This window comes from Aeromonas sp. QDB63, from assembly GCF_027707425.1.
In the GTDB taxonomy this organism is placed as follows: domain Bacteria; phylum Pseudomonadota; class Gammaproteobacteria; order Enterobacterales; family Aeromonadaceae; genus Aeromonas; species Aeromonas caviae.
In genome coordinates, this window is the sequence record NZ_JAPCIS010000003.1 from 113,182 (window position 1) to 168,748 (window position 55,567).

At 63.7% G+C, this 55,567-nt stretch carries 56 protein-coding genes (2 of these 56 running past the window's edge); 28 read left to right on the forward strand and 28 right to left on the reverse strand.

From position 1 onward, the window contains the following. The 3 genes from pdxR to PG879_RS03295 form a co-directional block, all read left to right on the forward strand. Positions 1-70, forward strand: partial view of a MocR-like pyridoxine biosynthesis transcription factor PdxR gene (pdxR, locus tag PG879_RS03285; RefSeq protein WP_039040572.1) — the 3' portion only. Its footprint begins 1,358 nt before the window's first position; the window shows 70 of its 1,428 coding nt (coding positions 1,359-1,428); its start codon lies off the left edge, out of view; it ends in the stop codon at positions 68-70. 153 nt (positions 71-223) lie between these two features. Then, positions 224-1,057 (forward strand): hypothetical protein, encoded by an 834-nt coding sequence (locus PG879_RS03290; protein ID WP_270829795.1) that lies wholly within the window; start codon positions 224-226, stop codon positions 1,055-1,057. Further along, entirely contained in the window at positions 1,041-1,871 is an 831-nt protein-coding gene (locus tag PG879_RS03295; RefSeq protein ID WP_270829734.1) for a substrate-binding periplasmic protein, read from the forward strand. The genes PG879_RS03290 and PG879_RS03295 overlap by 17 nt, the downstream gene beginning before the upstream one ends. Before the next feature lie 15 nt (positions 1,872-1,886). Here the strand turns inward: PG879_RS03295 and PG879_RS03300 are convergent, their stop codons facing one another. After that, a complete protein-coding gene (locus PG879_RS03300; RefSeq protein WP_042880749.1) occupies positions 1,887-2,762 on the reverse strand; it encodes a LysR family transcriptional regulator in 876 nt (291 codons plus the stop codon). 128 nt (positions 2,763-2,890) lie between these two features. Here PG879_RS03300 and PG879_RS03305 point away from each other — a divergent pair, with 128 nt between their 5' ends. Both PG879_RS03305 and PG879_RS03310 read left to right on the forward strand, forming a co-directional pair. Then, positions 2,891-3,292: a CidA/LrgA family protein gene (locus PG879_RS03305; protein WP_039040574.1), complete on the forward strand. Its 402-nt coding sequence runs from the start codon at positions 2,891-2,893 to the stop codon at positions 3,290-3,292. Beyond that, a complete protein-coding gene (locus tag PG879_RS03310; protein WP_010675703.1) occupies positions 3,285-3,974 on the forward strand; it encodes an LrgB family protein in 690 nt (229 codons plus the stop codon). The genes PG879_RS03305 and PG879_RS03310 overlap by 8 nt, the downstream gene beginning before the upstream one ends. A gap of 67 nt (positions 3,975-4,041) precedes the next feature. On the opposite strand, the gene PG879_RS03315 is transcribed toward PG879_RS03310, so the two are convergent. Both PG879_RS03315 and metB read right to left on the reverse strand, forming a co-directional pair. Next, positions 4,042-6,495, reverse strand: a complete 2,454-nt coding sequence (locus tag PG879_RS03315) for a bifunctional aspartate kinase/homoserine dehydrogenase II (RefSeq protein WP_270829735.1) — start codon at positions 6,493-6,495, stop codon at positions 4,042-4,044. Beyond that, entirely contained in the window at positions 6,495-7,673 is a 1,179-nt protein-coding gene (gene metB, locus PG879_RS03320) for a cystathionine gamma-synthase (protein ID WP_010675705.1), read from the reverse strand. Before metB ends, PG879_RS03315 begins: the two co-directional genes overlap by 1 nt. Positions 7,674-7,896: 223 nt before the next feature. Between metB and metJ the strand changes: the two genes are divergently transcribed. The 3 genes from metJ to PG879_RS03335 all read left to right on the forward strand — a co-directional run bounded on the left by metJ (position 7,897) and on the right by PG879_RS03335 (position 9,437). Further along, positions 7,897-8,220 (forward strand): met regulon transcriptional regulator MetJ, encoded by a 324-nt coding sequence (gene metJ, locus PG879_RS03325; protein WP_005327165.1) that lies wholly within the window; start codon positions 7,897-7,899, stop codon positions 8,218-8,220. A 35-nt stretch (positions 8,221-8,255) separates the two neighbouring features. Continuing rightward, positions 8,256-9,014: an AraC family transcriptional regulator gene (locus tag PG879_RS03330; RefSeq protein WP_270829796.1), complete on the forward strand. Its 759-nt coding sequence runs from the start codon at positions 8,256-8,258 to the stop codon at positions 9,012-9,014. A gap of 84 nt (positions 9,015-9,098) precedes the next feature. After that, the gene (locus PG879_RS03335) at positions 9,099-9,437 is read left to right on the forward strand and encodes a tRNA-binding protein (RefSeq protein WP_010675707.1); all 339 of its coding nucleotides are present in this window, start codon (positions 9,099-9,101) and stop codon (positions 9,435-9,437) included. 82 nt (positions 9,438-9,519) lie between these two features. On the opposite strand, the gene PG879_RS03340 is transcribed toward PG879_RS03335, so the two are convergent. The 3 genes from PG879_RS03340 to nudE form a co-directional block, all read right to left on the reverse strand. After that, positions 9,520-10,788: an aromatic amino acid transport family protein gene (locus PG879_RS03340; RefSeq protein ID WP_124812922.1), complete on the reverse strand. Its 1,269-nt coding sequence runs from the start codon at positions 10,786-10,788 to the stop codon at positions 9,520-9,522. A gap of 411 nt (positions 10,789-11,199) precedes the next feature. Beyond that, complete coding sequence (gene cysQ / locus PG879_RS03345; RefSeq protein WP_010675709.1) at positions 11,200-12,012, reverse strand: 3'(2'),5'-bisphosphate nucleotidase CysQ; 813 nt, start codon at positions 12,010-12,012, stop codon at positions 11,200-11,202. A 44-nt stretch (positions 12,013-12,056) separates the two neighbouring features. Next, positions 12,057-12,665 (reverse strand): ADP compounds hydrolase NudE, encoded by a 609-nt coding sequence (gene nudE / locus PG879_RS03350; RefSeq protein WP_039040577.1) that lies wholly within the window; start codon positions 12,663-12,665, stop codon positions 12,057-12,059. Positions 12,666-12,812: 147 nt separating this feature from the next. Here nudE and yrfG point away from each other — a divergent pair, with 147 nt between their 5' ends. Continuing rightward, complete coding sequence (yrfG, locus tag PG879_RS03355) at positions 12,813-13,481, forward strand: GMP/IMP nucleotidase (protein ID WP_270829737.1); 669 nt, start codon at positions 12,813-12,815, stop codon at positions 13,479-13,481. 79 nt (positions 13,482-13,560) lie between these two features. On the opposite strand, the gene PG879_RS03360 is transcribed toward yrfG, so the two are convergent. After that, positions 13,561-14,667 (reverse strand): NADH:flavin oxidoreductase, encoded by a 1,107-nt coding sequence (locus PG879_RS03360; protein ID WP_270829738.1) that lies wholly within the window; start codon positions 14,665-14,667, stop codon positions 13,561-13,563. Between the two features lie 116 nt (positions 14,668-14,783). Here PG879_RS03360 and PG879_RS03365 point away from each other — a divergent pair, with 116 nt between their 5' ends. Then, positions 14,784-15,689 carry a LysR family transcriptional regulator gene (locus PG879_RS03365; RefSeq protein ID WP_270829739.1) on the forward strand — a complete coding sequence of 302 codons (906 nt, stop codon included), beginning with the start codon at positions 14,784-14,786 and terminating at the stop codon, positions 15,687-15,689. Here PG879_RS03365 and tyrS read toward each other — a convergent pair. Next, positions 15,684-16,949, reverse strand: a complete 1,266-nt coding sequence (gene tyrS / locus PG879_RS03370) for a tyrosine--tRNA ligase (RefSeq protein ID WP_270829740.1) — start codon at positions 16,947-16,949, stop codon at positions 15,684-15,686. The two genes, PG879_RS03365 and tyrS, sit on opposite strands and share 6 nt — an antisense overlap. 145 nt (positions 16,950-17,094) lie before the next feature. On the opposite strand from tyrS, the gene PG879_RS03375 reads away from it, so the two are divergent. Beyond that, positions 17,095-17,904, forward strand: coding sequence for a helix-turn-helix transcriptional regulator (locus tag PG879_RS03375; protein ID WP_052815529.1), 810 nt, complete (start codon positions 17,095-17,097; stop codon positions 17,902-17,904). A 48-nt stretch (positions 17,905-17,952) separates the two neighbouring features. Here PG879_RS03375 and exeN read toward each other — a convergent pair whose 3' ends face one another. From exeN to exeC, 12 genes are all read right to left on the reverse strand, one after another. Then, positions 17,953-18,711 carry a GspN family type II secretion system protein ExeN gene (gene exeN / locus PG879_RS03380; protein WP_270829742.1) on the reverse strand — a complete coding sequence of 253 codons (759 nt, stop codon included), beginning with the start codon at positions 18,709-18,711 and terminating at the stop codon, positions 17,953-17,955. Next, positions 18,708-19,199 (reverse strand): GspM family type II secretion system protein ExeM, encoded by a 492-nt coding sequence (exeM, locus tag PG879_RS03385; protein WP_010675717.1) that lies wholly within the window; start codon positions 19,197-19,199, stop codon positions 18,708-18,710. Before exeM ends, exeN begins: the two co-directional genes overlap by 4 nt. Continuing rightward, entirely contained in the window at positions 19,196-20,380 is a 1,185-nt protein-coding gene (gene exeL / locus PG879_RS03390) for a GspL family type II secretion system protein ExeL (RefSeq protein WP_270829797.1), read from the reverse strand. The genes exeM and exeL overlap by 4 nt, the downstream gene beginning before the upstream one ends. Before the next feature lie 113 nt (positions 20,381-20,493). Beyond that, positions 20,494-21,513, reverse strand: coding sequence for a GspK family T2SS minor pseudopilin variant ExeK (gene exeK, locus PG879_RS03395; RefSeq protein ID WP_201890335.1), 1,020 nt, complete (start codon positions 21,511-21,513; stop codon positions 20,494-20,496). Positions 21,514-21,602: 89 nt separating this feature from the next. Then, positions 21,603-22,244: a GspJ family T2SS minor pseudopilin variant ExeJ gene (exeJ, locus tag PG879_RS03400; RefSeq protein ID WP_270829744.1), complete on the reverse strand. Its 642-nt coding sequence runs from the start codon at positions 22,242-22,244 to the stop codon at positions 21,603-21,605. A gap of 44 nt (positions 22,245-22,288) precedes the next feature. Further along, positions 22,289-22,642, reverse strand: coding sequence for a GspI family T2SS minor pseudopilin variant ExeI (gene exeI, locus PG879_RS03405; protein ID WP_257713654.1), 354 nt, complete (start codon positions 22,640-22,642; stop codon positions 22,289-22,291). Positions 22,643-22,707: 65 nt separating this feature from the next. Further along, on the reverse strand, positions 22,708-23,271 hold the full coding sequence (gene exeH / locus PG879_RS03410; protein WP_010675722.1) for a GspH family T2SS minor pseudopilin variant ExeH: 564 nt from the start codon (positions 23,269-23,271) through the stop codon (positions 22,708-22,710). A gap of 47 nt (positions 23,272-23,318) precedes the next feature. Next, entirely contained in the window at positions 23,319-23,750 is a 432-nt protein-coding gene (gene exeG / locus PG879_RS03415; protein WP_270829745.1) for a GspG family T2SS major pseudopilin variant ExeG, read from the reverse strand. Between the two features lie 116 nt (positions 23,751-23,866). Next, positions 23,867-25,087, reverse strand: a complete 1,221-nt coding sequence (gene exeF / locus PG879_RS03420; protein WP_039040588.1) for a GspF family T2SS innner membrane protein variant ExeF — start codon at positions 25,085-25,087, stop codon at positions 23,867-23,869. A 1-nt stretch (position 25,088) separates the two neighbouring features. After that, positions 25,089-26,594, reverse strand: a complete 1,506-nt coding sequence (exeE, locus tag PG879_RS03425; protein ID WP_042014784.1) for a GspE family T2SS ATPase variant ExeE — start codon at positions 26,592-26,594, stop codon at positions 25,089-25,091. Continuing rightward, positions 26,594-28,648, reverse strand: coding sequence for a GspD family T2SS secretin variant ExeD (gene exeD / locus PG879_RS03430; RefSeq protein WP_010675726.1), 2,055 nt, complete (start codon positions 28,646-28,648; stop codon positions 26,594-26,596). Before exeD ends, exeE begins: the two co-directional genes overlap by 1 nt. Before the next feature lie 21 nt (positions 28,649-28,669). Next, positions 28,670-29,518: a GspC family type II secretion system variant ExeC gene (gene exeC / locus PG879_RS03435; RefSeq protein WP_270829746.1), complete on the reverse strand. Its 849-nt coding sequence runs from the start codon at positions 29,516-29,518 to the stop codon at positions 28,670-28,672. A gap of 216 nt (positions 29,519-29,734) precedes the next feature. On the opposite strand from exeC, the gene hslR reads away from it, so the two are divergent. The 7 genes from hslR (at position 29,735) to PG879_RS03470 (ending at position 36,763) form a co-directional block, all read left to right on the forward strand. Further along, the gene (gene hslR, locus PG879_RS03440; protein WP_010675728.1) at positions 29,735-30,133 is read left to right on the forward strand and encodes a ribosome-associated heat shock protein Hsp15; all 399 of its coding nucleotides are present in this window, start codon (positions 29,735-29,737) and stop codon (positions 30,131-30,133) included. Between the two features lie 104 nt (positions 30,134-30,237). After that, positions 30,238-31,122, forward strand: a complete 885-nt coding sequence (gene hslO, locus PG879_RS03445; RefSeq protein ID WP_039040591.1) for an Hsp33 family molecular chaperone HslO — start codon at positions 30,238-30,240, stop codon at positions 31,120-31,122. Between the two features lie 149 nt (positions 31,123-31,271). Next, complete coding sequence (gene pckA / locus PG879_RS03450) at positions 31,272-32,897, forward strand: phosphoenolpyruvate carboxykinase (ATP) (RefSeq protein ID WP_270829748.1); 1,626 nt, start codon at positions 31,272-31,274, stop codon at positions 32,895-32,897. Positions 32,898-33,070: 173 nt separating this feature from the next. Continuing rightward, positions 33,071-33,736: a GntR family transcriptional regulator gene (locus PG879_RS03455; RefSeq protein WP_039040592.1), complete on the forward strand. Its 666-nt coding sequence runs from the start codon at positions 33,071-33,073 to the stop codon at positions 33,734-33,736. Positions 33,737-33,769: 33 nt separating this feature from the next. Continuing rightward, positions 33,770-35,572: an aminopeptidase P family protein gene (locus PG879_RS03460; RefSeq protein ID WP_039040593.1), complete on the forward strand. Its 1,803-nt coding sequence runs from the start codon at positions 33,770-33,772 to the stop codon at positions 35,570-35,572. A gap of 136 nt (positions 35,573-35,708) precedes the next feature. Then, positions 35,709-36,161: a GNAT family N-acetyltransferase gene (locus PG879_RS03465; protein WP_182935213.1), complete on the forward strand. Its 453-nt coding sequence runs from the start codon at positions 35,709-35,711 to the stop codon at positions 36,159-36,161. Between the two features lie 131 nt (positions 36,162-36,292). Next, positions 36,293-36,763 carry a glycine zipper 2TM domain-containing protein gene (locus PG879_RS03470; protein ID WP_010675734.1) on the forward strand — a complete coding sequence of 157 codons (471 nt, stop codon included), beginning with the start codon at positions 36,293-36,295 and terminating at the stop codon, positions 36,761-36,763. 77 nt (positions 36,764-36,840) lie between these two features. Here PG879_RS03470 and PG879_RS03475 read toward each other — a convergent pair whose 3' ends face one another. Beyond that, a complete protein-coding gene (locus tag PG879_RS03475; protein WP_270829749.1) occupies positions 36,841-37,794 on the reverse strand; it encodes a CYTH domain-containing protein in 954 nt (317 codons plus the stop codon). A gap of 169 nt (positions 37,795-37,963) precedes the next feature. On the opposite strand from PG879_RS03475, the gene PG879_RS03480 reads away from it, so the two are divergent. Continuing rightward, the gene (locus PG879_RS03480) at positions 37,964-38,644 is read left to right on the forward strand and encodes a TIGR00153 family protein (protein ID WP_010675736.1); all 681 of its coding nucleotides are present in this window, start codon (positions 37,964-37,966) and stop codon (positions 38,642-38,644) included. 25 nt (positions 38,645-38,669) lie between these two features. Continuing rightward, the gene (locus PG879_RS03485; RefSeq protein WP_039040595.1) at positions 38,670-39,935 is read left to right on the forward strand and encodes an inorganic phosphate transporter; all 1,266 of its coding nucleotides are present in this window, start codon (positions 38,670-38,672) and stop codon (positions 39,933-39,935) included. A gap of 101 nt (positions 39,936-40,036) precedes the next feature. Here PG879_RS03485 and PG879_RS03490 read toward each other — a convergent pair whose 3' ends face one another. After that, on the reverse strand, positions 40,037-41,275 hold the full coding sequence (locus PG879_RS03490; protein ID WP_010675738.1) for a multifunctional CCA addition/repair protein: 1,239 nt from the start codon (positions 41,273-41,275) through the stop codon (positions 40,037-40,039). 229 nt (positions 41,276-41,504) lie between these two features. On the opposite strand from PG879_RS03490, the gene PG879_RS03495 reads away from it, so the two are divergent. From PG879_RS03495 to mltC, 5 genes are all read left to right on the forward strand, one after another. Next, on the forward strand, positions 41,505-43,148 hold the full coding sequence (locus PG879_RS03495) for an ExeA family protein (protein WP_053288783.1): 1,644 nt from the start codon (positions 41,505-41,507) through the stop codon (positions 43,146-43,148). Further along, complete coding sequence (gene exeB, locus PG879_RS03500; protein WP_010675740.1) at positions 43,148-43,831, forward strand: GspB family T2SS assembly factor variant ExeB; 684 nt, start codon at positions 43,148-43,150, stop codon at positions 43,829-43,831. Before PG879_RS03495 ends, exeB begins: the two co-directional genes overlap by 1 nt. 167 nt (positions 43,832-43,998) lie before the next feature. Beyond that, the gene (mutY, locus tag PG879_RS03505; RefSeq protein WP_103259506.1) at positions 43,999-45,084 is read left to right on the forward strand and encodes an A/G-specific adenine glycosylase; all 1,086 of its coding nucleotides are present in this window, start codon (positions 43,999-44,001) and stop codon (positions 45,082-45,084) included. Next, complete coding sequence (locus tag PG879_RS03510; RefSeq protein ID WP_010675742.1) at positions 45,081-45,353, forward strand: oxidative damage protection protein; 273 nt, start codon at positions 45,081-45,083, stop codon at positions 45,351-45,353. The genes mutY and PG879_RS03510 overlap by 4 nt, the downstream gene beginning before the upstream one ends. Before the next feature lie 119 nt (positions 45,354-45,472). Then, positions 45,473-46,576 (forward strand): membrane-bound lytic murein transglycosylase MltC, encoded by a 1,104-nt coding sequence (mltC, locus tag PG879_RS03515; RefSeq protein WP_010675743.1) that lies wholly within the window; start codon positions 45,473-45,475, stop codon positions 46,574-46,576. A gap of 57 nt (positions 46,577-46,633) precedes the next feature. Here mltC and PG879_RS03520 read toward each other — a convergent pair whose 3' ends face one another. Beyond that, positions 46,634-47,014, reverse strand: a complete 381-nt coding sequence (locus PG879_RS03520; RefSeq protein ID WP_270829750.1) for a YgiW/YdeI family stress tolerance OB fold protein — start codon at positions 47,012-47,014, stop codon at positions 46,634-46,636. Between the two features lie 234 nt (positions 47,015-47,248). Here PG879_RS03520 and PG879_RS03525 point away from each other — a divergent pair, with 234 nt between their 5' ends. Together PG879_RS03525 and ompA are read left to right on the forward strand one after the other, a co-directional pair. Then, on the forward strand, positions 47,249-48,256 hold the full coding sequence (locus PG879_RS03525; RefSeq protein WP_270829751.1) for an SGNH/GDSL hydrolase family protein: 1,008 nt from the start codon (positions 47,249-47,251) through the stop codon (positions 48,254-48,256). A 278-nt stretch (positions 48,257-48,534) separates the two neighbouring features. Further along, on the forward strand, positions 48,535-49,566 hold the full coding sequence (ompA, locus tag PG879_RS03530) for a porin OmpA (protein WP_041211729.1): 1,032 nt from the start codon (positions 48,535-48,537) through the stop codon (positions 49,564-49,566). A gap of 54 nt (positions 49,567-49,620) precedes the next feature. On the opposite strand, the gene PG879_RS03535 is transcribed toward ompA, so the two are convergent. The 3 genes from PG879_RS03535 to PG879_RS03545 are packed head-to-tail and all read right to left on the reverse strand — an operon-like array spanning position 49,621 to position 53,100. Further along, positions 49,621-50,190 (reverse strand): PqiC family protein, encoded by a 570-nt coding sequence (locus PG879_RS03535; protein WP_270829752.1) that lies wholly within the window; start codon positions 50,188-50,190, stop codon positions 49,621-49,623. Beyond that, positions 50,190-51,836, reverse strand: coding sequence for an intermembrane transport protein PqiB (gene pqiB, locus PG879_RS03540; protein ID WP_069651939.1), 1,647 nt, complete (start codon positions 51,834-51,836; stop codon positions 50,190-50,192). Before pqiB ends, PG879_RS03535 begins: the two co-directional genes overlap by 1 nt. Continuing rightward, positions 51,829-53,100, reverse strand: a complete 1,272-nt coding sequence (locus PG879_RS03545; RefSeq protein ID WP_270829753.1) for a paraquat-inducible protein A — start codon at positions 53,098-53,100, stop codon at positions 51,829-51,831. Before PG879_RS03545 ends, pqiB begins: the two co-directional genes overlap by 8 nt. A 177-nt stretch (positions 53,101-53,277) precedes the next feature. Here PG879_RS03545 and hfq point away from each other — a divergent pair, with 177 nt between their 5' ends. Next, positions 53,278-53,637 carry an RNA chaperone Hfq gene (hfq, locus tag PG879_RS03550; RefSeq protein ID WP_033128946.1) on the forward strand — a complete coding sequence of 120 codons (360 nt, stop codon included), beginning with the start codon at positions 53,278-53,280 and terminating at the stop codon, positions 53,635-53,637. A 138-nt stretch (positions 53,638-53,775) separates the two neighbouring features. Here the strand turns inward: hfq and PG879_RS03555 are convergent, their stop codons facing one another. After that, the gene (locus tag PG879_RS03555) at positions 53,776-54,366 is read right to left on the reverse strand and encodes an HAD family hydrolase (RefSeq protein ID WP_270829755.1); all 591 of its coding nucleotides are present in this window, start codon (positions 54,364-54,366) and stop codon (positions 53,776-53,778) included. Between the two features lie 182 nt (positions 54,367-54,548). Beyond that, a protein-coding gene (locus PG879_RS03560; protein WP_270829757.1) for a sensor domain-containing diguanylate cyclase crosses the window boundary here: on the reverse strand, positions 54,549-55,567 show its 3' portion. It continues 628 nt past the right edge of the window; only the last 1,019 of its 1,647 coding nucleotides appear in the window; the start codon falls outside the window, past its right edge — the gene reads right to left on this strand; the stop codon is at positions 54,549-54,551.

Here is a 55,567-nt window from a genome sequence, read left to right on the forward strand (position 1 = left end):
CGGCTGCCTCGACAACCAGACGCTGCGCCAACTCTGTCGTCGCCTGGGTCTCTTGATGAAATCCGCATGACCCCCTTCTCAAGAGGTCAGATCTGCCAGAGCCTGATAGCGCTGTGTCGACGGGAATGGCCCGTCTATACTGGGCACAATCCCGTTGCCGAACCCGGTCAAGATGCATCGAATCCTGCTCCTTTTGCTCGCCCTCTCCCTCCCGTCCCTCACGATGGCGGCCACCCGCTTCATCCTGATCACCGGGGAAACCCAACAGGATGTCCGCATGAATTATTACCGGGCGGCGATGCGGCTGGCGCTGGAGAAAACACGTCCTGAGTACGGCGACTATGAACTGCTCGACGCCATCAGGATGAACAAGGCGAGGATGCGGCTCGAAGTGCAAACGCCGGGCAAGAATGCCCTCTTCATCGTCGACAGCTGGCCCCAGGAGATCCCTCAACCCGGCGTCAGCCTGGTCCCCTTCCCCATCGATCTGGGCGTGCTCGGCTACCGGGTCTGTTTTGTCGGCAGCGCCCGTGCCCAGGCCCTGGCCGGGGTTCACACCCTGTCCCAGTTGCAGCAGTTCACGCAAGGGGTGGGCACCGGCTGGCGGGATGCCGACATCCTTCGCTACAACGGCTTCAGGGTGCAGGAGGTGGATAACTATGAGTCACTGTTTCGCCTGGTGGCCCGTGGCCGGATCGATCTCTTCTGCCGTGGTGCCAACGAGATATTGAGCGAGTGGAAAATCCACAGACCCGGCCTGCCGGGGCTGACCGTGGATAGCCATGTCGCCCTCTTCTATCCGCTCATCCACTCCCTCTATAGCCACGCCACCTACAGCAAGGAGCGCGAGCGCCTTTTGCGCGGCCTGCAACTGGCCTGGAAAGATGGCTCCCTGCAGCGCCTCTGGCGCCATCATTTCCAGCCTTCCCTGGTCTTTGCCCGGCTCGATTCACGCCAGATCTTCCGGCTGACCAACCCGCAGTTGCCCGACGAGAGCACCGACTACCGCGCCTATCTCTATGACCCGATGAGGGATGACTTTGGCATCGCTCCCTGACTGGCTCGCCGGTTCTCCCCTGTCAGGCAGGCTCCCCTTGCGCACTCTCTGCCTGGCGCTGCTGTTCTGGTTGCTGCCGACCTGCGTCATGGCCGCCCCCGGCAGCATTCGTGCCTGCATGGAGAACAGCGATTCGCCTCCCTGGTTGCTGATGTCCGGCGAGGGGATAGTGCAGTTCCACCTCAAGGAGGTGGCAAACCGGATCGGGCATCCCATCATTCTCACCCCCCTGCCCTGGAAACGCTGCCTCTCCCTCGTCAGCCAGGGCCAGCTCGATGCCGCCGTCAAGCTGAGCTACAGCGAAGAGCGTGCTCGCACCATAGGGGTCTACCCCATGCGACACGGAGCACCTGATCCCGCCAAGCGCCTGCTCACCGAGAGCTACAGCCTCTACCAGCCAAAAGGCGGACAGGTTCGCTGGGATGGCCGGCAGCTCGTCGCCCCTGGCGTCATTGCGGCGCAGTCCGGTTTCTCCATCGTCGCCCAACTGCGGGAGAGCGGTGTCAGGGTGGATGACTCCAGCAGGGAACCACTGATCCTGCTCAAGAAGGTCGCGATGCAGCGCGCCGTTGCCGCCGCCATGCAAACCGGGGTCGCAGAACGGACCCTGGCCGCCCACCCGCAGTTGCAGGCCACACTCGAGCGGATCACCCCTCCCCTGGTCGAAAAACCCTACTACCTCATCTTCTCCCACCCCTTCCATCAAGCCCACCCCGATCTCAGCCAACAGGTGTGGGACGAGATTGAGGAGGTGCGACACTCCGCAGCCTATGCCCGCTTCGTCACAGGCATGGCGTCACCGGGGACCCCCTAACCCCAGACCCGCTCCTCAGCCCTGCTCGCGGCACAGGGCAAGCCAGGCCTCGGCGGTGCGGGAGAGGTAGCGATCCCCTGGCCAGATCACCCCGAGCCGCCAGCTCAGCGCCGGGGCCAGAGGGCGCAACACCAGGCCGTCCGGCGTCAGCCGCCGACAGATGGGCTCCGGCAGGAAGGCGACCCCCATACCGCTTCGTACCATGGCGGTGAGAAAGTCCCACTGGCTGCTGCGGGCCGCCACCTGAGGCACGAACCCGGCTTGCTCGCAGGCCTGCTCCAGCCGCTCGCTCAGGGTGAAGGCCTGGGTATAGAGCAGGAAGGGTTCGTCCCGCAGAGCCTCCAGCCGGATCTCGCCACCCTCGCGCCAGCGGGGCAGGTCCGGTAGCACCACCCGGATGGGGTAACTGTCCAGATCCAGGGCGCAGAGAGCCCCCTCTTCCCTGGTCGGCAGCATGGTGATGGCGAGATCCAGCTCCCCCGCCAGCACCGCCTGCTCGATGCGCCGCCCGCCATATTCGACGATGGAGAGCTCCACACCGGGGTAGCGGCTGCGATAGGTACGGATGAGATCCGCATAGACATGACCCACCATGGGCGGGATGCCGAGGGCAAGACGCCCGGATTGCAGGCTCTGCAGATCCGCCAGCTCCGCCTCCAGCTGCTGCATCTCCGCCAGGATGGTCTGGGCCCGAGTGAACAGCACCTGGCCGCTGTCGGTCAGGGTGAAGCGGCGGCCGACCCGGCTCAGCAGGGGCTGGCCCAGCTCCTCTTCCATGTTGCGGATCATTTTGCTGATGGTGGGCTGGGTGACGAACAGCTTCTCGGAGGCGCGGGTGAAGCTCTGCTCCCGCACCAGCTCGACGAAGTAACGCAGGGCTCGAATATCCATGGTGCTCTCTTGACGGGGATGGCTGGCTAAATCATGCCTCTTTGGCATGATTTTGATAATTTAAATTCATTTTTTGCAGGTTTGGTCCCTCTCTATACTGTGAGCAGGTTCACAGAAAGACGCTTACCATGAAAACCCTCTGCCTTCGCTGGTTGCAAACCCCCTTCCAAATCGCCCTGCTGGCGGCCATCTGGTTGCTGGCCGACATCGCAGTGCGCACCTTGCACCTGCCCCTGCCCGCCAACCTCACCGGCATGTTGCTGCTGCTGGTCTGCATCCTGCTCGGGGTGGTCAAGGCCCAGTGGTTCAGTGCCGGGGCCCGCTGGCTGCTGGCGGAGATGCTGCTCTTCTTCGTCCCTGCCGTAGTGGCCGTGGTCAACTATCAGGAGCTGCTGCTGCAGGAGGGGTGGCGCATCATGGTAGTCCTGATCGTCAGCACCGTGCTGGTGCTCGGCACCACGGCGCTGGTGGTGGACAGGGTCTATCGCCTCGAGCTGAAGCTGGCCCGCCGGAGTCGCCGCCATGTCTGACACCCTGCTCGGCCTGCTCTGCTTCGCCCTGACCCTGCTCTTCTACTACGCCAGCAAGTGGCTCTATGGCAAAAAGCGCATCCTGCCCCTGATGCCGCTGCTGCTGGCCCCCACCCTGCTGGTGGCCGTGGTGATGCTGTTCCACATTCCCTACCGGGACTACATGGCCGAATCCCACTGGCTGCTCTGGCTGCTGGGCCCCGCCACCGTCGCCTTCGCGGTGCCCGTCTACGAGAATCGCCAGCTGATGCGCCGCCACTGGCTCTCCCTCTCGGTCGGGGTCGTGGCGTCCGTGGTGATGGCGGTGGGCAGCACAGTGCTGCTGGCCCGCTGGCTCAACCTCTCCGAGCTGTTGCAACGCAGCATGGCCATGAGATCCATCACCACCCCCTTCGCGGTGGAGGCGACCCGTTCCGTGGGTGGCAACGCCGATCTCACCGCCCTGTTCGTGGTGCTGACCGGCGTCATCGGCATGGCGGTGGGAGAAAGCGTGCTCACCGTGCTCGCCATCCGCAGCCGCCTCGGCAAGGGCGCAGGCTTTGGTGCCTCGGCTCACGGGGCCGGGACAGCCAGGGCCTATCAGATGGGCAACGAGGAGGGGGTGGTCTCCAGCATGGTAATGATGATCGCCGGCATGGCCACTGTGCTGCTCGCCCCCCTCCTGGGCCGGCTGTTCTGGTAACTCCGCCACCCGATAACAGAAGAGGCGCCCTGGGGCGCCTCTTCTCATTGCATCGTGTCACGCAGCCTCAGAGGCTGGCGCAGATCTGCCACAGATCGTACTGGATGGCAGCGGCCGTCACTTCCCGGCCCGCTCCCGGCCCCTGGATCACCAGGGGGTTGGTGCGATAGCTGTCGCTCTCGATGGCGAACACGTTGTCGCAGGGCAAGAGGTTGGCAAACGGGTGATGGGGCTCCAGCGCCTCCAGCCCGACGCGGGCCTTGCCGTCGTGCTCGAAGCGGGCGACATAACGCAGCACCTTGCCGACCCGGCGCGCCCCCTCGAAGGCGGTCTGGATAGGGTCATCCAGCTCCTTGAGCCTGTCCATGAACTGATCGGCGGTCACCTTGCGCAGGACCACCGGCACCAGATTCTCCAGCTCGATATCGGCGGAGTCGAGCTCGAAGCCCGCCTCCCGCGCCAGAATGAGCAGCTTGCGGCGCACATCCTGACCGGAGAGATCCTCCCGGGGATCCGGCTCGGTCAGGCCGTGTTGCCACGCCTCGTCCACCAGTTCGGAGAAGGGGCGAGTGCCGTCATACTGCTGGAACAGCCAGGAGAGGGTGCCGGAGAAGATGCCGGAGACCCCCTGGATGCGGTCACCGCTCTGGCGCAGCATCTGGATGCTGGACTGGATGGGCAGCCCGGCCCCCACGGTGGCGTTGTAGCGCCACTGCACCTGGTGGTCGCGGCAAGTCTGCTTGATGCGCTGGTAAAACTCGCTGTCGGCGGCACCGGCAAACTTGTTGGCGGCGATGATGTGGATGCCGAGCTGGGCAAAGTCCGGGTAGTAGCGGCTCACCGTCTCGCTGGCGGTCATGTCGAGCGCGATCAGGGAGTCAAAACTGTGCTGCTCCAGCTGGGAGAGCAGCTCCGGCCAGATGAGCGGCTTGGGATGGAAGTTGTCCTGTACCTTGAGGGGATCCAGCCCCTCTTCGTCCAGCAGCCCGCCCTTGGAGTCGAAGACCCCGTAGAGGGTGAGCGCCAGATTGAGCTCATGCTCGAGGCGCGCCTTCTCGCGGGCGTAGAGCCCCAGCCAGTGACCACCGATATTGCCCTTGCCGAACACCACCAGCCCGACCCGGGTCGGGCGGCTGAACAGGGCACTGTGCAGAGCGATGAGCAGCGGCTCCAGCACGATCTGGCGCAGCACGGCCACCAGGCTCAGGCCGTCTTTGGCCACCTGCACGAACTCGAGAGGCTGATCCGCCAGCAGCTGGTAGAAACGGTGGCACTGCTCGGCGTTGTCGGTGACGCCGGCCCCCACCAGGGCGACCAGGCTGAACCCCTCCTTCTGAATGAGGCCGGTAAAGTTGCCCTGCAACTGGAAGTCACGCAGCACCTCGAAGGCCCCTTGTGCCACCTCCAGGGTGTAGGCCAGACGCAGCACCCGCCGATCCGGCTGGCGCTGCAGGGTGAGCGGATGGAGGCGATGGCGGGCCAGATGGGCCTCGATGGCCGCCACTGTCTGCTCAAAGTCCGTCTGCGGCAGCACCTTGAGCTCGATGAGGGCTATCTGATCCACCGAGGAGACGATGCGGGCACCGCCGGAGCGGGGCGCACGGCGCAGGATGTGGGTGCAGCCTTCGTCCGGATTGTAGCTGCAGCGCAGGGTTAGGCGCTGACGGCTGTCGGCCACCGGCTGCAGGGTACGCGAATGCAGCACCGAGGAGCCCAGGCGCGCCAGCTCGTTGGCCTCGGCCAAGCTCAGGCGCTCCAGCAGACGCGCCTCTTTCACCCGGCGCGGGTCGGCACTGTAGACCCCGGCCACGTCGCTCCAGATGGTGGTGGACTCGCCGTCCGCCAGCGCCGCCAGGAGGCTGGCACTGTAGTCGGAGCCGTTGCGCCCCAGCAGCAGGGAACGCCCCTCCATGTCGGCGGCGATGAAGCCGGTCACCACGATGCGACCGGCGTGCTCGGCCAGGCGGGCCTTGAGCAGCTCGCTGGAGAGGGCGGTATCCACCTTGATGAGGGCGCCGTCTTCTGCGCGCAGGAAGCTGCGAGCATCGAGCCAGGCGGCCGCCTCACCCCGGCTGGTGAGCAGGGCAGCCAGCAGGCGGGCGGACCACACCTCGCCAAAGGCGAGCAGGCCGTTGCGCTCGAAGCGGTCAAACTGCCCCTCCAGGGTCTTGGCGATCAGCTGCATGTCGTCCGTCAGTTGCTGACTCAGATCGAGGTGAAGCTCCCCTTCCAGCAGGCCGTCGATCAGGCTCTGCTGATAGGCGTGCAGGGCGGTGATGGCTTCGCCTGCGGCCTCATCCCCCGCTTCCGCCAGCTCCACCAGCTGGATCAGCCGGTTGGTGGTCTTGCCCGCGGCGGAGACCACCACCAGCTCGTTGCCCCCCACCTGTTGCTCGACGATGCTGGCGACCCGGCGATAACAGACCGGATCCGCCAGGCTGCTGCCGCCGAACTTGTGTACATGGCGCCGCTTGAAGACTGCCTCTGTTGCCACCACACACTCTCCTTGTTGTTGTTCCATTACTTCACCTGCTCTGCCTGTTGTGCCAACTGCGCCTGTTCAAACCCCTGGGCCAGATCGGCCACCAGATCCTCACCGTGTTCGATCCCCACCGACAGGCGCAGCAACTGGGCACTGATACCCGCCGCCTGCTGGGCCGCAGGGGTCATGGCCCTGTGGGTCATGCTGGCCGGATGGGCCACCAGACTCTCCACACCGCCGAGGGACTCCGCCACCGAGAAGAGGCGCAGCCCCGCGAGGAAGGCGCGCAGCCCCGTCTCGTTGCAATCGAGCTCAAAACTTAGCATGGCGCCAAAGCCGGACTGTTGACGGCGCGCAATGTCATGGCCCGGATGGCTCGGCAGGCTGGGGTGATAGATCCGCTTGACCAGCGGCTGCTGCTGCAAGAAGGCGAGGATGCGATCCGTGTTCTCCTGATGGGTGCGCAGGCGCGGAGCCAGGGTGCGCAGGCCCCGCAGGGTGAGGTAGGAGTCAAAGGCACCGGAGGTGAGCCCCAGGCAGTTAGCCCACCACACCAGGGAGTCGGCCAGAGCCTGATCCTTGGCGATCGCCACACCCCCTACCACGTCGGAGTGGCCGTTGATGTACTTGGTGGTGGAGTGGACCACCACGTCGGCACCAAGGGCCAGGGGCTGTTGCAGCAAGGGGGAGAGGAAGGTGTTGTCCACCACCACCTGGGCCCCCACCCCGTGGGAGGCCTCGGCGATGGCGGCGATGTCCACCACCCGCAGCAGCGGGTTGGAGGGGGTCTCCACCCACACCAGTGCGGGTTTCTGGGCCAGCGCGGCGGCCAGCGCCACCTCGTCTCCCTGATCCACGAACTGCACCTGGTAGTGGCCCTTGGCCGCCAGATACTCGAACAGGCGCCAGGTACCGCCGTAGCAGTCGTGGGGGGCGATCAGCAGATCCCCCGCCTTGAGCAGAGCCGTGGTCACCAGATGAACGGCCCCCATGCCGGTGCCGGTCACCACGGCGCCGGCCCCCCCTTCCAGGGCCGCCAGGGCGTCCGCCAGATTGGTGCGGGTCGGGTTGCCGGAGCGGGCATAGTCGTATTGACGGGGCTCGCCAAAGTCGGCAAAGGTGTAGTTGCTGGAGAGGTAGATGGGGGGCACCACGGCACCGTGCTGCGTGTCTGTCTCAATCCCGGTGCGTACCGCCAGGGTGGCCTTGTGGGTCATGTCACTCTCCTTGATGGGTTGCCGGAGCCGGTCCGCCTCGTGGGTCGTCCAGCCCCGCTCTCATTTTCGCAGGCCGGACTGCCGGCCCATGGTGCACCACACTACGCCACCTTAAAAAAGCCGTCAACACTTCTAGACGTCTAAATGGCTTTGCTGTTGGATTGCCATTGAATTCCTTAAGGGTTAAAATCCGCGCTCACGGCCAAACGACTACAGGTGGAACATGGGTACAGAGTGGAACGGCGACTACGTCAGCCCCTATGCAGAGCACGGCAAGAAGAGCGAACAGGTCAAGAAGATAACCGTCTCGATCCCGCTCAAGGTGCTGAAGGTGTTGACCGATGAGCGCACCCGTCGCCAGGTGAACAACCTGCGTCATGCGACCAACAGCGAGCTGCTCTGCGAAGCCTTCCTGCACGCCTTCACCGGCCAGCCGCTGCCCTGTGACGACGATCTGCGCAAGGATCACCCGGACAGCGTCCCCGCCGAGGCCCGCGCCATCATGGAAGCCCTTGGCAAAGAGATCGAAGACTTCGACGCCGAGTAATGCGGCTGCCCATGGCAAACGATGCATCCCTTTCAATGACGCGGCCCGGTGCCGCGTCATGCTTATCTGCCGCCTCCCCCTTCAGCCTGCGTCACTACCAGAGCGACATGCAGAGCCACAGTCATGACCACGCCCAGCTGGTGATCCCCCTCGTCGGCCCCCTCGAGATCGAGGTGCAGGGCCGGGGATGTCGCCTCGCCCCCGGTTTTGCCTGCATCATCGCCCCTGGCCTTCGCCACGACTACGCCGCCGACCCGGCGCACGTGTTTCTGGTGCAGGAGAGCCACTGGCTGCCGGCCGTCCTGGGGGACCACCCCTTCGTCGAGTTGGATGAGGCCCAGCGCCACTACCTCGCCTTCCTGCACCGCATGGTGGCCGAGGGGCGCCACGTGGCCGGCATGGATCAGGTGTGGCTCGGGCTGCTGACCGAGGGACGCAGCATGGGCCCCGCCGTCGCTCCTCGCATAGCCCCTCGTATCGCCAAGGTGCAGCGTCATATGGAAGCCCACCTCGCAGACCCCCTCACCAACGAGGAACTCGCCGCCATCGCCTGCCTAGGCCTGAGCCAGTTCAAACACGCCTTTCGCCAGCAGGTGGGCACGAGCGTCTCCCACTACCTCAGGATGCGGCGCATGGCGCTGGCCCGCACCCTGCTCGCCCGCACCCGGCTGCCCGTCGGCGAAGTGGCCAGCCGCTGCGGCTACCAGAACCAGGGGGCCTTTGCCGAGCGCTTCCTGGCCGAGACCGGACTGACCCCTTCCCTCTGGCGCCAGCAAAACGGCTGCCTGCCGTAATCAGTCGGCTCTTTGCCGAAGACAATCCCCGGGCATTCGAGGCATGCTGAGGCTCATGCAAGGTATGGGCAACGAGGAGCCAAGATGCAGACCATAAGCTGGCAGGATTTCGAGATGGTGGAGCTCAGGGTGGGCACCCTGGTGCGGGTCGAGCCCTTCCCCGAGGCGCGCCGCCCCGCCTACAAGGTGTGGGCGGATTTCGGCCCCGAGCTCGGGGTGCGCAAGAGCAGCGCCCAGATCACCGACCTCTATCGACCGGAGGATCTGGTGGGCCGCCAGATCGTCGCCGTGGTGAACTTTCCCCCCAAGCAGATAGGCCCCATCCAGTCGGAGTTTCTGCTGACCGGCTTCTATCGCCCGGATGGCGCCGTGGTGATCGCCATCCCCGAGCAGGCGGTGGAGAACGGCGCCAAGCTGGGGTGAGACACGGCAAGGCAACCAGAGAACAGAAGCAAGAGAGGCGACCCCCGGGGTCGCCTCTCTTGTTTGATGCTGACGGCCTGGCTTATTTCAGCAGGCTGAACAGCAGGGCCGAGACCGCCAGGGCACCGGTCAGCAGGATGAAGCCGTTGACCCAACGGTGACGGAAGCGGGCCAGCGCCTCCACCTTGTAGATGGCCACCACCGGCATGATGAAGAGGATCATGGCGATGACGGGGCCGGAGAGGGTCTCCATCAACCCCAGAATGCCCGGGTTGATGATGGCGGCGCCCCAGATGGCGAAGAACATCAGGGCGATGCCGAGCTTGTCCGCCTTCGCCAGCGGCAGGCCGGTGGGCTTGGCGATCAGGCTTTTCAGGCTCTCGCGGGCACCGAGGAAGTGGCCGAGGAAGGAGGAGCTGATGGCGATGAAGGCGATAAGCGGCCCCAGGGTCACGATCACCGGGTTGTCGGTGATGTTGGCGAGATAGGAGAGCACGGAGACGTTCTGGGCCTTGGCCTCGGCCAACTGAGCCGGGGAGAGGCTCAGCACGCAGGAGAAGACGAAGAAGAGCACGAAGCCCACCAGCATGACGGTGGTGTTGCGCAGGATCAGGCCGCTCTTGGTTTCGGCCTGCTCCCCGTATTCCCGGCGCTGCACGTTGGCAAAGCCCGAGATGGCGGCGGCGTGGCTGAAGGCGAACACGGTGACCGGCAGCGCCAGCCAGACGGTGTTGAGGAAGCTCGTGCCTTCAAAGGCGGTCACTTCCGGCCACTGCCACTGGGGAATGAGGTAGCAGGAGAGGGCCAGCAGGATAGCCGCCAGCGGGTAGACCATGACGGCGAAGGCCCGCAGCATCGCCTTCTCGCCGGCCAACATCACGGCGATCATGGCGAACACCAGCACGCCGGAGAGCATCACCCGATCCGGGGAGGCCAGGCCGAGCTGGTTGACCATGAAGCTCTCCACCGTGTTGGTCAGCCCGACGCCGTAGATGAGCAGGATCGGGAAGATGGAGAGGAAATAGAGCGCCGAGATGAGGCGCCCGGCCATCTTGCCGAAATGCTCCTCGGCCACCTCGGTGAAGTCGGCCTGGGGGCGCGACGACGAGAGCACGAAACGCGCCAGCCCGCGGTGGGCCAGGAAGGTCATGGGACCGGCCAGCACGGCGACGATGACGAGGGGCCAGATCCCCCCCAGACCCAGGTTGATGGGCAGGAACAGAATGCCGGCGCCGACGGCGGTGCCGAACAGGCTGATGACCCAATGGGTGTCGTGGCGACGCCAGCCGGTGCTGGCCATGGTGGAGGGGGAACCGGACAGCTCCCGCGAGACGTCTGCAGATAAACTCATCGATAAATCACTTCTACGTAGTATTAAAATCTAAAAACATTGTGCTCCTTTAGCATTTAATTCTCAAAAATGGAGACTGGCAGATCTCACTGGCAAAGCCCTGTTCCACCAGTGAGATTGGGAGGGAATTTCACCCCGGATTATTCAATTAATCCTGACATTAACCGAAAGCTAGGAATATAAAACCAAAATCAAAACCGACGTCGATTTTTTGTTTCGATGAAATGCATGTTTTCAGAATTAAATGAAATTTATGCCAGTGCAGCCAGATTGGATGTGATGATCCACTGCCGTTATCGCCATCACTAGCGAATCTCCCTAAAATCCCCGTAACCAGCCAGTGGATCACACCAATGCAATCAGGCGACCCTGTGGTCGCCTGATTGCATTCCCTGCGAGCTGGTCGACCCGTCAGTGGGCCAGAATGCGTCCCCAGGCGAGATCCGGGTCCCCCATCACGATGAAGTCCGGGTTCTCCAGCGACTCGGTCTCGTTGTAGCTCAGCGGTTGCAGCGCCAGGCTGAGGATGCGCCCCCCTGCCGCCTCCACGATGCACTGGGCGGCAGCGGTATCCCACTCCCCGGTGGGGCCCAGGCGCACGTAGCAATCCGCCACGCCTTCCGCCACCAGGCAGGACTTGAGGGAGCTGGAGCCGAGCGGGATCAGCTCGTAGTGGATGGCCGGGTTGAGGCGACGGGTCAGGTTCTCCAGTTTCTGGCGGCGGCTGATGGCCACCACCAGGGAGTCAGGCTGATCGTGTTCATGATGGATGGCGCTGATGGGACGGCTCTCGCCGTTCGCCTCCTTGAAGGCGCCGTGACCGCGCACCGCCCAGTAGAGCAGATCGGATTCGGGGGCGTAGATGACCCCGAGCACCGGGACATTGTCCCGCACCAGGGCGATCAGGGTAGCGAAGTCGCCGCTGCCTGCGATGAACTCACCAGTGCCGTCCAGCGGGTCCACCAGCCAGTACTGGCGCCAGTTCGCACGCTGGCTGAAGGGGATGTCGGCCGCCTCTTCGGTCAGCACGGGGACATGGGGAGTGAGCGCTGCCAGCGCCTGTTTGAGGTAGGCATCGGCAGCAAGATCGGCACTGGTGACCGGGGTCGCATCCTCCTTCAACTGGCGTTCGAACTGACCGCCGCGATAGATCTCGTGAAGGATCCTGCCCGCCTCACGGGCGATCTCCTTGACCTCGGGTATCCAGGCCAACAACTCCTGCATGGTGCTTACCTCTGCCTCTGATTACCAAACAGACCCTCTGCGGGCTAATTTCCCTGCTCCGCCAGCCATTTGCTGGCCAGCAGCAGGGCACTGATGCTGCGCGACTCGGTGAAGTCCGGTCGTGCCAGCAACTCGTCGATCCGGTTGAGGGGCCAGGGGATCACCTCAAGAGGCTCGGGCTCGTCACCGACCCGCTGCTCGGGGTAGAGATCCCGCGCCAGCAAGATGTCCATCCGGCTGGAGAAATACCCCGGCGCCAGCGACACCTGCTTGAGCAGGGTCAGGCTGCTCGCCCCGAAGCCCGCCTCCTCCATCAGCTCCCGGTTGCCCGCCTCGAAGGCATTTTCACCGGGGTCTATCAATCCCTTGGGGAAACCCAGCTCGTAGGAGTGGGTGCCCGCCGCGTACTCGCGCACCAGCAGCAGGGTGTGGGCATCGAACAGGGGCACCACCATGACGGCCCCCCGGTTGCCGCCGCGCATCCGCTCGTAGACCCGCTCCTCGCCGTTGGAGAATTTCAGGTGAAGGGACTCCACCTTGAACAGCCGGCTCTCGGCCACGATCTCGGCCTTGAGGATCTCCGGCTTGCTCTTGTCATGGGCCATGGTCTCGACACTGAGGTGGACGGGATTGCGCTTGTGGGGATCGCTCATCGGGGGCTGACTGCTCGTTAAAAAATCGTGTTTCAAGAGTAAACGACTCCCCTGCCGAACACCACGGGGCAAAGAGGGGAAAGATGTCTGAAAAATCCGTTATAATGCGCCCCGTTTTTCCCATCACCACAGACATCGCGAGGCCCCATGTCGACTCCCCTGCCCTGGCACCAGATTGATACCGTGTTGCTCGACATGGATGGCACCCTGATCGATCTCCATTTTGACAGCCATCTGTGGCAAACCCTGGTGCCGGCGCGCTACGCCGAGCGACTCGGCCTGCCGCTGGCCGAGGCGAAGGCGCATATAGACACCCACTATCATGCGGTCAACGGCACCCTCGACTGGTACTGCGTGGATTACTGGACCCGGACGCTCGGGCTCGACATCCGCGCCCTCAAACAGGAGATCCTGGAGAAGATCCAGTGGCGCCCCAACGTCATTCCCTTCCTTGCCGCACTCAAGGCCGCCGGCAAGCAGGTGGTGCTCTTCACCAATGCCCATCCCGCCAGCCTGTCGGTGAAGGATGCACGCCTCGGCCTCGCCCAGCACCTCGATCTGATGGTGAGCACCCATGAGCTCGGGTGGTCGAAGGAGAGCCAGCACTGCTGGCAGGCACTGGCCGAGCGGCTGGCGTTCGACCCGGCCCGCACCCTCTTCGTGGATGACAGCGAGCGGATCCTGGCCGCCTCGGCCGAGTTCGGCATCGCCCACCAGCTCGGCATCCGTCACCCCGACAGCCAGATGCCGCCGCTCACCTTCCAGCACTTCCCGGCGCTCGACGACTACGCCGACCTGCTCCCTCTCGGCGCCTGACACGCACAAGGCCCTCTTCACGAGGGCCTTGTCACATCAGCTCAACAGCCTGCCGAGCGCATCCCGTTCATGAAAGCCCTCAGGCCGCATCGCGCGGGGCCAGCACCCCCATGCCAGCCAGGTAGTCGAGGGCGCTTGGGGTGAAGCCGACCTCCGTGAGGTGCGCCGCCGTGAAAGGGGCTGCATGCAGAGGCAGGCCGCGGCTCACCCGTTCCATCCAGTCCGGATTGCCAAGGGCCGCCGTGCCCACCGCCACCAGATCGGCGCCACCGGCCAGAGCCCGCTCCGCCGAATCTGCGTCGCTAATCTTGCCCGCCACCATGAGCGGCACCCGCCCGGCCAACCCGCCCCTTACCGCCTCCAGCAGGGCGCCGCCGTCGGGATCCCCCGCCACCGCCTTGAAGCTGTCCCCCATGGAGAAGTGCAGGTAGTCGATCCCCTCGTCCGCCAGCAGGCGCGCCACCGCCAGCTGATGGGCCAGTTCGATGCCCTGGATATGGGCATAGCTCTCGGGGGAAAGACGCACCCCGACCAGGAAGCCCCGGGGTAGACGGGCGCGAATGCCGCGCACTATCTCCACCAGGATCCGCGCCCGGTTGGCGAGGCTGCCCCCCCAGCGGTCGGTGCGCCGGTTGTGCAGGGGGTTGAGGAAGTTGCAGAGCAGGAAGTGGTGGGCTGCGTGCAGCTCGACCCCGTGCAGGCCGGCACCATGGGCCCGTTCGGCGGCGCTCACAAAGGCGTCAATGAGCGTCAGAATCTCCGCCTCGCTCAGCCCCTTGACCCCGAGGGGGTAACGCCCGCCCGACGCCAGCGCGCACGGGCCGACCGGCACCCCGTCGTTCAGCTCGGGCAGAGCCCGCATCCCGCCGTGATGCAGTTGCACCACCGCCAGCGCCCCGGCCTGCCGCGCACTGTCGGCCAGGGCCGTGAAGGCCTGCTGCTGGGCGTCCGTCATCAGGGCAGGCTGCCCCGCCCAGCAGCGCCCGCCGGGCTGCACCTGGGTGGCGGCGGCGATGAGCAGGCCGAAGCCGCCACGGGCGCAGCGCGCCAGCCAGTCGAGCTCGGCCTGGCCGGGATCACCGCCTGCGCCGCTCATGTTGTGGGTCAAAGGGGCCAGCACGGCCCGGTTCTTGAGCCGCAATCCGGCTCGCTCGAAGTGGAAGCTGTCGCCCAGTGTCTTGTTCATCGTCCTCTCCCGGGATCGCAATGGCATGGCGGCCACTATAAACCCGGGCCATCAGGATATAATCAGGCGCACAAGCAAGACATTCATTCCCAGCAAGACACAATAGGCCACCCCTCATGCGTCACCACAAGCTCGACACCCTCTACCTGATGCGCCTGCTGGTCACCATCGTCCGCTGTGGATCCTTCGCCGCGGCGGCGGCCCAGCTCGGCATCACCCCGAGCAAGGCGTCAAAAGATCTGCGCCACCTGGAGCAAAGCCTCGGCAGCGTGCTCCTGAGCCGCACCACCCGCCGGGTGCAACTGACCGACGCAGGAGAGCTCGCCTACCGCCAGGCCGACCAGATGATCGCCCTGCACGAGCAGCTGCTGGACGGCCTGCAGCGCCGCCGCTCGGCACTGTGCGGGGAGCTGCGCATCACGGCGCCGGATCTCTGGGGAGAAGTGGTGCTGACTCCGGTGCTGCTGCGCTTTCGCGCCGACCACCCGGAGGTGCGGATCATCGCCGACTTCAGCAATACCCCGGCCGACCTGCTGCGCGACAACCTGCACGTGGCGTTTCGCAGCACCGAGCTCGGCACCCAGCCCTACCTGGCGCGCCCCATCGCGGTGGACGATCTGGTGCTCTGCGCCAGCGCTGACTACCTAGACCGCCACCCGCCCCTCACCACACCGCAGGATCTGCACCAGCACAGCCTCATCACCCGCAGCCAGGAGTACGGCCGCCACGAGCGCTGGCCCCTGCTTGCCCAGGGGCGCGAGATCCCTCTCGAGGTAGCGGGCGAGCTGGCCTTCAGCAGCAAGAAGGCGATTCACCAGGGGATGCGCCAGGGACTGGGGATAGCCCGCCTGCCGCGCTACCTGGTGGCGGCCGAGCTGGCCGAGGGGGTGGTGCGCGAAGTGCTGCCGGACTATCGCCCCAAGGGGGCCCATTTCTACGCCCTCTATACCCAGCGCCGGGCCGAGTCGGCCCTGGTCGGCCACTTCCTCGACTACGTCATCGAGGCGCTCACCCCTTCATGAGCAGATCACCAGGTGGTACTGCTTCTTGCCCCGGCGCAGCAGCAGGTAGCGGCCGAACAGCCGATCGTCAGCGGTGAGCGGCTCATCCCGGCGGATCGCACCGTTGACGCTGACGGCCCCCGCCGCCAGCAGCTCGCGGGCGATCCGCTTCGAGTTGGCCAGGCCGCACTCCACCAGCAGGGTCACCAGATCCGTTTCCCCCTCGATGCAGCTGCTTGGCATGCCATCCTGGGCCAGCTGGGCCAGATCGCTCTCCCCAAGACGGGCTACCTCGCCACTGAACAACGATTCGCTGATGCGCTGCGCCGCCGCCAGCGCCCCCTTGCCGTGCACCAGCTCCGTCAGCTCGTCCGCCAGCACCTGCTGGGCCAGCTTGCGCCCCTGCCGCTTCGCATCCTCCGCCTCCAGCGCCTCAATCTCGGCCAGCGGCATAAAGCTGTAGTAGCGCAGGAAGCGGTAGACATCCTCGTCTGCGGTACCGAGCCAGAACTGGTAGAAGGCGTAAGGGGAGGTGAGCGCCGGGTCGAGCCAGATAGCGCCCCCCTCGGTCTTGCCGAACTTGGTGCCATCGGCCTTGGTGATGAGCGGCAGCGTCATGCCATAGACCTGTGTCTGATGCAGCCGCCTAGTGAGGTCCATGCCGCTGGTGATGTTGCCCCACTGGTCGTTGCCGCCGATCTGCAGGGTGCAGTCGAGGCGCTGGTTGAGCACGGCGAAGTCCTGGGATTGCAGCAGGGTGTAGGAGAACTCGGTGAACGAGATGCCCTGATCCGGGCGGGCCAGGCGCTGGCGCACCGATTCGCGGGCCAGCATGGCGTTGACCGAGAAGTGCTTGCCGATGTCCCGCAGAAAATCGAGGGCGGACATCTGCCCCATCCAGTCGGCGTTGTTGACCAGCAGCGGCGCCGCCAGCCCGTCGCTCGCCGGCAGCAGGGCACTTATCTGGGCCGACAGGCTGGCGACCCAGCCCTGCACCGTCTCGGCGCTGTTGAGGGTGCGCTCGCTTGCCTTGAAGCTGGGATCGCCGATAAGGCCGGTGGCCCCGCCCACCAGAGCCACCGGGGTGTGGCCCGCCAGCTGGAAGCGGCGCAGCATCAAGAGTGGCACCAGGTGGCCGATGTGCAGGCTGCCAGCGGTGGGATCGAAGCCGCAGTAGACGGTGCGCGGGGTGGCAAGATGATCGGCCAGCGCCACCGGGTCGGAATTCTGGGCCACCAGGCCGCGCTGGGTCAGCTCATCGAGCAAGTGAGGATTTGTCATGGAGGGCTCCAACAGCAAGAGAAAGAGGGCCATCCTCGCCGTTTGCAGTGCTGGCAGATATGTCCCCCAGGGGACAGTTTTGCCACTCCCGTGCTAGCATCCTGCCATCGTGGGGAAGCCATTCCCTGACCCGGAGCCCATCGCCATGCCCCCGTCTCCTGCCACGGATACCCTGAGCCTGACCGCCGCCGTCGATGCCCTGCACGGCAGCGGCTTCCCGGCAGCCCTGGTGCGCCTCATCCAGCAACAGGTGGCATTCGACTGTGCCCTGCTGCTCGGGGTGGGGCTGCGCCCCGTCTACCTCTACGACAACCTGCATCATCAGCGGGCCCTATTGTTCGACCGCTACCTCACCCGCCACTTCAGTCAGGATCCCTTCATGCAGGCGCTGGAACAGGGGCTGGGTGCCGGGGTCTGGACCCTGGCGCAGGTGTCGCGGGGGCGGCTCGACCCCGAGTATCGCCACCACTTCTATCAGGCCACCGGCTGGCAGGAGGAGGTGGGGCTGATCCTGCCGGTGCGCGGCGGCCTCACCCTGATGCTGTTTCTGGGCCGCCTCGACAAGCGCAGCTCCCTCAGCCGTGACGAGCTGGCCAGGCTGGAGGCACTGTTCCCGCTGGTCCACTCCCTGTGTCGCCAGCACTGGCGGGAAGAGACACCCCGCCTGGCCCGCAGCCCGGCCAGGTCAGATGGCACTGACCTCAAGGGGGCGGTGGAGCAGGCTATCGCCAGTGTGGGGGGAGATCAGCTAACCCGGCGGGAGCGCCAGGTGGCGGGTTTGCTGTTGCAGGGGCTGGATACCGAGGCCATTGCCGGTGCACTCGGCATCGGCAGCGGCACGGTGAAGAATCACCGCAAGCATCTCTACGCCAAGTTGAACCTGCACTCCCGGGCCGAGCTATTCAGCTTCTTCCTCAATCACCTCATCACGGCGCCAGCCGGCGCGCCCCCATAACGACACCACCCCGCCGGGGCGGGGTGGTTCAAACCATGGACAACGCCGTCAGATGCGGCCCTGATAACGCAGCGGGAAGCGCCCCTGCCCATCGGGCTGGCCGAGGAAGGGGAGCCCCTGTTTCATCTGGTCCGGCAGCTCGGGACCCGGTTTCAGGGTGCCCTGGAACAGGTACTGGCGATTGGCCTGCAACTCCAGCTTGCCCAGCACCTGCACCGCCTCCGAGCCCTGCTTGATCTCGGCCACCAGCCGGGAGTCGAGACAGGTGAGCGTGATCTCAGGATCCCCCAGGGCCAGCTTGCCCGCCGGGGTGTCCGCCTGTGCGTCATACCAGTGAAGATCCCCGTAAAGGTTGTCGCACCAGGGAATGCCCTGGGCAAACTGATCGATCTTGAGCTGCAACTGACCCGCCGCCGTCAGCGGGAAGGGGGGTCTCATCGGCACCCGCTCCAGCACCCAGGGGGCCGGCGCATTCAGGGTGATGTCGCGCCCGAAAGCGGCACCGTTCCAACCCAGGATCCCCTGCCCGTTGAGCCCGCTGCGCTCGCCAAAGCGCACCGACACCTCGGGCGCCAGCCGCAGCAGGGACCAGCCATCGAGATCCCAGCGCAACTGGGTGAGGGACTCGCTGGCATATTGCACCCGGGCGGCCTGACCGCTCCAGAGGGTGCCGCTCACCCCCTCCAACCGCACCAGATTGGGGGGCAGCGGCAGATGGCGCACCACCAGGGATGCTGGCAACTGGGCCAGCAGGAAACCGAGATAGGCCAGCAGGAAGAGACTGGCGATCACTATTTTTCGCTTCATTGGGAACGACTCAACTGCAAACGTCTGACCTTGACCAGCCCGGGGGCCAGCCCCTCGCGGGCCAGCTCGATGATCTGCACCTGGACGCCGTATTGATCCGAGAGGGTCGCAAGCCAGATCAGCAGATCATCGAACGGCACCGTGTCTATCCATACCTGCAGCTCCTGACCCTGGGGCTGCAAGCGGGCAATCTTGATCTTCTGGTTGAAGGCGGTGCGGTTCACCACACCGTCCAGGGTACCGCCGGTATCGATCTGGCGCCCCTGTCCCCCCTGCATCGCCAGCACCTCCTGCCCTTTCTCCTTGAGCCAGGCCAGGGTCTGCTGCTGGTTCACCACCTGCCGCTCGCGCTCGGCAATGCGATTTGCCACCGGCTGCCAGATCGCCCAGTAGAAGAGCCCGATGAGCAGCACGCTGCCCCCCACCGCCACCAGCCGCTGCTCGCGGGCACTGATGCCGCGCCACCAGCTCTGCAGTTTGTCCATCATGACGACCTCCCCTTGAGCACCAGCGCCCCTTCGACCTTGCCTTCGGTGCTTCGCACCTCACCCTGCTGCACCGCGAAGCGCTTGCCCGCCAGCTCGCGGAAACGTTCGATCTCGGTGAAGCCGGGGGCCGTCACCTGCAACCTCAGCTCGCCCCGGGCTGCATCGAAGCGCAGCACCTCGGGCTTGAGGCCGGGCACCTCGGCAAACACCGGGGCCAGCTCGGTCAGGAGCAACAGGACGCCATCCTGGGGAGCCTGCCCCAACTGCTGGAGGTGCTGGGTCATCTGGCTGCGCACGTTGACGATGCGCGTCTCCCCCGGGAAGATCCGGGTGTAGACCTGCCGGATCTCCGCCTTGAGGGCCTTGTCCTGTTCCGTCAGCTGGTGCAGATGCACACCGCGCTGCACCAGGGCCACCAGCAACAATACGCCTGCCAGCACCGCCACCTTGCGCCACTGCAACCAGTAGCGGGCGTATTCGGTCTGTGGACGATAGGGCCCCTGCAACAGGTTGGCCTGGCAGGTCAGCGCCCCTTTCGCCAGCAACAGCATGGGCAGTTCCGGGTCAGCCCCCTGCCAGTTGCCCGCCGCCATGGCGGGGATGGGAGTATGGCAGTGAAGGGTGACGGGATCGGTCTGCGCTGCCAGCAGCATGGCCAGCAGGGATTCCTCCGCCACTATGCCCTGACGGGGGCCCTGGCGGACCAGCCACTCCTCCCCCAGTTGCAGGGCTGACCAGCCATCGGCGGCGAGCGGCAGCGCCAGCACGTCGGGCAGCAGGTGCAGGGTCTTGAGCCCTGCCTGCTCCAGCCAGCCGAGCCAGGAGTGCATCTTCCCCTTGTCCACCGCCATCAGATCCACCTCGCGGCCCTGATGGCCCAGCACCACCAGGTGCAGATCGTCCACGTCTGAGGCGATCTGCTCCTCCAGCAGATAGGGCAGGGCCGCCGCACTCTGGCGGCTGTATTTGCCCGGCAGATTGACCCGCCGGAAGATAAGATCGCTGCCGGGCACCAGGGTCACCACGGGGCGACCACCGGCACGCTCCTGCAGCTCGCCGAGGGCGTGCGCCGAGGCCAGGATGCCGGAGGCGATGATCTCCTGCTCCTGCGCCGACCAGACCAGCCAGTGCACTGACTGCTGCGCATTGGTCCCCAGACGGATGACCAGACTCTCGCTCACTAATGTCTCTCCTGCCATGCCCGCTCCTCCCTCAGGGGGGCGGGCGCACAGCCATGGGTTGCAGTCCAATCGGGGGATGCGCAGGGCAGCTGAAACCGCCCCACGCCCCCTTGTTATTCGGCGCCGCCGCTCAGGCGACGCAGCATCACCAGCTTGTTGTCCTTGCCACGCTGGAAGACGGTCTCAAGCCTGGCGCGGGTCTCCCCCACCTCCGCCAGCAGGCGGGCCTCGAAGAAGCTGCTCTTGATGTCCAGGGCGCCATCCAGCCCGGTGATGGCACCCGGCTGAACCTGCAACTGCTCCGTCATCTCCTGCTTGTTCTTCCACCCCTTCTTGGGGCGGCTGGTCAGCACCCGCTTGGCATCGTCCAGCCCGATCTTCCCCTGGTAGAGCCCCACCAGCAGGGCCGCCTGCTCCGGCCGGATGGTGTTGATGTTCACCACCAGCTTGTCATTGGGCAGGGAGCACACATAGGGGGCCAACCGGGCGTACAGGCTGGCGCTCACCCCGCGCACCGCCCGCAATTCGTCGGTGCCCAGCATCCGCTGGTTAGCCACCAGGTAGGGGGGATTGAGTCCCTCGTAGTAGGCATCCTCGGCCCCGTTGCTCGAGACCAGTTGGGTATCCTTGTCGGTCCAGTCGCGGATGGCGTCCGTCAGCTGCACCGCTTCGTAATCATCCACCTCGAGCTGGGCGAGCAGGGCCCGGAACACCTTGAACTGGTAAGGCTGGGCCTCGAGATCGTCGCCGTTCTCCCCCTCCTTGAGGGGCACGCTCAGGCTGTTGAGGTTGAAGCAGGATTGCAGATCCCGTACCCGGCCCGAGAGAGTGCCATCCTCCACCGGGAAGACCCCGTCCTCCCGCGCCCAGTTCTGTCCCAGACTCACCCGATCCGGGTCATCCTTGAAGTCCTGGTTCAGCACCTTGATCACCAGAGCCTCCGCCGACATGGCATACCACCAGGCCTGCTTGCCCAGGGTGAGGTTGGCGGTGCGACGCAGCTCCAGTTGCAGGCGGCCGCTCATGTTGCTGGCGACGATCACCATCACCGCGAGGATGAGCAGCACCACCAGCAGGGCCATGCCCCGCTGTCTGCCGGGGGCCAAAGGAGGACGGGGGCGCTTAATTGCCATTGTCCGCCCTCTGGCCACCAGCACAGATCAGGAACTGGCGACGTCGAATAGTGCCGTCATCCTCCGTGACGGACAGGGGAAAACGACGATCAGTTACCATTCTCTGCCCTCTGGCCACCGGCTCCGATCAGGAACTGGCGGCGGATGGTGCCGTAGTCTTCAAGATCCAGCTCCACCGCCAGCCCATAGGGCAGCAGGTCGCGCTGGGTCCACTCCTCCCTCCACTGTCCCTTGTCGTAGAAATAGAGGCGCAGCGCCGTCACGCCGGTCAGCACGGGCTGAATGCGCGGCTCGGTGCCAATGGCCGGATCCGGATAGAGGTAACTCAACCGCTCCAGGGTCTGCCCCTTGAGACGCCAACCCACTCGTTGCAGGCCGGAGCGTGGCAGTATGCCGTCCGGATTGAGCCAGCCGCCGCGAATGAAGGCCATGCCCCAGTCGTCGCTCTGCTGGCCGAAGCGGGACGCCGCCAGCAGCACCTTGTTGTTCTCGCCGTCGATGCGACCGCTGCGCGGCACCATCTGGGTGACGTCCCGCTCCAGCAGGCTGAAGGCGAGCTGCAGTTCCGAAAGGCGGGCCTCCTTGCGCTTGGCAACCTCGTCGCTGGTCAGCACCCCTTGCAGCACCTGATAGGCCCCCAGGCTCAGGGTGGCGAAGATGGCAATGGCCACCAGCATCTCAAGCAGGGTAAAGCCGCGGTGGCGCGATGGGCGGGGGTTGCTCTGGATCATCGGCTGACACCGGCTCCGGATCATGGACGCACGTTGATGAATGTTCATCGGCTGAGATAGGTCCGGATCATGGCCACCGGGCTGTCGGCCTTGGGCGCAGTGCGCACTTCCATGTCCAGCGCCCTGAAGTTGCTGTCCGCCGTGGCGACGCCGCGATAGCGCCAGTACCAGGTCTGCCCGGCCATCTCCTCGTCCCCTTCCACCCAGCTGTCTCCCGGCCATTTGCCTTCGAGCTTCTGCTGCACCAGCTGATTCTCCACCACCCAGGTCGCCAGGGTCTTCTGCTCCAGATAATTGAGGCCGGCCAGGTGTTCGCTCGCGGTCTTCATCACCGCCAGCCCGGCGATGGCAAACACCGCCAGGGCCACCATGACCTCCAGCAGCGTCATGCCGCGCACCCGGGCGGGGCCGCCCGACAGAGCGGTGCGACGCGCTAGAGCGCCCCCTGCGGGCCTGGCGCTCCTCACTCTTCTTCCTCTTCATCCTGCAACAGGGAGAGACGACCGAACTCGTCCCCCCTGACGGTGCGCAGGTAGTGCAGATCCTCGTCCTGCTGGCTCAGGGTCAGCACGAAGGGAGAGAGCTCTCCCCCCGGAAAGACCAGGATCTGGGGTGTCCGCTCGCGCTCGTCCCGACCCTGCTCCTGGCGTTCGTCCGACGCAGTACGCCAGTTGAAACCTTCCAGCTCCACCGCCAGGGTCATCCCCTCCGGCAACGTCACCGGCCCCAGCAACTTGTCACCGGTCAGGGCGCGCCACTTGCGATCCTTGGGATCCCGGGACATAAACTGCCAGCCGTTCTCCTCGACCCGCAGCCCCAGCAGCCTGCCATCCATCACCGAATACTCCTGGGCCTGCTGCAGGGTCGCCATGAAGCGGCGCGCCTGCTTGTCGAGCTCCCGATCCCCCCTGGCGCCCCCCATGCTGAGGGTGACGGCGGTCGCCACCAGTCCCATCAACATGGCGACCAGCAACACCTCCAGCAGGGTAAAACCGGCCTGGTGACGGGCCGAAGAGGCCACCTTCATTCAGGCAGCCCCGGGGTGGCGCAGTGAGCACGACGCGGCGGAATCACTTATTGGAAGTCCTTCAGGTTCCAGTTGCCGATGTCGTCATCGGTCCCGGCTTCGCTGTCCATCCCCATGGAGAAGATGTCGATCTTGCCGAACTGGCCCGGGCTCAGCAGCTGGTACTGGTTGCCCCAGGGATCCTGCGGCAGGCGCTTGATGTAGCCCCCTTCACGGTAGCTGCGCGGCTCAGGGGATGCGGTCGGCTTGTTGACCAGGGCATCCAGCCCCTGCTCGGTGGTCGGGTAGCGGTTGTTGTCCAGCTTGTACATGTCGAGGGCGTTTTCCAGCGCCACTATGTCGGAGACCGCTTTTTGCTGATCCGCCTTCTCCTTGTTGCCCATCAGGTTGGGCACCACCAGGCTGGCCAGGATCCCCAGGATCACGATGACCACCATCACTTCCAGCAGGGTAAAACCCGATTGACGACGCTTTTGCATGACTGACTCCCTAACGAAATGAGATGGCATGAGCCATCAACGATTAACTGTTAAACCACGATCGTTCGATTGAATTTGCAGGTTCGAATGGCGAAGCCTATTCGGGCACCCGACCCTCACAGATTCACCATGTTGTTGAGCTCCAGGATCGGCTGCAGGATCGACATCACGATAAACAGCACCACCCCGGCCATGGAGACCACCAGCATGGGCTCGAACACCCCGAGGGCGATGTTCACCTGGGTTTCGAACTCCCTGTCCTGGTTGTCCGCCGCCCGCTCCAGCATGCTGTCGAGCTCGCCGCTCTGCTCGCCCGAGGCGATCATGTGCAGCATCATGGGCGGAAAAATTCTGGTTTCATCCAGCGACTTGCGCAGGCTGGTCCCCTCCCGCACCCGCTCGGTGGCCTCACCGATGCGCATGCGGGCATAGTCGTTGGAGAGCACTTCGCCGGCGATCTTCATTCCCTCCAGCAGGGGGACGGCGCTGGCGTTGAGGATGCTCAGGGTGCGGGCAAAGCGGGCGGTGTTGAGACCACGGCTGACCCGACCGATCACCGGCAGGCGCAGTATCACCTGGTGCCAGCGACGGCGGCGCTTGTCGTCGGTCAGCCACCAGCGCCAGATCAGGCCGCCAATGCCAAGGAGCAGCAAGAACCAGAGGCCGTAGTGCTGCAACAGCTCGCTGGTGCCGATGAGGAAACGGGTGGTGCCCGGCAGTTGCTGGCCCATGTGTTCGAACTGGGCCACCACCTTGGGCACCACGGCGGTGAGCAGTATGGAGATGACCCCCACCGCCACCAGGGTGAGGACGATGGGATAGATCATCGCCTGCAGCAGCTTGGTGCGCATGTGCTGGCGCTGCTCGGTGTAATCGGCGAGACGGTTGAGCACCTTCTCCAGGTGACCGGACTTCTCGCCGGCCGCCACCATGGAGCGGAACAGCTGGTCGAACACATGGGGGAAGGCCCCCAGCGAGTCGGCCAGGGAATACCCCTCCACCACCTTGCTGCGCACCGTCGCCACCAGGCTGCGCAGGTGGGCCTTCTCGCACTGCTCGGCGACCGCCTTGAGGGCCTCTTCGATGGTGAGACCGGCCCCCACCAGGGTCGCCAGCTGGCGGGTGATGAGGGCCAGTTCTGCGGTGGAGGCACCACGGCGAAACAGCACGAAGCGGTTCGCCTCCCGCTTGGCCTTCTCGGTGGTCTCGTTCACCTCGAGGGGGGTCAGCCCCTGCTCGCGCAGCAGCTGGCGCACCTGGCGGGCGGAATCCCCTTCCAGCACGCCGCTCTTGTTGCGCCCCTTGCCGTCGAGGGCCTTGTATTCAAATGCTGCCATCTCAGTCTTCCCGGGTCACGCGCAGCACCTCTTCGAGGCTGGTCTGCCCCTTGAGCACCTTGTCGATGCCGTCGCGGCGGATGCTGGGGGTGTGACCCCGGATCAGCCGCTCGATGGCGAGCTCGCCGCTGGCGCTGTGGATCGCCTCGCGCACTGCCTCGTCCACCACCACCAGCTCGTGGATGCCGGTCCGGCCGCGATAGCCGGTGTGGTTGCACTGCTCGCAGCCCACCGGACGCCAGATCTGCTGATCCGGCGCAAGCTCGATGCCCATGGCAACACGCTCCTGCTCGGTGACAGGGTGCGGTGCGCGGCAATCCGGGCAGAGAGTGCGCACCAGCCGCTGGGCCAGTACCGCCAGGAGCGACGAGGAGAGCAGGAAGGGCTCGATCCCCATGTCCCGCATTCGGGTGATGGCGCCGATGGCGGTGTTGGTGTGCAGGGTCGACATCACCAGGTGACCGGTGAGGGATGCCTGAACCGCGATCTGGGCGGTCTCGAGGTCACGGATTTCCCCCACCATCACCACGTCCGGATCCTGGCGCAGAATGGCGCGCAGGCCCCGGGCGAAGGTCATGTCCACCTTGCTGTTGACCTGGGTCTGGCCCACCCCTTCGAGGTCATATTCGATGGGGTCTTCGACGGTCAGGATGTTGCGATCCCGGGAGTTGATCTCCGAGAGGGCCGCATAAAGGGTGGTGGACTTGCCCGAACCGGTCGGGCCCGTCACCAGGATGATGCCGTGGGGCTTGCGAATGAGTTCGCTGATGATGTTGCGGTTGGCCAGCGTCATGCCGAGCTGCTTGAGCTCGAGGCGCACGTTGTTCTTGTCGAGCAGTCGCAATACCACCCGTTCGCCGTAGCTGGAGGGCATGGTGGAGACCCGCACGTCCACGGCGCGGCCACCGATGCGCAGTGAGATGCGGCCATCCTGGGGCACCCGCTTCTCGGCGATGTCCATGCGCGACATGACCTTGATGCGCGACACCAGCAAGGAGGCGAGCTTGCGATGGGGGCGCAGGATCTCCCGCAGCACCCCATCGATGCGAAAACGGATCACCAGGGCCCGCTCGAAGGTCTCGATGTGGATGTCGGACGCCTCTTCTTTTATCGCCTCGCTCAACATGGCATTGATGAGGCGAATGATGGGGGCGTCGTCGTCGGCATCCAGCAGATCCTCGCTCTGGGGCAGCTCTTCGGCCAGGGCAAAGAAGTCCATCTCGTTGCCGAGATCCTCCATCAGCTGACGCGCCTCGGAGGAGTCACGCTGATAGTGGGCCATCAGGAGCGTCTCGAACTCGTCGTTGCCAAGCTGCTCCACCGCGAAGGCACAGCCCGCCACCCGCCGCACCTCCAGCAGGGTCTGGGGGGAGATCCCCTGACGACAGAGCAGCACCGGGGCACCCTGGCGCTCGGTCAGGATGGCCCCGAAGTTGCGGGCAAACGCGAACGGCAGTTCCGGCAGGGGAGCCGGCAGCTCGCTGCCATCGAGCTGGTAGGCGGCCATCAGGGCTTGCTCTGCACGAAGGGCTGCTCCTGCACCTGGGCGCGCACGCCGGTGGCAGTCGCCTGCTGCTGGGCCTGCATTCTCTGGATCTGCTGCTGCACCTCGGGGGACATCATCACGTCCTGGCCATAGGCGGGCAGCACCTGGCGAGCCGGCGAGGTGGCATAGCCCTCTTCCGCAGCCCGGCTCAGCTGTTCGGCCCTGAACAGGGTGTACTTGTTGCTGGAGACCCCGGAGTAGACATTGGCGTCACGCAATATGGTCGGGCGGATGAAGACCATCAGGTTGCGCTTGGCGGTGGAGGTCTTGGAGGAACGGAACAGGTAGCCCAGCACCGGAATGTCCCCGAGCAGGGGCACCTTGGAGATTTGCTCCTGGGTCTGTTCGTCCATCAGGCCGCCCAGCACCACTGTCTCGCCGCTCTTGACCAGCACGGCGTTCTTCACGGTACGGGTATCGAAGGTGGGGCCCAGGTTGGCGGTCCCGGTCGCCTGCTTCTGTGCCACGCTGGAGACCTCCTGCTCGATGTTGAGCAGTACGGAATCTCCTTCGTTGATCTGGGGCGTCACCACCAGCTTGGTCCCCACCGTCTTGCGCTCTATGGTGTTGAACACCTGATCGCTGGTGGTGGAGCTCTGGGAGCCGCTCTGCACCGGCACTTCCTGACCGACGTTGAAGGAGGCCTCCTTGTTGTCCATGGTGACGATGCTCGGGGTGGAGAGGATGTCGTTCTTGCTGTTGGTGGAGAGCGCCGTCACCAGCGCCGCCCAGTCTCCGTGATAGAAGCCTGCCGCCATGCCGCTGAAGCTGCCCGCCAGGGATGACAGGCCGTCGGTGTTGCCGTTGTCTTTGTAATCCTTGGCGGCGATGGCCAGGGAGCCGATGGGCAGACCGGTGTCGGTGAACTGGGTGCCGCCGCCATTGGTGTTGGCCCACTGCACCCCGAGGTTCATGCCGTCACCATCCGATATCTCGACGATGATGGCCTCCACCAGCACCTGGGCACGGCGAATGTCGAGCTTGGCGATGACCTGCTCCAGCTCGGCCATCACGTCCGGCTGGGCGGTGATCACCAGGGCATTGGTGGTCTCGTCGGCGGAGATGGCGAGCTGGCCGCCGCCGATGCTGGCGCCGCCCGTGGCCGTGGCAGCCGCCCCGCCCTTCTTGTCGGCGGCGATGCTGGAGCTGACCCCCTTGAGGACGTCCACCAGATCCTTGGCCTTGCCATATTTCAGGTAGAAGACCCGGGTGTTGCCCTGGCTCTGCAGATCCCGGTCGAGCTGGCGCACCATCTGGATGATGCGGGCACGGGCCTTGGGCTCGCCGCTGATGACCACGGAGTTGGTGCGCTCGTCGGCCACCACCTTGGGGGAGAGCAGCAGCGAGGCGTTGGCCCCCTGATTGCTGCCATCCTTGTTGAGGTTGGTCACCAGCCGCACCATCTCGCCGGCGGAGGCGAACTTGAGCTTGATGACGTCCATGTCCTGATCCCCCGCCTTGTCCACCCGGCGAACCACCTCCACCAGGCGGTTGACCACGGCGGCGCGGCCGGTGATGAGCAGCACGTTGGAGGGCTCGTAGTGGACCACGTTGCCGCCGCCGGCGTTGTCGTTGAGCTGACGCAGCAGGGGGGCCAGTTCACGGACCGAGACATTGCGCACCGGTACCACCCGGGTCACCATCTCGTCACCCACGCCGGGGTTGGTGTCATCCACCACGGGGATGGCCGAGGTCTTGGCATCCTTGGAGCGCACTACCTTGAGCACGCCGTTGTTCATGGGCACCACGGCAAAGCCGTAAACGTCGAGCACGCTCAGGAAGAACTGGTAGTACTGATCCTCGTTGAGCAGGTCATAGCTGCGCACGTTGATCTTGCCGCGTACCGATGGCTCTATGATGATGGTTTTGTTCAGGTTCTTGCCGACCGTGTTGATGAACTCCTCGATGTCGGCGTTCTTGAAACTGGCGGAATACTCGGTGGCCCAGGCAGAACCGGCCATCATCAAGGCTGCCGCCATGGTGGCCAGACGCCAGCCCTTCCCTTTATTTGTCATTCTTGGTGCTACTCCAATTCATTATTCTGACAAGCCGACATAGACGTCGTAGAGCTGTCCTTGCCGCTCGACGGTGACGGTCATTTCCGTGGCGCCCGCCACCTGCTGCATCGCCTGCATGGCCTGGGCGTTGTCACGCAGATCCAGGCCGTTGATGCTGACCGCCAGATCGTTGGCGACCAGTCCGAGTTGATTGAACAGTTCCGGATTGCGACCCGGGTTGAGGCGATAGCCGGTCATGCGACCGTCCACCCGGACCGGAGAAATATTGAGGTAATCGGTGATCTTGCCCGGGTTGCCCAGCAGTTCGCTGCGCACGGAGGAGAGTCCCTCCTGGCGGGCCGGTTTGGGCAGGGGCTTGCCATACTCTTCCCCGTCCAGCATCAGGGTCTCGTCACGGCCGTCCCGGGCGATGATGACCCGATCGGCAAACACCTGGCGTATCCTGGCCTGGGTACCGTCGATGTAGTCTCCGATGCCGTAAGAGTTCTGTGTCCCGTTGTGGGCGATGATGGCGATGGACTTGGCGGGATCCGAGCTTGCCAGCACCCCGTTGAGCTGGGCGTTGAGCTGGGTTTTCGGGGCATCCGCCGCCACCGTCTCTGCCGCCTTGTCCGCCTGGGGTTGCAGCTCCTTGCCAAAGAGAGAGAGGCGGCTGAGGTTGCCAAGATCGAGGCGATCGCCGCCACTCCCCTGCACCGAGGTGACCGAGGGTTGCCAGGGGGTCAGGGGAGCGGGCTGGGCCAGTTCGTACAGGCGCCAGGTGAGCACGGCACACTGCTGGGCCAGCAACAGCAGCAGAAGCCAGAACAGGGGCTGGCTGAAACGGGAGAGTGGCATGGCCTTGCAGCGAGCCAGAAGGGAAGTCAACAAATCATCCCTGAACGGTAGCGTCATCTTTCTCAAAATTGTCTGGCATCCAAGTCGGTTGGCTATTGTGTACGGCAATGGACCCAGAGACAACCGACCGGATGGGACCAAGGGGTGAAAATTCAGTTTCCGTCACACCCGGATGCCCCCTGTTTCTATCCCGGGGCCCGCCTCTGGTATAATCAGGCACCTTTTCAGCCATCCCGGAGCCGATCCATGTCGAATCCAGCACAAAGCAGCACTCAGGTCCGTCTCGACAAGTGGCTGTGGGCCGCCCGCTTTTACAAGACCCGCAGTCTGGCGCGGGATCAGATCGACGGCGGCAAGGTGCACTACAACGGCCAGCGCACCAAGCCGGGCAAGGCGGTCGAGGTCGGCGCCCTGGTGCGATTCTGGCAAGGCCAGGACGAGCGGGAGGTGCGGGTGCTCGAGGTGAGCGAGCAGCGCAAATCCGCCCCGCTGGCCCAGCAACTCTATGAAGAGACAGAGGCCAGCCTGAAGAAACGGGCCGAAAACAGCGAAGCCCGCCGCTTCAACAGCCAGTTTGCCCCAAGCCCGGAGCGCCGACCCGACAAGCAGGAGCGACGCCAGCTTATCCGGGTCAAGCAATCCTAATCCGCGTCTGTGGCCCCGTTATGACGACAGGTGGAGGAATTAGTTCCTAACCACCTGTTTAACAATGTGTTTATTTTTCCCCAAGAACATCCTAGGAAACCATGATGAGTAACCAAGACCTCCTGTATCGCTATCTGTTCGAAGAGTACGAAGTGCGTGGGGAGCTGGTCCAGCTGGATCGTACCTACCGCCACATCATCGACGCCCAGAACTACCCGGTACAGGTGCAGCACCTGCTGGGCGAGCTGCTGGTTGCCACCAGCCTGCTGACCGCCACCCTCAAGTTCGAAGGCTCCATCACGGTGCAGCTGCAGGGGGACGGTCCGGTGCGTCTGGCCGTCATCAACGGCGACAACAACCAGCAATTGCGCGGCGTGGCACGCTATGAAGGGGAATTGCCGACGGACGGCAAGCTGCAAAGCCTGATCGGCAACGGCCATCTGGTCATCACCATCACTCCGGATCAGGGAGAGCGCTATCAGGGCATCATCGCCCTGGAGGCCGACACCCTGGCGGCCTGTCTGGAGCACTACTTCGCCCAGTCCGAACAACTGGCCACCCGCCTCTGGATCCGCACCGGCCACCACGAGGGCGAGCCCCGTGCGGCGGGCATCTTGCTGCAGGAGCTGCCGGCCCAGAGCGAGGATCACAGCGAAGATTTCGACCACCTGGTCCAGCTCACCACCACCATCAAGGACGTGGAGCTGTTCGGTCTGGACGCGGAAGAGATCCTCTACCGCCTCTACCACCAGGACAAGGTACGGGTGTTCGATCCCCAGGCCATCGAGTTCCGCTGCACCTGCTCCCGCGCCCGTTGCGAAGGGGCCTTGCTGCAGATAGACAAGGAGGAAGCGGTATCCATGGTGCAGGAGCTCGGCAAGATCGACATGCACTGCGATTACTGCGGCGCCCACTACGAATTCGACGGGATAGACATCGAAACCCTGTTCAGCAGGGCTCCCGGTAATGATGCAAACCAGTTACACTAATCAAAGGCGGGCAAAACCCGCCTTTAACTTAAATAACAAAAAAATACCCTATTTTATAAAGTTTGATGGCGATCGCTAAAAACTACCACCTAGGTGGTAGCATGAACGTCAGATAGAACCCTACACACCTCTGAACCCAGGAGAATACAATGACAATCGTGGTAGAACCCACCCTGGCCCAACAACTGAAGCTGGACCAATACGGTATCAAAAACAGCCAGGAAATCGTTCGCAACCCCTCCTATGAGCAGCTTTTCGCTGAAGAGACCCGCTCAGACCTTGAGGGCTTCGAACGTGGCGTCGTCACCGAGCTTGGCGCCGTCAACGTCAACACCGGCATCTTCACCGGCCGCTCCCCTAAAGATAAATATATCGTCAAAGATGCCACTACCCAGGATACTGTGTGGTGGTCTGACCAGGGTAAAAACGATAACAAGGCGATTACCCCGGAAGTGTGGTCACATCTGAAAGGGCTGGTCACCAAACAGCTGTCCGGCAAGCGTCTGTTCGTGGTGGACGGCTTCTGCGGCGCCAACCCGGACACCCGCCTGGCGGTGCGCATCATCACCGAGGTGGCCTGGCAGGCGCACTTCGTGAAGAACATGTTCATCCGCCCGAGCGAAGAGGAGCTGAAGACCTTCAAACCGGACTTCGTGGTGATGAACGGTGCCAAGTGCACCAACCCGAACTGGAAGGAGCAAGGTCTCAACTCCGAGAACTTCGTCGCCTTCAACATGACCGAGAAGATGCAACTCATCGGCGGCACCTGGTACGGTGGCGAGATGAAGAAGGGCATGTTCTCCATGATGAACTACTTCCTTCCCCTGCGCGGCATCGCCTCCATGCACTGCTCCGCCAACGTGGGCAAGGATGGGGACGTGGCCATCTTCTTCGGCCTCTCCGGCACCGGCAAAACCACCCTCTCCACCGATCCCAAGCGTCAGCTGATCGGCGATGACGAGCACGGCTGGGATGATCACGGCGTGTTCAACTTCGAAGGGGGCTGCTACGCCAAGACCATCAAGCTCTCCGAAGAGGCCGAGCCGGACATCTACCACGCCATCCGCCGCGATGCGCTGCTGGAGAACGTGACCGTGGCCGCCGATGGCACCATCGACTTCGACGACGGTTCCCGCACCGAGAATACCCGGGTCTCCTACCCCATCTATCACATCGACAACATCGTCAAGCCGGTCTCCAAGGCGGGTCACGCCACCAAGGTGATCTTCCTGACCGCAGACGCCTTCGGTGTGCTGCCCCCGGTCGCTAAGCTGACCAAGGAGCAGACCAAGTACCACTTCCTGTCCGGCTTTACCGCCAAGCTGGCCGGTACCGAGCGCGGCATCACAGAGCCGACCCCGACCTTCTCCTCCTGCTTCGGCGCGGCTTTCCTCAGCCTGCACCCGACCAAGTACGGCCAGGAGCTGGTGAAACGGATGGAAGCGGCAGGGGCTGAAGCCTATCTGGTCAACACCGGCTGGAACGGCACCGGCAAGCGGATCTCCATCAAGGATACCCGTGGCATCATCGACGCCATCCTGGATGGTTCCATCGAGAAGGCGTCGACCAAGGTACTGCCGGTGTTCAACCTGGAAGTGCCGACCGAGCTGCCGGGCGTCAACCCCGCCATCCTAGATCCGCGAGACACTTACGCCGACCAGGCCGAGTGGGATGCCAAGGCGGCCGATCTGGCCGGGCGCTTCATCAAGAACTTCGAGCGCTTCACCGACAACGACGAAGGCAAACGCCTGGTCGCGGCGGGCCCGCAGTTGTAAGAAACGCGCCTCGCGTCTCACAATCCCGTACCGGTCAGCCCTGCTGGCCGGTATTTTTTTGGCCGATGCGCGGCATATGGCTCCCGCCAAGCCTTGCCTTGACGGCCCTTGCGCGTTAGATTCAGCCAAACTTTATACAATATACAATTTTGCAACCTGCCCGTGACCCCAGCATGACCCCACCTTACAAGACCCGAACCCAGATGGTGATGGAGAACCTCCGTGGCCGGATATTGCGTGGCGAGTTTGCAGCGGGCGCCCCCCTGCGCCAGGACGCCATCGCCAAGGAGCTGGCGGTGAGCCGCATCCCGGTGCGAGAAGCCCTGATGCAACTGGAAGCCCAGGGGCTGGTGAAGTTCGAGGCCCATCGCGGCGCCGTGGTGACCATGCTGGATGCCTCGGCCATCGAGGAGCTCTTTTATTTGCGGGCACTGCTCGAAGCCGATACCCTGTTCCACGCCGTCGACCTGATGACGGAGGAGACCTTCGCCCAGGCGCAAGCCATCCTCGCCCAGTTTGATCTGGCGCTGGAGTCTGGCACCCAGATCGAACACTGGGCCGAGTTGAATCACCGCTTTCACGCCACCCTCTACCAGGCAGCCAATCGCCCCCAGGCACTGGAACTGATCGCCCAGATCAATCTGAGCTGCGACCGCTATGTGCGTTTCGAACTGCTGTTCGCCCAGGGCGGCGTGGACAAGGCCGAGCGGGAGCACGCCCGACTCCTTGAACTGTGCCGCGCCCGGCGCAAGCACGAAGCAGTGGTACTGCTCAAGCAACACATCGAGGCGGCAGGCCAGTCGATCAGACAGATCCTGGCAGGCGGCCACCATCAATGAACACTCACATCACCACAAGCTGGCAATAACGACATGAACCATTTCGAGATTATTGAAACCCGCGTCGCCCAGGTCAGGGCCACACTGGCCACGCTGGAGCTGGACGCCTTCATCGTTCCCCACGACGACGAGCATCTGGGGGAGTACATTCCCGCCTATGCCGAGCGGCTGGACTGGATCACGGGTTTCAACGGCTCCGCCGGGCTCGCCATCATCATGGCGCATCGGGCGGCCCTGTTCATCGACGGTCGTTATACCGTGCAGGCGCGCATGCAGGCGCCGGCCGAGCTGTTCGAGTTTCTCCACCTCAATGAAGACCCCCACGTGCAGTGGCTGGCGGAGCAGTTGCCCTCAGGCTCCCGGGTCGGTTTCGATGCCCGCCTGCACAGCCTGGCCTGGTATCAGAACGCCAACGCCGTACTGGCCGATCACGGCATCGAGCTGGTGCGCATCGACGAGAACCCCATCGATCTGCACTGGAGCGATCGTCCCGCCCCGACCAAGAGCCCTGTCATCCTCTACAGCGAGGAGCTGGCGGGCCAGTCCAGCCAGGCCAAGCGCGAAATGCTGGCCAGCGATCTGCGCAAGCGCGGGCTGGATGCGGTGCTGCTGACCCAGGCCGAGCCCATCAACTGGCTGCTCAACCTGCGTGGTCGCGACGTGGAACGCCTGCCGGTGGTGCTGGGCTTTGCGGTACTCTACGCCAACACCACCATGGATTTCTTCGTCGATACCGACAAGATCGACTGCTTCGCCTTCAGCCAGCACGTGGGGCAGGATGTCTCCGTCTACCCCATCGACAAGCTGGGTGACGTGTTGCAGCGCATCGGCGAGGATCAGCAGAAGGTGCTGGCCGACCCCAACACCGCCAACGCCTGGACCCAGCTCGTGATGGAAGAGGCAGGCGCCATTCTGGTGGCCGGCCAGGATCCCACCATGCTGCCCAAGGCGTGCAAGAACCCCGTGGAGCTGGCCGGCATGCGTGCCGCCCACCTGCGCGACGGCGTTGCCGTCACCCGCTTCCTGGCCTGGCTGGATCGCCTGATCGCCAGCGGCGAGTTCGACGGTGTGGACGAAGGCACCCTGGCCGACCAGCTGGAAGCCTTCCGCCACGAGCAGGAGCACTATGTGGAGCCGAGCTTCGACACCATCTCGGCACTCGGCCCCAACGCAGCCATGTGCCACTACCGCCACACCAACGGTACCCCGCGGGCCTTCGGCCAGGACAGCATCTATCTGGTGGACTCCGGCGCCCAGTACCTGGACGGCACCACCGACATCACCCGCACCGTCAAGGTGGGTGAGGTGACCGACGAGCACAGGGCCATGTTTACCCGGGTGCTGCAAGGTCATATTGCCCTGGATCAGGCCCGCTTCCCCCGCGGCACTGCCGGCATCCAGCTCGACGTGCTGGCCCGCATGCCCCTGTGGCAAGCCGGCTACAACTACGACCATGGCACCGGCCACGGGGTCGGCCACTTCCTCAGCGTGCACGAAGGCCCGCAGCGCATCGCCCCCAAGGGCAGCCTGGTGGCCCTGCAGCCGGGCATGGTGCTCTCCAACGAGCCGGGCTACTACCGGGAAGATGCCTTCGGCATCCGCTGTGAAAACCTGGTGGTGGTGACCGAACAGGAGGCCCGTGGCGAGCTGACGATGCTGGGCTTCGAGCGACTGACCTATGTGCCGTTCGACATCCGCCTCATCGATCGCAGCCTGCTGAGCCCGGCGGAGTTCCGCTGGATCAACGAATACCATGCGGAGGTCTACCGCCGTCTGAGCCCGCTGCTGGAGGGCGAGGATCTCGCCTGGCTGGAGCAGGCGACCAGCCTCCTCTGATGACACAGGGCCTCCGGGCCCTGTTTCTTTATCCGCGGCATGCCACAAATGCCCCCTTGCATCGACTCCCCGCCCCTTCTACCCTGTGCCTCCTTTTTGGCTGCCCCGCAGCAGAGACCCGATGAGAGGAGCCCCGATGCACTCGTCCCCCGTATTGCGCCTTGCCACCCACGCCGACATGCACGCCATCTGGCAGATAGATGCCGATGTCTTCGGCGAGGATGTCTACCCCGGTTTCTTCTTTCGCCAGGCCATGGATCTGTGGCCCGAACTGCTGGTCGTCGCGGAGCGGGAAGACCGGCTGCTGGGCTATGCCCTGGGGGGGCTTGGTCAGGATCGGTCGCAGGGCTGGCTGCTCTCCCTCGCGGTGCGTCCCGAAGCGCGCGGCTTCGGCCTGGCCGAGCAAATGATGTTGCAGGTGGAGCAGGGACTGCTGAAACTGGAAGTTGAGCGGGTCAGACTGACCGTTGATCCCGCCAATCCGGCCCAGCGCCTCTACTTCAGGCTGGGTTATCAGCAGTTGGCAGAAGAGAGAGGCTACTTCGGGCCGGGCGAGGATCGCCTGCTGCTGGAAAAAGCCCTGACCTGACCATCCGTCACTGGCACGGGAGCCTTCCGGCCACATAATTGGTTACACTTTGCGGGTTTAATGCGCAATCTGGTTGGCGTAAAGTGCAATTCATCACCAGATTAATCCGATGCCCGCCCAGGAGGCCCATCATGTTCAAACGTATTGCTCTCGTCACCCTGCTGGCGGCCACCACCGCCATCACCGGCTGTGCCAACAGCGACGTCTACTCCGGCGATGTCTACACCAAGGATCGCGCCAAGCAGGTACAGACCGTCAGCTATGGCACCATCCTCTCCACCCGCCCGGTCAAGATCCAGGCCGATGAGAACTCCCTGATCGGCACCATTGGCGGTGCCGTGGTCGGCGGCCTGCTCGGCAGCACCATAGGCGGCGGTCGTGGCAGTGACATCGCGGCGGCCGGTGGCGCCATCGCGGGTGCGGCGGCCGGCAAGGCGGCAGGGGACAAACTCAACCAGGTTGACGGGGTCGAGCTCGAGATCAAGAAAGAGAACGGCGAATCCATCGTGGTGGTACAAAAGGCCAGCCCCACCTTTGTGCCTGGCGCCCGGGTCCGCATGACCCAGGGCAACGGCACCATCAACGTGGCCGTGGTGAACTGATAGCGCCGTTCAAGGTGCAACTGCCATAAAAAAGGTGAGCCCGGGCTCACCTTTTTGCGCTCTGCACCACTTAAGATTCACTCCCCCAGATGCAGCCAGGCCGCGATGGACAGCTGCAGGCCCACCAGGTCGGCATGGTGGAACAGGGCATGCAGTGATGCACGATCCCCGGCCACCTGCATCATCAGACGCTGTTGCGCCTGCAGGTCGGCCAGCCAGGAGGGGGGCACCGTCAGCGTGCCTGCTGCCTCGGCAACCAGGGATACCCCCTCGAGCAGGGCATGCAGCGCCCGTTGTTGTTCGCCAGCATCGCCACTCTCGAGCCAGAGCTGCTCATGATACTGCCAGTGCTGCATACCCAGGGTAATGCTGGTCTTCTGATCTTTGCCCTCAATCCCTTGCAGGGGCTGCACGGCCAGTGGCTTGCCAAGCCCAGCCAGCCTGTATCCGCGCTGCGCCTTGGACTGGGCACCCAGCCGCAATCCTCCCAGCGCCGCCAGCTTGCTCGCCAGGGTGAACAGGGCGCGGGCATCGCCGGATTTCAGCTCCAGCTCCAGCTCGTCGATCCCGGTTCGCCCCAGGGCACCGACAATCTCCCCCTGATCCCAGGCCAGCTCGATCTCGGCATCTCCGAATGCGATCAGCCAGTGGCGGCGCAGGAAATCGGTGCTGAACTGGGCCACCAGACGGCTCTGGAGTTCATCGCGCACCACCAGACTCGGCCAGATATCGGCAGGAAAGGCAGACAGGGTCGGAATGGAGCCCTCCACCGGGGCGTTGTACTCGGGTCTGGCGTGCAATCCGCCCACGACCTGCCCCCGGCACTTGATGGTCTGCTCGGAAAAATCATCGCTGCGACGAATACGCAACCCCATGTCGAGCCCACGCAAACCCAGATCGGGCGTGTCGAAATAGACGTTGCCAAGAGCGGCTTGATTGGAAGAGATAATCTCTAGTGAATTCAGAATGTTGGAGAGGGATTCTTGAATATTGCTGGTGACGAAAAACTTTATCTCGATCTCAGTTTGCATAGTCATTCCGGGCTGGCGGGCAACTTTGGGGGGCATGTTCAGGGTCGCGAGGATATAATGCCAACGACAGTTCACGATTAATTCACGGTTTTATTGATGGCACAGTTCGGTTACCATGCGCCCCTCATAAAATCGTATCGAGTGTTTTTTCACCGACACAGGTTTGGCCATGCCAGTAAATACTATTTTGGGTCTTTTTGCCAAGTCCCCCATCAAGCCGCTGCAGAAGCATATCGTCAAGGTTCACGTGTGCTGCGAACAGCTCATTCCCTTCTTTGATGCCGTTGCCGAAGACCGCTGGGAAGATGCCGAGAAGATCCGGCAACAGATCGCCCAGCTGGAAAAAGAAGCGGACATCCTCAAGCGCGAAATCCGCTTGAAACTCCCCCGCGGCCTGTTCCTGCCGGTCGCCCGTACCGATCTGCTGGAGCTCTTGACCCAGCAGGACAAGATTGCCAACCGTGCCAAGGATATTTCCGGTCGCATGCTTGGCCGCAAGATGGAATTCCCCACCGAGATGCGCGCCGATTTCATGGCCTATCTCAAACGCTGTATCGATGCGACCGCCCAAGCCGAAAAAGCCATCGGAGAACTCGATGAGCTGCTCGAAACCGGCTTTAAAGGACGTGAAGTTGAAATGGTTGCCGAGATGATCCACCAGCTGGATCTCATCGAGGACGATACTGACACCATGCAGATCGGGCTGCGCCAACAGCTGCAAGCCGTTGAGCACAAATACAATCCGATCGACGTTATGTTCCTCTACAAGATCCTCGAATGGGTAGGTGACCTGGCTGATCAGGCAGAGCGCGTTGGCGCCCGTCTGGAATTGATGCTGGCTCGTTCGTAATCGACTGACTGGGTAAACACTACTAATGGACATTATCGCGAATTACGGCACCACCCTGGTGCTCGTGGCGGCCTTGTTCGGCTTTTTGATGGCCTGGGGCATTGGTGCGAACGACGTCGCCAATGCCATGGGCACATCGGTCGGCACCAAGTCCCTGACCATCCGTCAGGCGATCATCATCGCCATGATCTTTGAATTTGCCGGTGCCTATCTGGCCGGTGGCGAAGTGACGGCCACCATCCGCAGCGGCATCATCGACAGCAACGCCTTTGCCGACACGCCGGATCTGCTGGTGCTCGGCATGATCGCCTCCCTGCTGGCTGCGGGTCTGTGGCTGATCCTGGCCTCCTATTTCGGCTGGCCCGTCTCCACCACCCACTCCATCATCGGCGCCATCGTGGGCTTCGCCGTGGTGAGCATCGGTCCGGAAGCGGTACAGTGGAACAAGTTTGGCGGCATCGTCGGCTCCTGGGTAGTCACGCCGGCCATCTCGGGCATCATCGCCTACTTCATGTTCATCAGCGTGCAGAAGCTCATCTTCAACACGGACAACCCCCTGGACAACGCCAAGCGCTATGTCCCCTTCTACATGTTCCTGACGTCCCTGGTCATCTGCCTGGTCACCATCAAGAAGGGGCTGACCCACGTCGGTCTGCACCTGAGCAATGGCGAAGGCGCGCTGCTCTCCGTCGCCATCTCCATCGCGGTGGCGTTTGCCGGCTGGATCTATATCCGCGGCCAGCAGTACAACCCGAAAGATGACAGCAAGATGCACTTCGCCAACGTGGAGAAGGTGTTCGGCATCCTGATGATCATCACCGCCTGCGCCATGGCCTTCGCCCATGGCTCCAACGACGTGGCCAACGCCATCGGTCCGCTCTCTGCAGTCGCCTCCATCGTGGCGGCCGGCGGCGAGATCGGCGGCAGCTCCCACATCGCCTGGTGGATCCTGCCCCTTGGCGGCATCGGCATCGTCATCGGTCTGGCCACCATGGGCGAGAAGGTGATGGCGACCGTCGGCACCGGCATCACCCACCTGACCCCGAGCCGTGGCTTCGCCGCCCAGCTGGCCACCGCCGCCACCGTGGTGATCGCCTCCGGCACCGGTCTGCCCATCTCCACCACCCAGACCCTGGTCGGTGCCGTCATGGGCGTCGGTCTGGCACGGGGCATCGCGGCCCTGAACCTGGGCGTGCTGCGCAACATCGTGGTCTCCTGGGTCATCACCCTGCCCGCGGGCGCCATCCTGGCCATCGCCATTTTCTACGTGCTGCAGGCCTGCTTCTCCTGAGCAGCCCACGCCGCACGACAAAAAGCCCGGGTCATTGACCCGGGCTTTTTTATGCTTCGCCCATATTACGCCGTCGATTGAGCGTCGATCGGCTGCGGCGTTTACTCCTCGATGAAGGTCCACTCGTCGCGCACCCGGCTGATGGCATCAAGCCGCCGCTTGGCAAGCTGCTCGCGGATTGCCTCCCCTTTGAAGCCGGCCGCCACTATCTCCTTGACCGGCACAGCCTGCGCCGCCTCCAGGGCCTCGGCGACATAGTCCGGCTGACTGTAGACCTTCTCTTCGAAGCCGGTACGACCGTGGAAGTCGGCGCGACAGGCATCGAGCAGCTGGGCAAAGCGCTCCGGTCTGCGCCAGGCATCGGCCTTGTCGAATACCTTGAGCAGGGTCGCGGGCTTGAGCTCGAAGGCAATGTGGATATGGGTGTGCAGGTCGCTCACCAGCAGGGCCAGATCGCGACACTCGTTCGGCACCCGGAAGCGCTCGCAAAAATCCCGAATGAGCGGCAACCCCTTCTGACCATGGCCGTGATGGCTCGGCCAGAAGGCGGGCGGAGTCAGCCCCTTGCCAAAGTCGTGGCAGAGGGACGCGAAGCGCACGGTCAATTCGGGGGAGAGACGACATGCCTGCGCCAGCACCATCATGGTATGGATGCCGGTGTCGATCTCCGGGTGCCATCTGGCAGGGGCCGGCACACCGAACAGGGCATCGAGCTCGGGGAAGAGCGCCTTGAGTGCGCCGCATTCGCGCAGCACCTCGAAGAAGATCTGGGGTGTCGACCCCAGCAGCACTTTTTCCAGCTCCTTCCAGACCCGCTCCGGGGTCAGATGGGCCAGCTCTCCAGCCTCCGTCATCTCGCGCATCAGCCCCAGCGTCTCGGGGGCCACCACGAACCCCTGGGCATGGAAACGGGCGGCGAAGCGCGCCACCCGCAGGATGCGCAGAGGATCCTCGGCAAAGGCCGGCGAGACATGGCGCAGCAACCGCGCCTCCAGATCCTGCACGCCGCCGTAGGGATCGTGCAGTTGCCCGTCCTCATCTTCGGCGATGGCGTTGATGGTGAGATCCCGGCGCAGCAGATCCTGCTCCAGCGTCACCTCGGGGGCGGCATGGCAGACGAAGCCGGTGTAACCCTGCCCCTGCTTGCGCTCGGTGCGCGCCAGGGCGTACTCCTGCTGGGTTTTGGGGTGAAGAAAGACCGGAAAGTCTCGGCCCACCTGGGTGAATCCGAGACCCAGCATCTGCTCCACCGTGGCGCCGACCACCAGGTGATCCCGATCCCCCTGGGGCAGTCCCAACAGGCGATCCCGCACCGCCCCTCCGACCAGATAAATCTGCACGCGCACTCTCCCTCGATAAACTTGCCCCGATGATACCGCTTTTGGCCAAGAGAGACGATGTGCACCCGTCGCACCGGGCTCGCCATCACTCAGCCGGGCGGCCACTTCCCGCCATCGTCCCGGGTGAGTCAGCCCGTGGTTCGAGCCAGCTCCCCTTATGGTATCCGGGTCTTTGACATCCCTTTTGGGAGGCTTTAACCTGCCGCCCATAACAATGGAATGGATCCTTATGTACACACAGTTCTTCGGTCTGTCGGAGCCCCCGTTCTCCATCTCGCCCAATCCCAAATACCTCTATATGAGCGAGCGTCACGGGGAGGCCCTCGCCCACCTCAACTACGGGTTGCAGGACGGTGGTGGCTTCGTGCTGCTGACCGGGGAAGTGGGTACGGGAAAGACCACCGTCTCCCGCTGCCTGCTGCAGCAATTGCCCGCTGACACCGAGATCGCCTACATCCTCAATCCCTCTCTGACCGAGCGGGATCTGCTGGCCGCCATCTGCGACGAATTCCAGTTGCCCTACGGCGAAGAGGCCAGCCTCAAGCAATTGTTCGACCTTATCCGGGATCATCTGCTGGCGAATCTGGCGGCAGGCAAGCGCAGCGTGGTGCTGGTGGATGAAGCCCAGCACCTGCTGCCCGGCGTGCTGGAGCAGTTGCGACTGCTCACCAATCTGGAGACAGACGAGAAGAAACTGCTGCAGGTGGTGCTCATCGGCCAGCCCGAGCTGCAACAGATGCTGCGCCAGCCCCTGCTGCGCCAGCTGGCCCAACGGATCACCGCCCGCTATCACCTGCTGCCGCTGTCGCGCCAGGATGTGGATGCCTATGTCCGCTTCCGGTTGCAGGTGGCAGGCTGCGTCCAGCCCATCTTCACCCCCAGGGCCATCCAGACCCTGCATCGCCTCTCAGGGGGCATTCCCCGTCTCATCAACCTCATCTGCGACCGCGCCCTCATCGCCGCCTTCGCCCGTGGCAGCCACAAGATAGTGCACGGGGACATCAGCCAGTCCGCGTATGAGGTGAGCGGCATTCGCGACGAGGGAAGCTGGCAATCCGGCCTCACGGTCGCCCTGGTGGGCGCCCTGCTGGTCGCCACCGGCTGGTGGGGCTGGCAATTCTTCGGATTCTTCCCAGCCCGCCCCCTGGTCAAGGTCGAGGTACCGGTCAAGGTGGATGACACGCCAGAGCAGCAGGCCCAGCTGACCCGCGCCATCAATCAGGCGCTGGAGCCGGACGTCGCCATGCAGAATCTCTACAAGGTATGGGGCTACCAGGCCGAGCTGGAGGAGGCAACCTGCGACAATGCCCCCCGTGCGGGCCTGCGCTGCCAGGAGGGAGAAGCCTCCCTGGCGCAATTGCAGGCGCTGCAATACCCGGCCCTCATCAGTCTCACCGACGAGACCGGCGGCCTCTATTACGCCACCCTGGTCAGCCTGGGGGCGGACAAGGCTTCCCTGCTCATCGGCAACCAGAGCTGGCAGGTGGACAGGCAGTGGCTCTCCGACGCCTGGGGCGGCAGCTACACCCTGCTCTGGCGCATGCCCAAGGGCAACGTGCCCCTGATAGCGAGCAATGCCGGGGCTGCCCAGGTGCAGTGGCTGGACAACGCCCTTAGCCGCGCCATGCAGCAACCCGATCGCAAGGTGAGCCGCTTCGATGCCACCCTCAAGAACAAGCTGCAACAGTTCCAGCGCGAGCAGGGACTGACCCCGGACGGCATCGCCGGCAGCAACACCCTGCTGCGGCTGAATGTGGCCTCCGGCGAACCCATGCCCAGGCTGGAGGATGAATCCCTGCGAGCCAGCACGCCGGTCGATCTCGACAGCGTGGCAGATGATGAGACGGACCCCATGGTCGAGGAGGCCTCCTGATGTCCACCCTGCTCAAGGCCCTGCGCCGGGCCGACCAGCCCCAGTTCACCCCCCATATGCCGCTCATGGGTCTGCCCGTGAGCCAGGAAGAGGAGCCCAACCGCCGCTGGATCTGGTGGGCCCTGGTGCCCCTGGCCCTGGTGATGGGCGCCGCCGCCAACTATGGCTGGCACCTCTATCACCTCAAACCCGTGGAACAGCAGGTCGAAGTGAAGGAAGTGGTGACTCCCCCCTTCGTGCGGGTCGAACCCAGGCCCATGATCACCCGGCCGCTGCCGCCCCCCCTGCCGGAGCCCGTGGTCGCTCCAAGACCTGCCGCAACCCCGGCTGCGACTACCGCAAACCAGGGGGGACAGAGTCTGGCAGAACGGCTGATGGCCGCCCTCAACAACACGCCGCTGGTGGAAGAGAGTGCGCCACAGGCTCAGGTCCAGACCAGTGCCATCCCCCTCGGCGCCCTGGCTCCGGCCCTGAAACAGCAGGTGCCGTCCCTGACCTATGGTGCCCACAACTACTCCTCCGACCCGGCCAAGCGGGCCGTCGTGCTCAATGGACGGGAGTGGCGCGAGGGCAATGAAATCGCCCCCGGCGTCATCCTGGCAGCCATCGCCCAGGACTACATCGTCCTGCAGGTCGGCGGCCAGTATGCCAGCCTCAAGGCGCTGCAAGACTGGCGCGGCTGATCTGCCGGCATCCGGTGGCCCTCCCCCGGGAGGGTCACCGCCCATTCTGAGGGAGCCCGAGAGCTCCCCTTTTTAATCAATAACCTACACTCGACCTTTGCCATGCGCCGGGTCGGGGATCGCCCTCCTGATGGCGGGCGGACTTATCATCAGAACATGAGCACACTGTGAGCCACTCAGACAACACCACCTTCGCCACCCGCATTCTGGACTGGTACCAGATCCACGGCCGCAAGACCCTGCCCTGGCAGCAGGACAAAACCCCCTACCGGGTCTGGGTCTCCGAGATCATGCTGCAACAGACCCAGGTTGCCACTGTCATCCCCTATTACGAGCGGTTCATGGCCCGCTTCCCCGACGTGCTGGCCCTGGCCAACGCCCCCATCGACGAGGTGCTGCATCACTGGACCGGGCTTGGCTACTACGCGCGCGCCCGCAACCTGCACAAGGCTGCCCAGCAGATCCGCGATCTGCACGGCGGCCTCTTTCCGGAACAACTGGAAGAGGTGATGGCTCTGCCCGGCATCGGTCGCTCCACCGCCGGGGCCGTGCTCTCCCTCTCTCTGGGCCAGCCCCACGCCATCCTGGATGGCAACGTGAAGCGGGTACTCACCCGCTGGCTGGCGCTGGCGGGCTGGCCGGGCCAGAAGCAGGTCGAGCACGATCTCTGGGAGCTGGCGACCCGCCTCACCCCGCGCGTCGGGGTGGCCCAGTACAACCAGGCCATGATGGACATGGGGGCCACCGTCTGCACCCGCAGCAAGCCCGCCTGCGAGCGCTGCCCGGTGCAGGCCGATTGCCAGGGGCTGTCGCAGGGCAACCCCACCTCCTACCCTCACAGCAAGCCGAAGAAGAGCATTCCGGCACGCAACGGCATTATGCTTATCATCCGCCACGGCGATCAGCTGCTGCTGGAGAAGCGTCCGCCGCAAGGGATCTGGGGCGGGCTTTACTGCTTCCCGCAGGTGGAATCCCTCACCGAGGTGACCGGACGACTGCGGGAGTTGGGGCTGGAGGATGCCGCCTATCAGGAGCTCGCTGGATTTCGTCACACTTTCAGCCACTTCCACCTCGATATCCGCCCTTTGCTGATCGAAATGGCTGTTCCGCCCGCCCCCCTGCTCATGGAAGCGGATACCCGACTCTGGTATAACTTACGCCATCCTGCCGAGGTGGGATTGGCGGCGGCCACGGCCCGTCTGCTCGCCTACCCGGACTTACAACCAGACTTGCAACCACAGAGGTCAACATGAGCCGTACCGTATTTTGCCTGCGCCTGAAGAAAGAAGCGCCGGGTCTCGATTTCCAACTCTACCCCGGTGAACTCGGCAAGCGGATCTTCGACAACATCAGCAAGGAAGCCTGGACCGAGTGGCAGAAGAAGCAGGTCATGCTGATCAACGAGAAGAAGCTGAACATGATGAATCTCGAGCACCGCCAGTTGCTGGAAAAAGAGATGGTCAGCTATCTGTTCGACGCGGGTGAAGTCCAGATCGACGGTTACACCCCTCCCAGCCAGTGAGCGGGAATCGAGTCAAAGGGCCAGCGTCCCCCTGAGTCGTCAATATGCCGCAGGGTGACACCAATCCTGGCTCAGGCCAGTCAGTGACGGGCGGCCCCACCGCCCGGTTTGAGGATCTTATGGGTCGTTTTTTTGGGCTGCTGTGCGCCCTGCTGTTTCTCTCTGCCTGTTCATCCACACCCCAGACCAGCGGGAGTGGCGATGATGATCTGGTCAACGGCAAGGACGTGCGCGGTTTTGAACACATGATCAGTGCGCTCTCCCATAACGTGAACGAGATATGGGGGCGCGAGGCGCTGTTCGCGGGCAAGTTTGACTACGTCAAATACACGGATCAGTACAAGAGCCGCGCCCACATCGATTTCTCCAGCGGTCACATCATGGTGGAGACCGTCTCGGGTCTGGATCCCCGCGCCCACCTGCGTCGCGCCATCATCGAAACCCTGCTGACCCCGGACGATCCGGCAGAGGTCGACCTCTATTCGGACCGTGAGATCATGCCAGGTGGCGAGCCCTTCCTCTATGGCCAGGTGCTGGACAACCAGGGACAAGCGATCCGCTCCAGCTGGCGTGCAGAGCGTTATGCCGACTATCTGATCGCCAACGCGATGAAGAAGCGCACCCTCGGGATCCGCAACATCTTCTTCATCGACATTCCCATGGTGGCCAACCACGAAGACAGGCGCGGCTACAAATACGCCAGCATCATCCGCGACGCCTCCCGCAAGTACGGGGTCGCCGAGAGTCTCATCTACGCGGTGATCAAGACCGAGAGCAGCTTCAACCCCTATGCGGTCAGCCACGCCAACGCCTATGGCCTGATGCAGGTGATCCCGGCTACCGCTGGGCGGGATGTCTATGTGAGGGTCAAGGGCAAGGATGGCCAGCCGACCAGGGAAGATCTGTTCAATCCGGCCTACAACATCGATGTGGGGACCGCCTACCTGCACCTGCTGCAGACCGTCTATCTGGCGGATATCCAGGATCCCCAGTCCCGCCGCTATGCGGTGATCTCCGCCTACAACGGTGGTGCGGGAGGGGTGCTCAACACCTTCTCCAACGATCGCAAGGCGGCCCCCGGCATGATCAACCGCCTCTCCCCCGAGGCCGTCTATCAGGTACTGACCGAACAACATCCCAAGGCAGAGGCTCGCCGCTATCTCTACAAGGTCAATCAGGCCGAGAAGGGGTTCAAGCGAACCGTCGCAAGCCGGGCTGGCTGATGGCATGCAAGAAGGGCGCTCCTGGAGCGCCCTTCTCATTTACTGTGGCCAGAAAGCTTACTTGGCGATGAAGCCACCCTTGCTCAGGGGCGCAGCCCCCACCTTCTCCAGGTGTTCCACCTCGACTTCGGTCTTGTTCCAGCTGTGGTCCACCTCGCCGCGCACGCGGATCAGATCGTTAGGGCCTACCTCGGTACCGCGCCACACGTCACCGTCCACCTCCACTTCCACCTCGCCGCTGTCGTCACGGAACAGGTAGTTTTCGCCACCCAGGTGTTTGACCAGTTTGCCTTCCAGGGTCACCCACTGATCATCGGCCACGTCTTTCAACTGGGCGACCGATACCTTGTTCTGCTCCTTGGGGCCGGTGTAGGCCGCCATGGCGAAGGAAGAGACGGACATCAGGGCCACCAGGGCGATTGCTTTTGCGTTGTTCATTTCATGCTCCTGTCTTTGCTGTATGAGGGCATCTTGCCCGGGGGCGCGTGAAACAAACGTGAAGCCTCCCCATTCAGGGAGGAGTGATGTGATCGCAAGCGATTAAATGGCCACGGCATGCTGCAAAAATGTATTCGAGTGGATACCTTCTCACCTGGCCATGCGGGTTCCCAGCCCGCCGCCATCGAGGAACAGCCCGCAGGCCCGCCCTGCCCCATCCATGAGAACAGCTACATGAACAAATGGCTTTTGTGTTTATTGGGTCTCTTCGCCCTCACGGCCCATGCCGCCGAGACGCGTCCCCCCTTCTCCCGCATCGTGATCTTCGGCGACAGCCTCTCCGATACCGGCAAGATGTACGACAAGATGCGCGGTTACCTCCCCTCCAGCCCGCCTTACCATCAGGGCCGCTTCTCCAACGGCCCGGTCTGGCTGGAGCAGCTCACCCAGCACTTCCCGGGCCTCGCCATCGCCAACGAGGCGGAAGGGGGCGCCACTGCCGTGGCCTACAACAAGATCTCCTGGAACCCCAAGTATCAGGTCATCAACAACCTGGATTACGAGGTGACCCAGTTCCTGCAAAAGGACAGCTTCAAGCCCGATGACCTGGTGATCCTCTGGGTCGGTGCCAACGACTACCTGGCCTATGGCTGGAACACCGAGCAGGATGCCAAGCGGGTGCGCGACGCCATCAGCGATGCGGCCAACCGCATGGTATTGAACGGCGCCAAGCAGATTCTGTTGTTCAACCTGCCGGATCTGGGCCAGAACCCCTCGGCCCGCAGCCAGAAAGTGGTCGAGGCGGCCAGCCATGTCTCCGCCTACCACAACCAGCTGCTGCTGAACCTGGCGCGCCAGCTGGCACCCACCGGCATGGTGAAATTGTTCGAGATCGACAAGCAGTTCGCCGAGATGCTGCGCGAGCCACAGAACTTCGGCCTGAGCGACACCGAACACGCCTGCTATGGCGGCGGCTATGTGTGGAAGCCCTTTGCCTCCCGCAGCGCCGCCACCGACAGTCGACTGGCCCCCTTCAATCCCGAGGAGCGCCTTGCCATCGCCGGCAACCCTCTGCTGGCTCAGGCCGTCGCAACGCCCATGGCGCGCCGCAGTGCGGGCGAGCTGAACTGTGAAGGCAAGATGTTCTGGGACCAGGTCCACCCCACCACAGTGGTACACGCCGCCCTGAGCGAGCGGGCTGCCGCCTTCATCGAACAGGAGTACGAATTCCTCCCTCGATAACGGAGGCCATCCTGCCAGGGCCGGCGCTTCGCCGGCCCTCTTGCCGACAAGGGCAAGCAATCCATATGACACCCATCACAGATTCGAGTCACGGTTCCCCGGCGGTCTTCTGTCTCCACTATGATGCAGATGGATATCACAATATGTTTTATATCAGTTGCTTGTAGATCGAGAAAAGCGAGCTACGTTTAAACGTGTTGTGGTCGAACACAGGCCCAACCCACGAGGCGAGGCGACATGAATTCGCGCTCCCCACACACAAGATTGCAGAGGCATCTATGAACAAAACACTGATTACCTTGCTGGTTTCAGGCTTGCTTGCGGCCAACGCCCAGGCAGCCGGACAAGACAACACCTGGTATGGCGGTGCCAAACTGGGTTGGTCCAACTTCTACGGTGTCGATGAGAGCAATTCCATCGCCATCACCGACAAAGACGACGATGAAGTCGGCGCCGGTGCCTTCGCCGGTTACCAGATCAACCAGAATCTGGGTGTCGAACTGGGTTATGACTACCTTGGCAAGCTCAAGTACAGCGGCACCCGCAATGGCGCGGCCTTCAATGACTCCGTGCAAGCCCAGCTGGCCCAGCTCACGCTGAAACTGGGGTTCCCGGTTGCGGACAATCTGGACCTTTACGGCCGTGTCGGGGGCGGCTATGGCTGGACCGACAGCGATCAGCTGGAAAACGACAGCCGCTTCACCTTCGTCGGCGCGCTCGGTGCGGAGTATGCCCTGAGCCTGGATTGGGCAGCCCGCCTCGAATACCAGTACAGCACCCCGTATGGCAGCCGTGACGATACCGGCCTGCGCATGGACAACGGCCTGCTCTCCCTGGCCGCCGTCTATCGCTTCGGTCAGGTTGCACCGGCTCTGCCGGTCGCAGCTCCCGCCCCCGCGCCCGAGCCCGTGATGGTCGACAAGCAGTTCACCTTGAGCTCGGACGTGCTGTTTGACTTCAACAAGGCCACCCTCAAGCCCCAGGCCGGGCAGGCGCTGGATACCCTCTACAGCCAGATTGAAGAGGCCAGGCCCAAAGACGGGTCGGCCACCGTCATCGGCTATACCGACCGCATCGGCTCCGAGGCCTACAACCAGAAGTTGTCCGAGCAGCGTGCCCGGACCGTGGCCGATTACCTGATTGGCAAGGGCCTGCCTGCCGGCAAGGTCAATGTGGAAGGGCGTGGCAAGCAGTCTCCCGTCACCGGCGACAGCTGCACCAGCAAATCCAAGCGCGAGCTGATCGTCTGCCTGGCCCCGGATCGCCGGGTAGAGGTCAAGGTACAGGGCGTCTCGGAAGTACAGCAATAACGACGACCCCAAACAAAACGGGAGGCCATGGCCTCCCGTCTTTTTTATGCTTCCTCATCTGCGCGTGCGCACATCCGCCGCAATCTGATCGAGCAACAGTTGCCAGCCCTGCCCCAGCTCGTTCACCAGGGCGCCATACCCATCGGCAGGCAGCACCCGCTCCTGCTGGAAGGGAACATCTCTCAACACGACCCCCTCCTCCGTCAGCAGGCGCCAGCGACCGCTGAGCAGGGCGCGGCCGTCGTGCCGCCCCTGGAAACGCTCGACCGAGATGCTCAGCACAGGCCCCTTGCGGGCCCCGTCCTGACGCACCACCCAGCCAGGCAAGCGGCTGGAGAGGCCATTGAGGGTCAACTGGTTCAACTGGGCATCGAGGGAACCTGCCCAGCGATGGTACTCGGCAAAGTGCAGCTCCTTTCCCTCCAGCTGATAGACCAGGCTCATCCGGTCAAGCTGACCGGACAGGGCGACGGGGCGCAGCACCAACTGGTGCTGCGGCTGCGCCGTGGTGACACTCGACGGCGCCGTGTCGGCATCCAGCGAATAGTAATGCAGCGTCGTCGGTGCACTGCCACATCCCGCCAGCAGGCCCAGCAAGGCCAGCGTCAACATCCGTTTTTTCATCATTTTCCTCGCTTGGGCTCGGGATCCCGCGGACGAGCGCGGTCAAAGATCAGCGAACTCGGCTGCTCGTTCAGTGAATGGACCAGAGGTTGCAACTCGCTCATCAGCTGGTTGAGGGATTGCACCGACTGACGCAGCTCCTGATTGGTCTGGGAACCGGCATCATAGGTCTGCAACGTCTCCTGCAACTGCTTGAGGCTCTGGTTGAGGGAGGCCGGCAACTGCTGGGTCGACTGCTGGCCGGTAAACTGCTCCAGATTCGCACTCACGGCACTGACATGCTTGAGCGTCTTGTCCAGTGTCATCAGGGTGCTGTTGACCTGAGTAAGGGTGGTGGCCATGTCCATGTCGACGAACTTGTCGAGGATGAGGTTCACCTTGCGTTCGATCTGATCCAGCCCGGCCTGGGCAGTCGGGAAGACCTGATAGCCCGCCATCTTGAGCGGCTGATAGACAGGCGCATCCGGATAGAAGTTCAGATCGATCACCTTGCCCCCCGTCAGCAGGCTGGCGGTCTTGAGGCTAGCCCTCAGCCCTTCCTTGAACTGCTTGTTGAACAGGGCCCGCCACTGCTCCTTCTCCGCATTGGCATAACGGTGGGAGAGACGCTGCACCTCGATGCGCGCCAGCACCGGGATCTGTCGGCTCTTGAACAGCTGGACGCCCTTGTCGTCGATGAGATAGGGAGCCGAAATGACGGTACCGACCCGGATGCCGCGATACTGTACCGCCGCGCCGGGATGCAGCCCGCCCACGTCATTGTCGAACAGGAAGACATAGTCGATGAACTGATCCAGGCTACCGGCCAGCACGCTCTCCTCGTCCTTGAACAGCACGAACTCGTCGTTCTGTTTCACCGGCTCCCCCGGCAACCAGCCGGGAGGCAGCCCCATGGTGATGCCGCCGTTGATCAGGCTCTCCAGCGAGTCCATCTTCACCTTCATCCCCTCGCTGCTCATGGAGACCTCGAAGCCGGGCGTCAACCAGAACCGGGAGTTGCTGCTCACCAGGACGTCATAAGGCGCGTTGATGAAGAGCTGGTACTGCATCTCGCTCTTCTCGGGCAGGAACTTGGCCTCTTCGACCTGGCCGATGGTGAATCCCTGATAGCTGATGGGGGAACCCGCGCCCAGCGCGTTGGCATCCCGGCTGGACAGGGAGAGCCGCAATCCCTTGGCATCCAGGGATGCCAGGGGTGGCCTGTCCAGCATGGCGTATTCGCTTCGCGCCCTGCCCTTCTTGCCGGGAGAAAGCTCAATATAGGCACCGGAGAGCAAGGTGCCAAGACCGGAAACGCCCTCACGCCCGACCCTGGGCTTGACCACCCAGAACTGGCTGTCTTTCTTGAGCATGCCGGCGGCGGCATTGGTCAGGCGAGCCTTGAGCACGGCATGGCTGTAGTCCTCGCTGAGCTCCACCGTCTCGATACGGCCCACCTCCACTTCACGAGAACGGATCACCGTCTTGCCTGCCACTATGCCCTCGGCGGTCGCCACCGTCAGGGTGAAGCTCGGCCCTTGTGAATACCAGTGCTGGAACAGCATCCAGGCGCCGATGAAGAGCGCCAGCAAGGGCACCATCCAGATAGCGGCAGCCGAACTCATGAAATCAGAGCCCGGTTTCCACCTTGTCTTACGCTCACTCACGTTCGCGTTCTCCTTGTTGTAAATCCCAGATCAGGCGGGAATCGAAACTCATGGCAGCCACCATGGTGACCAGTACGACCCCGGCAAAGGCGACGGCCGCAGGGCCAGGGTAGATGGTCATCAGATTGTCGAGCCGGATGAGACCGGCCAGGATGGCCACCACGAAGACGTCGATCATCGACCAGCGCCCCACAAATTCGGTCATGCGATAGAGTTTGAGCTTGCCGAGGGGAGATGCCCCCTGGCCGCGCTGCACCACGTAGCAGAGCCACAGCAGCGCCAGGATCTTCACCAGCGGCACCACCACGCTCGCGAAGAAGATGACGGCGGCAATAGGGTAGGAGCCCATGGCCCACAGCAGCACCACCCCGCCCATGATGGTCGAGGGGCTGTCATCCCCCAGGAACACGGTGTCCATGATGGGATACAGGTTGGCTGGGACATAGAGGATCACCGAGGTGATCAGCAGGGCCCAGGTGCGGTTCAGACCACCCGGCTTGCGGCTGTGCAGATGATCGCCGCAGCGTGCGCAGCTGTGGGCATCCCCCTCGTTCAGGGCACCGCAGATGTGGCAGCCCACCAGCCCGCAGGACAGGGCGCTGGCCTCGGGATCCACCTCTCTGGCGGCGGTCGGCCCGAACAGCCGCTGCCACAGCCACATCCGATCCAGGGAGGAGATCATCTTGATGAGCAGCAGGGTGTAGCCGACGAAGGCCCAGAACGACAGCCCCATCTTGATGTCGGCCATGCCCATCAGCTTGACTAGGGAGATGAGCACCCCGATGAGGAAGACATCCACCATCAGCCAGGGCTTGATCCGGCACAGCAGGCGGCCGAGGGAGCGCAGGGCATTGCTGTGCAGATCCTTGTCGAGGCGCCACAGCACCAGCATGATGGAGCCGATATAGACCAGCGGCAGGCCGATCAGGGTCAGACTCAGCACGGCCCCCAGAAACAGGTAGCCCTGATCCACCAGGGTGGTGATGCACTGCAGGAAGGTCATCTCCTGCCCTACCCCGTGGGAAGAAAACGACATGAAGGTGAAGACGTTGGAGAACGCAAACATGATCAGGGCAGCGAAACCATAGGCGATGGGCTTGCGCTCCTGCTCCGGCAGGTGCTGGCTCAGAACATGGCCGCAGCGGGGACAGTCGCTCGCCTCCCCCACCGCAAGCGGTGTCGCGGGCACCAGCAGATCACACTCTTCGCATGCCGTCGCGTCATGGGTATAGATGGTTGGATGTTGGTGTGAAACCGGATGCAAGATAAGACCCCAGCATGAGGCCCGCCACGGGGCCAGAGCCGCCAATTATTACAGCAGCGGCCCGTGCCCACCAGCCCTGTCGTTGCACCATCCGGGCAGGGGGTGAGAATGACTTTGACAAGGCAGTGGCCATTTAGCACAATCAAACGCCACTTTTTTTCCGCGGGACAATAATTTATGACAACTGAATCCCCCAGCTACTCCACCATTGAGCAGGCCTTCTCCCTCGGGAACGGGCAAGATTCTGCCCTCAACTGGCTGCGCAAGAACCGCAGTCAGGTCGCCATCTTCCTGGTGAGCGGCATCAAACTGGAGGGGACCATCAGCGGCTTCGACCAGTACAGCGTGCTGCTGACCGACGCCCACGGCAACCAGCAACTGGTTTACAAGGCCAAGATCTCTACCATCGCCATGCACTCGGGTCGTCCCGCCGTCAGCATCCAGCGCGCCCGCAAGCCGCGCGTCTCCATGGCTCCGCGTCCCCACGGCGCACCTGGCCGTTACGACGACAATCAGGGTGGCAGCAGCGAGCAGTAAGGCTCGCCCCTCCCTCACCCCGAGGGTGTTGCTGCGTCAGCCGGTGACACCTGCCGATCCCCACTCTCATGTTTTGCCTGTCCCGTATGAGAGTGGGTCTTCTCTTTGGCTTAGACGCTCCCGACCGATACGCCCGGTTCAGTAAGTCAACCCGACCGGTTTTCCCTCTCTGACCATGCAGACCTGCATGCCGGCCGCTTCACCGGCCTGTGCGCCTATGCCCGTATCCTCGAACACCAGACACTGACCGGGCTCGACCCCCAGGCGTCGCGCCACCAGCAGGAAGGTGTCTGGATGGGGTTTGTGCAGCTCCACGTCGTCGGCGGTGACCACCACGGGGAAATACCGATCCAGCCCTGTGTTGCGCAGCACCGCCTCGGCATTGACGCGGGGCGAACCAGTCCCTATGCCCATGGGGATCCGGCCGTGATAGCGTTCCACCAGATCCAGCATGGCCGGGAAGGGGGTGGCCTTGTGCAGGTTGGCGACATAGTGTTCGGTCTTGCAGCGTGTCACCACCAGGGGATCCAGCGCGATCTGCTGCACTTCGGCCACCAGCAGGGCTATCTTGCGGCTGGGCATGCCTCCCAGCTCATAAAACCAGTCGGCGTCGAACCGAAAGCCAAACTCGCGGGCGGTGTGCTCCCAGGCGGCCAGGTGCAAGGGCATGGAGTCCACCAGTGTGCCGTCGAGGTCGAAAACCAGGCCTTGAAATCCGGATAGGGTCATGGTGCAGGATCTGTCTGTGAAAAATGGGCCCCCATTCTAGCCAGAGCGCGGGCGCATCGCCATGCGCCAGATGGCGAGAAACGCTTGCTACCTCATTTATACAGAGCGGCGTGGATCTGAGAGCCCGCACGTATACAGATCAGCATGGATCTGATGCCGGGCAGGCAGCCCCCACGCAGGTGTCAGCGATAGGCCAGGGTACAGGCCCGCCCTTGTGATTTGGCGTGATAGAGTGCCTGATCCGCCTGCTCGGTCAGGGTTTGCCACTCCTTGTCCGATGACGGGACCAGATAGCTGAACCCGATGCTGACGGTGAGTGTCGCCGCCACCCGGGAGGCCGGATGGGGAATCTGCAAGGCGTCAAGGCCGTGGTGGATCTGCTCCGCCAGCCGCTCCGCCTCTCCCGGCTGCGGTGAACACAGCAGGATGACAAACTCCTCCCCCCCATAGCGGGCCACCAGGTTGGTACGCCGCCGCTCGGTATCCTGCAGCAGTGCCGCCACCCGCTGCAGGCACTGATCCCCCTTGCCGTGGCCGAAGTGATCGTTGTAGGACTTGAACTCGTCCACATCGATCATCAGCACCGCCAGCACGCCCTGATGGCGGCGAGCCCGCTCCCACTCCCGCTCCATGGTGATGTCCCATTGGCGGCGGTTGGCGATGCCAGTCAGGGGATCTTCCAAAGACAGCAGAGAGAGGCGCCGGTTGGCCTCCTCCAGCGCCCGGTTGGTATCGGCAAGTTGCCGGGTCCGCTCCTGCACCCTCAGCTCCAGCTCCCGATTGAAGCGCTCAAGCTTCTCCTGGGTGCGCTGGCGGATCAGCAACTGGGAGAGCACGGCGGCATACTGCTTGAAGATCTCGCTCTGATACGCCTTGAGGGGGCGCCGCCAGAGCAGGTTGTCGGCGGCGATCCAGCCGATGGGGGTACTCCCGTCCCAGAGCGACACCATGGCGTTCCAGCCGCGACCCACCTCCTGCTTCTCGTAATAGAGAGGCGTGTCCTCCAGTACCAGGACATAGTCCTTGCGACGCAGCGCCTCCTGCACCGTGGGATGATCCGGAATGGGGCTGATGAAATGGCGCTCGTCGATGAGCTCACCCGCCTCGTTGGTACCCCAGGTACCGTGCATGGTCTTGAATTCACTGTCAGTCAGGAAGATGGCGATGCGATCGAACTGCAACTCCTGGCGGGCCAGTGCCA

What these genes read in the sequence shown, in the direction of transcription:
- PG879_RS03290 (WP_270829795.1), top strand. Translation starts at nt 224, where the DNA reads ATGGCGGCCACCCGCTTCATCCTGATCACCGGGGAAACCCAACAGGAT.
- PG879_RS03300 (WP_042880749.1), bottom strand. Translation starts at nt 2,762, where the DNA reads ATGGATATTCGAGCCCTGCGTTACTTCGTCGAGCTGGTGCGGGAGCAG.
- PG879_RS03305 (WP_039040574.1), top strand. Translation starts at nt 2,891, where the DNA reads ATGAAAACCCTCTGCCTTCGCTGGTTGCAAACCCCCTTCCAAATCGCC.
- PG879_RS03310 (WP_010675703.1), top strand. Translation starts at nt 3,285, where the DNA reads ATGTCTGACACCCTGCTCGGCCTGCTCTGCTTCGCCCTGACCCTGCTC.
- PG879_RS03315 (WP_270829735.1), bottom strand. Translation starts at nt 6,495, where the DNA reads ATGGAACAACAACAAGGAGAGTGTGTGGTGGCAACAGAGGCAGTCTTC.
- metB (WP_010675705.1), bottom strand. Translation starts at nt 7,673, where the DNA reads ATGACCCACAAGGCCACCCTGGCGGTACGCACCGGGATTGAGACAGAC.
- metJ (WP_005327165.1), top strand. Translation starts at nt 7,897, where the DNA reads ATGGGTACAGAGTGGAACGGCGACTACGTCAGCCCCTATGCAGAGCAC.
- PG879_RS03330 (WP_270829796.1), top strand. Translation starts at nt 8,256, where the DNA reads ATGACGCGGCCCGGTGCCGCGTCATGCTTATCTGCCGCCTCCCCCTTC.
- PG879_RS03335 (WP_010675707.1), top strand. Translation starts at nt 9,099, where the DNA reads ATGCAGACCATAAGCTGGCAGGATTTCGAGATGGTGGAGCTCAGGGTG.
- PG879_RS03340 (WP_124812922.1), bottom strand. Translation starts at nt 10,788, where the DNA reads ATGAGTTTATCTGCAGACGTCTCGCGGGAGCTGTCCGGTTCCCCCTCC.
- cysQ (WP_010675709.1), bottom strand. Translation starts at nt 12,012, where the DNA reads ATGCAGGAGTTGTTGGCCTGGATACCCGAGGTCAAGGAGATCGCCCGT.
- nudE (WP_039040577.1), bottom strand. Translation starts at nt 12,665, where the DNA reads ATGAGCGATCCCCACAAGCGCAATCCCGTCCACCTCAGTGTCGAGACC.
- yrfG (WP_270829737.1), top strand. Translation starts at nt 12,813, where the DNA reads ATGTCGACTCCCCTGCCCTGGCACCAGATTGATACCGTGTTGCTCGAC.
- PG879_RS03360 (WP_270829738.1), bottom strand. Translation starts at nt 14,667, where the DNA reads ATGAACAAGACACTGGGCGACAGCTTCCACTTCGAGCGAGCCGGATTG.
- PG879_RS03365 (WP_270829739.1), top strand. Translation starts at nt 14,784, where the DNA reads ATGCGTCACCACAAGCTCGACACCCTCTACCTGATGCGCCTGCTGGTC.
- tyrS (WP_270829740.1), bottom strand. Translation starts at nt 16,949, where the DNA reads ATGACAAATCCTCACTTGCTCGATGAGCTGACCCAGCGCGGCCTGGTG.
- PG879_RS03375 (WP_052815529.1), top strand. Translation starts at nt 17,095, where the DNA reads ATGCCCCCGTCTCCTGCCACGGATACCCTGAGCCTGACCGCCGCCGTC.
- exeN (WP_270829742.1), bottom strand. Translation starts at nt 18,711, where the DNA reads ATGAAGCGAAAAATAGTGATCGCCAGTCTCTTCCTGCTGGCCTATCTC.
- exeM (WP_010675717.1), bottom strand. Translation starts at nt 19,199, where the DNA reads ATGATGGACAAACTGCAGAGCTGGTGGCGCGGCATCAGTGCCCGCGAG.
- exeK (WP_201890335.1), bottom strand. Translation starts at nt 21,513, where the DNA reads ATGGCAATTAAGCGCCCCCGTCCTCCTTTGGCCCCCGGCAGACAGCGG.
- exeJ (WP_270829744.1), bottom strand. Translation starts at nt 22,244, where the DNA reads ATGATCCAGAGCAACCCCCGCCCATCGCGCCACCGCGGCTTTACCCTG.
- exeH (WP_010675722.1), bottom strand. Translation starts at nt 23,271, where the DNA reads ATGAAGGTGGCCTCTTCGGCCCGTCACCAGGCCGGTTTTACCCTGCTG.
- exeG (WP_270829745.1), bottom strand. Translation starts at nt 23,750, where the DNA reads ATGCAAAAGCGTCGTCAATCGGGTTTTACCCTGCTGGAAGTGATGGTG.
- exeF (WP_039040588.1), bottom strand. Translation starts at nt 25,087, where the DNA reads ATGGCAGCATTTGAATACAAGGCCCTCGACGGCAAGGGGCGCAACAAG.
- exeE (WP_042014784.1), bottom strand. Translation starts at nt 26,594, where the DNA reads ATGGCCGCCTACCAGCTCGATGGCAGCGAGCTGCCGGCTCCCCTGCCG.
- exeD (WP_010675726.1), bottom strand. Translation starts at nt 28,648, where the DNA reads ATGACAAATAAAGGGAAGGGCTGGCGTCTGGCCACCATGGCGGCAGCC.
- hslR (WP_010675728.1), top strand. Translation starts at nt 29,735, where the DNA reads ATGTCGAATCCAGCACAAAGCAGCACTCAGGTCCGTCTCGACAAGTGG.
- hslO (WP_039040591.1), top strand. Translation starts at nt 30,238, where the DNA reads ATGAGTAACCAAGACCTCCTGTATCGCTATCTGTTCGAAGAGTACGAA.
- pckA (WP_270829748.1), top strand. Translation starts at nt 31,272, where the DNA reads ATGACAATCGTGGTAGAACCCACCCTGGCCCAACAACTGAAGCTGGAC.
- PG879_RS03455 (WP_039040592.1), top strand. Translation starts at nt 33,071, where the DNA reads ATGACCCCACCTTACAAGACCCGAACCCAGATGGTGATGGAGAACCTC.
- PG879_RS03460 (WP_039040593.1), top strand. Translation starts at nt 33,770, where the DNA reads ATGAACCATTTCGAGATTATTGAAACCCGCGTCGCCCAGGTCAGGGCC.
- PG879_RS03465 (WP_182935213.1), top strand. Translation starts at nt 35,709, where the DNA reads ATGCACTCGTCCCCCGTATTGCGCCTTGCCACCCACGCCGACATGCAC.
- PG879_RS03470 (WP_010675734.1), top strand. Translation starts at nt 36,293, where the DNA reads ATGTTCAAACGTATTGCTCTCGTCACCCTGCTGGCGGCCACCACCGCC.
- PG879_RS03475 (WP_270829749.1), bottom strand. Translation starts at nt 37,794, where the DNA reads ATGCAAACTGAGATCGAGATAAAGTTTTTCGTCACCAGCAATATTCAA.
- PG879_RS03480 (WP_010675736.1), top strand. Translation starts at nt 37,964, where the DNA reads ATGCCAGTAAATACTATTTTGGGTCTTTTTGCCAAGTCCCCCATCAAG.
- PG879_RS03485 (WP_039040595.1), top strand. Translation starts at nt 38,670, where the DNA reads ATGGACATTATCGCGAATTACGGCACCACCCTGGTGCTCGTGGCGGCC.
- PG879_RS03495 (WP_053288783.1), top strand. Translation starts at nt 41,505, where the DNA reads ATGTACACACAGTTCTTCGGTCTGTCGGAGCCCCCGTTCTCCATCTCG.
- exeB (WP_010675740.1), top strand. Translation starts at nt 43,148, where the DNA reads ATGTCCACCCTGCTCAAGGCCCTGCGCCGGGCCGACCAGCCCCAGTTC.
- PG879_RS03510 (WP_010675742.1), top strand. Translation starts at nt 45,081, where the DNA reads ATGAGCCGTACCGTATTTTGCCTGCGCCTGAAGAAAGAAGCGCCGGGT.
- mltC (WP_010675743.1), top strand. Translation starts at nt 45,473, where the DNA reads ATGGGTCGTTTTTTTGGGCTGCTGTGCGCCCTGCTGTTTCTCTCTGCC.
- PG879_RS03520 (WP_270829750.1), bottom strand. Translation starts at nt 47,014, where the DNA reads ATGAACAACGCAAAAGCAATCGCCCTGGTGGCCCTGATGTCCGTCTCT.
- PG879_RS03525 (WP_270829751.1), top strand. Translation starts at nt 47,249, where the DNA reads ATGAACAAATGGCTTTTGTGTTTATTGGGTCTCTTCGCCCTCACGGCC.
- ompA (WP_041211729.1), top strand. Translation starts at nt 48,535, where the DNA reads ATGAACAAAACACTGATTACCTTGCTGGTTTCAGGCTTGCTTGCGGCC.
- PG879_RS03535 (WP_270829752.1), bottom strand. Translation starts at nt 50,190, where the DNA reads ATGAAAAAACGGATGTTGACGCTGGCCTTGCTGGGCCTGCTGGCGGGA.
- hfq (WP_033128946.1), top strand. Translation starts at nt 53,278, where the DNA reads ATGACAACTGAATCCCCCAGCTACTCCACCATTGAGCAGGCCTTCTCC.
- PG879_RS03555 (WP_270829755.1), bottom strand. Translation starts at nt 54,366, where the DNA reads ATGACCCTATCCGGATTTCAAGGCCTGGTTTTCGACCTCGACGGCACA.